The organism is Deinococcus metallilatus (genome assembly GCF_004758605.1).
Taxonomy (GTDB): domain Bacteria; phylum Deinococcota; class Deinococci; order Deinococcales; family Deinococcaceae; genus Deinococcus; species Deinococcus metallilatus.
The window spans coordinates 732501-788403 of record NZ_CP038510.1 but is presented as its reverse complement, the minus strand read 5'-3'; the positions used below and the strand labels follow the sequence as shown (position 1 = coordinate 788403).

Sequence of the window (55903 nt, the reverse complement as noted above, 5' to 3'; positions counted from 1 at the left end):
AATCGCCCCACACCTCCAGGGTGAAGGTCCGCGCTGAGGTGGACGGTCTACTTTGAATCATGAAACCTCCTCTTGGGAAGAGAGCTAGAGAGAGTACCAGTCGGCTCCACCGCCGTCCGGCAGGAACCCGAACAGTTCGTCGTAAGCCTTGGTATGGCGGCAGATGAACCAGTCCTCGGCTGGCTGCGGTTGGCCTCCTTTGCGGGGCCTGAAGTTGACAGGCTCGCAGTGGGGCGGCAGGGTGCCGTCGCGCCGCCGGAAGACGGAGACGGTGAACGGCTGGGCGCGGCGCATCCATTCCACGGTGATGCCGTCACGCATGGCCTCTTCGGCCAGGGCCAGGCCTTCCCCGTAAGGCACCACCACATTCACGCTGTCGTCGGGAATCAGGCGGTAGAGGCGGGCGACTTCCGGGTAGTCCTGAACCTGGATGGCTCGGGCCAGTTCTTCCTGTTCGGTCTTCTCGTATTGCCAGAGCTGCGCGTAGAAGCGGCGGAAGGTGCCCGGATCGTCCAGGTCGAGGCCACCCGCGTTCCACATATTCCGGGCCGCCTGCGCCGCTCGGCCATAAGTGGAAGTGGGATACCTTTCCTTTTCCGGCAGGAACACTCGCAGTTCGCCCTCCGGACGCCGGGCGTGCCGATTGCAGCGGCCCGCTGCCTGGGCAATGGCATCGAGAGGAGCAAGCGCCCGGAAGACTTTCGGGAAGTCCAGGTCAACGCCTGCCTCGACGCACTGTGTGGCAATCACGCGGCACGGCTGCCCGCCCCCTTCGCGCTCCGGCCTCAAGGCTTGCCGGACCTCGTCCAGCACCTTGCGCCGGTGGGCTGGGCACAGGGAGGTGGAGATGTGCTTGAGGTGCCTGACCCCTTGCGCTTGGAGCGCCTTCACGAGTTCCAGCGCATGGGCCTTCATGTTCACGATGCACAGCACCTGGGGTTCAGCCTTCACCCAGTCGCACACCTCCTCCCAGGTTGTGGGCGTGTCCAGGTTCCAGACCGGGCGCACCCGCCTGGAACGCTCGAACAATCGCAGTTCGGGCGGGGCCATCTCCTGCGGTTGCCAGCCCGCCCCCTCGGGTTCACTCTGCCGTACCTTCTCGTCGAGGGTGTCGAAAGCGGGTTGTGTGGCCGTCGCCATGACCACCACCGCGCCATATTTCTCGGACGCAAGGCGCGACAGGGTTTTCAGGGTCGGAACTGCCAGCGCCGCCGGAAGTGTCTGCACTTCATCGAGCAGAAGGGCGCTGCCCGCCAGGCGGTGAAGTTTACGGCACGCGCCAGGCCGGTTGGCGTGCAGGCTCTCCAGCAGTTGCACGCTGGTGGTGATCACGATAGGCGCGTCCCAGTTCTGCGTGAGCAACTGCGCCTCTCGTCTATTATTGGCCCCTTCGCCGTCATCGCGCCCGTCCTGGCCCGGATCGGTGCGTGTGCCCGTGAGGCTGTGGTGTTCCAGCACGAAATGCGGCCCGAACTCGGCCTCGCTAAAAATCTCCCGGTACGTCTGCACGGTCTGATCGAGGATGCTCAGGAAGGGCAAGACCACCACGATGCGCCGGAGGGGTCGGCCCGCGTTCTGCTCACGGACCGCCCGCGTGAGTGCAAAGCGCAGCATGGCCAGCGTTTTTCCGCTGCCCGTCGGTGCAGTCAGGGTCCAGAGACGTCCATCACGCTCGCCTGAGGCGTGGCAGGCATTCATCAGGTCGGTACGTAAAGTACGGGTTGGCTCGGGCACGCGCTCGTCGGCATTTAAGGTAGCCAGATGACGCTCCAGGGCGGCCAGTGCCCGGACGGCATCCAGACTTGGCCCATGCGGTCTGGGCGGCGCACCATCTTCCCGCATCGCCTGCTCGGTATCCAGGTAATCGGCATCGACCAGCGCCGAGAAGAGCATCCGGGTATCCAGCATGTCGGCGGCCCCCTGAGGGATGTTCAATTTCGCCTGCCTGCCAGCACCCGGCGGCAGCGTCTCCACATCTGCCAGCAGGCGGCTGGCGAGTAACTTCAGGTCCGTTTCCGTTAGCCTGAGTTCCAAGGGGTGATGTGTTTGCAACCGGGCGATGGCCAATTCGTCCAGTGTGTCTCCATCGCCCTTCTGCAAGCCGATGTGATGCCCCTGGATCACGAGGGCGAGCGCGCCATCCTTGTAAATCTGCTTGGCGAAACAGGCCCCCGCCGACCAATGATCGAACCCGCTTCCCTCGCCCTCCAACCGTCTCTGGAACAGGTCACCATATTTCCCCAGGTCGTGGAGCAGGCCCGCCAGGTGGGCACGTTTCTTCTCCCCGAATGCTTCCGCGTGTTCACAGGCCCGGCCAGCCACATTCAGCGCGTGCTCGCGCATCGTTTGCCACCGCTGTTTGGTCTTGTCGCCTTTAAACGTGTGGCCGTAATACATCGTCATAAAAATCCCCTTGTTGATCTCATTGTCTTGAATGGGACTTTTCAGCGTAGAGTCTCTAGAAACAGCTATTTCAGTCCTCTTACGTCTCTCCATGTCTGCCACTCCGGGTTCTCGGCGCTGGGACTGTGGCCCATGAAGCTGTGGGCCGTCATGCCGCGCCTCCTGCTGTAAACGGGATGGGTTCGGTGTCGGCGTTCTCGGCGGCGGCGCGGAGTTCGCGTTGCCAGTGGGCGCGCAGTTCGGGCGGACCGAGGACCTGCACGCGCGGTCCCCAGCCCAGAATCCAGGGGAGCAGTTCGCGGGGCAGACCGCTGGCGTCGAGGGGCGCCTCGACGGTGGTGTCGATGGTGCCGTCGGGATTCAGGTACGGTTCGCTGAGGTTGGCGTAGCCGCCTTCCAGAATGCGGTACGCGGCGTCGTGGCGAAAGCGCAGGTGGACGGTCATGGTGGCGTTGCCCCCGGTACCCACCACGCCCCAGGCGCCGTGCAGGAAGGCGGTGGGGTCGAAGGTTTCGGGGATCGTGTACGTCTGGTCGCGCAGGACATGCAGGGCCTTCATGCGCGAGAGTTTGAAGGTGCGGACCGCGTGGTGGTAGGTGGTTTCCCGCCCGATCACGTACAGGTCGAGGTTGCTGGGATGGGCCTCGATCAGGTACGTCTCGATGATGTTGCTGCGGGCGCGGCCGCTTCCGCCGGGTTTCCGGTACTCGAAGCGCAGGGGATGCCCGCCCGTCCAGGCGGCGCAGGCGTGCTCCAGATTGATGTCCTCGCGTGAGCGCCGTTTGCCGATGTCCTGTATTCCCCGGCCCACCACGCCCTGCACCTGCTCGGGCAGCCAGGACGTGAGCTGGCGCAACGCGGCCTGATGGTGCAGGCGGTGGCCGGGCGCGCGGTGGTACATCAGCCGGGCGGCGGCGTGCAGGGCGAGCAGCGTAACGGGGTGCAGGGTGCTGCGGTGCGTCCGCAGGGTATAGCGGGGGGGACGTCCGGGCAGACGCTGGAAGTCCTCCGGCTCCAGCCGCTCCAGGTCGAGCAGGTCACGCTGGAGGGCCCGCTCGATGCCCGCCCAGCCCTCCCCCCCCACGCTGGCGGCAGGAAACAGCTTCGCGGCGAGGTCGCGGACGGTGAGTTGCCCTTCGCGCAGCAGCCGCGCGATACGGAAGAGGCGCTCGGCCTTGCTGAGGTCTGCGGGTGCCATGCCCGTAGAGTGCCGCAAGGCTGTCGCCGGGTTGTCGCAGGATTTTCTCTGGCCTCACATCACTCCAGTTTGATGAGTGGAGCGTTGTCAATTCGCCAGGCATTCACCCAGGGGTCGAGGCGGCCCTCGCAGAACAGGTCGGCGCGTTCCGGCGGGGGCAAGTGCAGCCGCCACTGCACCTCGTCCGAGAGGACCACCATACTGCCCCCGGTCGTCACCGCCTCCGGCCAGCCCAGGGCGGCGCGCAGGGCCACGACCGCGCGGCTGAGTTCCTTGCGGCGGGCGTTCTCGTCGCGGCCCGGCAGGTCCAGTTCCTCCTGAAGACGCTCGCGCCCGAGGCTTCCGCCGTGCATGACCAGCATGACCAGCAGCGCCGCCTCGGGCCGCGCGGCACGCAGGGGGAGCGGCTCGCCGTGCATCCGCACGGTCACGGGGCCGTCCGCGTTCACTTCGGCCACCCAGGGCGGCAGGCGCGTGGTCACGTCCAGCAGTGCAAAGAGCGGCGGGAACAGCAGCGCCATCTCCGCCGCCCAGGCGGGCCGCATCCTGAGCGTGCCCAGCAGGGCGGCGGCCTCTTCGGGGTGGCCCTGCCGCCGCCGCAATTCCGCGCGCAGGACCCCGGCGAGGCGCAGATCATCACGCACCACCTGACCGGCGCGGGCCAGGGCCGCCTGCGCTCCCTCCTCGTCGTTCAGCAGGAGCCGGACAGCGGCGATCTCCACGAAGACGCGGTGGTTTCCGGCCTCCGGGTCCAGAATCCCGGCCTGCCCCGCCGCGTCGTACAGCACCGTCAGCGCCTCGTCCGGCCTGCCCCACAGGGCGAGCGTGCGCGCCTCGCCCAGCAGGGCCACCACCCGGTCTTCTGTCCCCACGGCCAGGCGGCCCGCCTCCCGAAAGGCCCAGCGTGCCCGGGGAAACTCGCCGTGCGCGCGGTAGATGCCGCCCAGGCCCAGGTGCACCGTCATCAGATGCTGTCCGGTCGCCTCCTTGCCCGCCGCCTTCTGGGCCTGCTTGAGCGCCCGCTCCGCCCCCACCAGGTCGCCCAGCCGCAGACAGGTGATGCCCAGACTCGACCACGCGAAGGCCAGGCCCCACATGTCGCCCACCAGTTCCACCGCCGCCTGGGCAAATTCGGGCCGGGCTGCCACGTCATCCTCCGCCCAGGCGAGGGCCACCGCGTAATCCAGCCGCACCAGCGCGCGGTCGCGCCCCCGGGCGACGTGCAGGGCCGACGTGTACGCCTCCCGCCATCCCTCTGACCCGGAGCGCAGGAGCGCCTGTGCCCGGAAACGCGCGGCCACGGCGGGGTCCGGGCCCGCCAGTCCCACCCCGGCCAGTGCGAGCGCCTCGGTCCAGCGTCCCCCGGCGCAGGCCAGGAAGGCCCCGAACGCCTCCACGCCATCTGCTCCCTCCGTCAGCAGTTCGCGCATCAGGGGCACGTCGCCCGCCCGGTAAGCGGCCCAGGCCAGGGAACGGCGCCACCCCGGTTCACGCCACAGGGAACGTGGAACCTCGCGCGCCACGTTTCCCAGCAGTGTTCCGTCCTGTCTCGACCGTGCGCCCCGCGCGCCCGCCAGAAGGTGCAGGCGGGCCGCCTCCCACGCCTCCACGGTCAGCAGGCCCTGGATGTGCCGGACCATCTCGGGCATTTTCACGGCGCGTTCTCCCACCCGCAGACCGGCACCGCATCCGCCGCTTCCGACCCTGCTCCATCCCGCACCCCACGATTGTAGAAGTCGGCGGGAGCGACATGTCCCCGCCGACCTCGACCCAGGAGCCGCCTATCCGCCGATGGGCCAGACCACCTCGTTCAGCGGGGTTACCCCCGTGTTCGCCCCGGAGGTATCCGCCGCCCAGGCACCCGTTCCACCCCACAGCAACAGCAAGCTCAACAACAGGTTTCGCATTCATTCCTCCCTATCCCCAGGCACGGAAAAACCGCGTTGGGACGCACTTGAACGCGGCCATCGCGTTCTGTCGGGGAGAATGCGGGGCCAGCCCGACACTGGCTGACGGGAGGAAAAACAGGGCGCGAACCTCCTGCTCCGTGGAGATCAGGGGAGGTTCGCGTGATGTGGCAGAAGTCCTGCTGGACGCCCGAGAGGCGATTGTGGCTCTGCGGTCAGGTCGGCAGGAAGGTCAGTGGCCCTTGTGGTTCGCGCCGTCCAACGTCAACCTTGCGTGTTGCACGAAAAGCGGGCACACTACCGTTGCAGCCTGCCTTTAGGTGGGCTGAGGATTGAAACTTCGTCCTGATCGAGGTTCGCGGCGCTCTCTTCCAGTTGCAGCCTGCCTTTAGGTGGGCTGAGGATTGAAACCTTCCCGCCCGTGGTGTGCAGGTGGGCGCGGTTCACGTTGCAGCCTGCCTTTAGGTGGGCTGAGGATTGAAACTAGGTAGTCTCCCGGCGTGTACAGGTGCCCGGAAGGTTGCAGCCTGCCTTTAGGTGGGCTGAGGATTGAAACCGGCGCAGGCCAGAGCGGGGGACCAGGGAAGCTGGGGTTGCAGCCTGCCTTTAGGTGGGCTGAGGATTGAAACGCGCCCCGCCTCCAGCAGAAACAGGCGGCCCGGGGTTGCAGCCTGCCTTTAGGTGGGCTGAGGATTGAAACTTGGGCGTGTTCGGCGGCGTGGTAGGGCTTGCACGTTGCAGCCTGCCTTTAGGTGGGCTGAGGATTGAAACCGGCACATACAGGAACACGCGCGGCACGCCCGGCACGTTGCAGCCTGCCTTTAGGTGGGCTGAGGATTGAAACCGCAAACAATTACTCGGCCTTCCGCTGATCCCCGGTTGCAGCCTGCCTTTAGGTGGGCTGAGGATTGAAACTGGTAGGCGCCGAGCTGCGCCTGATAAATCGCCGTTGCAGCCTGCCTTTAGGTGGGCTGAGGATTGAAACGGGTGGATCGACAACCCGACCAACTCCAGCCGGGTTGCAGCCTGCCTTTAGGTGGGCTGAGGATTGAAACCCGAACAGTGCCCGTTCCAGCTCCACTCGCAGACGTTGCAGCCTGCCTTTAGGTGGGCTGAGGATTGAAACGTGGGCTGATTCTCCACGTAGTCGCTGAACCACAGTTGCAGCCTGCCTTTAGGTGGGCTGAGGATTGAAACCGAACTCACGCCGGACGACGGGGAAGCATACGACTACGTTGCAGCCTGCCTTTAGGTGGGCTGAGGATTGAAACTGCTTCGGGACGGCGCTTCTCGCCTCGGTGGTGTTGCAGCCTGCCTTTAGGTGGGCTGAGGATTGAAACATGGGCGTTCTGTGCGGCCTGTTTCGCGGCGGCATTGTTGCAGCCTGCCTTTAGGTGGGCTGAGGATTGAAACGCCTCAAGAATCATGCCCGCCAGGGTGCAGCCGCGTTGCAGCCTGCCTTTAGGTGGGCTGAGGATTGAAACCTGCTGGCCCTGACGCCCGACCCGCAGCCCCTCCCCGTTGCAGCCTGCCTTTAGGTGGGCTGAGGATTGAAACAGTGCGAGCGCGGCAATGGCAATCTTCCCTGTCCTGGTTGCAGCCTGCCTTTAGGTGGGCTGAGGATTGAAACGCCGTGGACCTCCACCCGGAAGGGGCCGGGCCCGTTGCAGCCTGCCTTTAGGTGGGCTGAGGATTGAAACGCCCCTGGCGGACGTGAACGCCAACAACCGCGGTTGCAGCCTGCCTTTAGGTGGGCTGAGGATTGAAACGCCGCACGCTGCGCCCGTCGCTCAGCTTGAGGTTGTTGCAGCCTGCCTTTAGGTGGGCTGAGGATTGAAACACGTTAGAAAGGTAGGTTGCAATTTGTTTCACGTGGTTGCAGCCTGCCTTTAGGTGGGCTGAGGATTGAAACCTCCGGGCACGGCTCCGCGAATTCCACGTCCAGCGTTGCAGCCTGCCTTTAGGTGGGCTGAGGATTGAAACATGAGCAACACGCACCGTGTCAACGCCAAACCGAGTTGCAGCCTGCCTTTAGGTGGCTGAGGATTGAAACCCCTGCCTCCATGGCGAGTGGCCGCCGGAGGCTCCCGTTGCGGCCTGCCCGCAGCAAGCTCCAGGCTGAAACTTAACAGAACAGCAATGCTAGACGGCTTTTCCCTCAACTCCTGAGCGGCGCGGGGCGGCACCATGACCTATGGTTCTCCGCGCCTTTGCTGCATGGCCGCTGGCGCTGTTGCTCCTGGCGGGCCTCGGGGGTGCCCTGCCCGCCAGTATCACCCTCAAGAACATCCGCCACGAACCCCAGGGACCGGACAACTGCGCGCCGGTCACGGCGCTCACGGTGCTGGGCTACTACGGCACGCGGGTGACGCAGGCCCAGGCGGCCCGTGCGCTGAAGGACGGGCCGCGTGATCCTCAGGTCACCAGTCTGGAACTCGCCGCCTATCTGGGCCGCTTCGGGTTGCGGAGCGTGATCCGGTACGCGGGGACGCCTGACCTGCTGCGGGACCTGCTGGCGCGGGGGATTCCGGTGGTCCTGCAACAGCGCCTGCGGTCAGGCAGCAATGTGGCCCACTTTCGCACCGTGTACGGGTACCGGGGAGGAGAATTCCTGATCAGTGACCCTCTTCGCGGCGCCAGGTTGTGGCTCAGCGAGGCCGAGTTGATGGACCTGTGGCACTTCTACAACGGTGAATATCTGGTCGCCTATCCCCCCGCGCGGGAAGGCGACGTGCGCGCGGCCCTGGGCGAGGACTACCGGGTGGCGGCCAACTGGCAGCGGCTCAAGAGCATCGAGGAGCAGAACGTCAGGGCGCAGCCGGGCGACCCCTACAACTGGTGGGGGCTGGGCAAGGCGAACTTACGGCTGGGTAACGTCGGGGCGGCGGCGGACAATTTCGACCGCGCGGTGGCGCTCGGCGTGCCGACGCTGTACTTCCTGTACCGGCAGGAGGCGTTCGAGGCCTGGACCCGGGCGGGAGAGCACCGCAAGACGCTCGACTTCGCGCAGCGGGCACTCCAGACAGACCCGGCCAGCAAGGAACTCCTGCGGTTTCGCAACCTGGCCCGCGACGCGCTGTCGGGGTGACGGCGGGCTTCAGCCGGGCAGCGTGAAGCTGAAGGTCGCGCCCTCACCGGGCTGTCCCTCGGCCCAGACCCGCCCGCCGTGCCGCTCCACGATGCGCTCCACGCTGGCGAGGCCCACGCCGTCGCCCTCGAATTCCTGCGCGCTGTGCAGCCGCCCGAAGACCTCGAACAGCTTGTCGCGGAAGGCGGGATCGAAGCCCACGCCGTTGTCGCGGACGTGGATGACGTGGTCATGGCCGGACGTTTCGGCCCAGACCTCGATGACGGCCCGCTCGCGGGTTCTCGAATACTTCACGGCGTTGCCCAACAGGTTCTGGAAGACCTGCCGCAGCAGGGCCGCGCTGCCCCGGACCACCGGGAGCGGCCCCACCCGCCAGTCGATCTGCCGCTCGCCCAGCTCGGGGGCGAGTTCGGCCCGCACCGTGTCCACCAGCTCATTCAGCGCCACGTCCGCCTTCTGCACCTCGCCCGTCCCCAGGCGCGCGAAGGTCAGCAGGCTGTCGATCAGCGCGTTCATGCGCGCCGTGCTCTGCTCGATCACGTCCACGTACTTCAGGGCGCGGGGGTTGTCCGGCACCGCGCGGCGCAGCAGGCCCGCAAAGCTGCCCATATGGCGCACGGGCGCGCGCAGGTCGTGGGAGACGCTGGAGGCGAAGGCTTCCAGGTCACGGTTGGCCTGTTCCAATTGCCGCTGTTTGGTCGCCAGCGTCCGGGCACTCTCGGCCCGCTCGGTCGCCAAGCTCAGGGCGCGGCCCACCGCGCGGAAGACGGCGCGGTCGCGCTCGCTCCAGCGGGTCTTCTCGCGCAGGCCCGCCGCGAGCTGGCCGACGGTCTGCCCCTGCACCACCACCGGGTAGACGGCAATGGCGCCGTACTCGGGTGTATGCGGGGCCAGCAGGTGACCCGAGGACCGCCAACGGTCCACGAACAGGGCCTCGTGGGAGGTGGCGGGCTGGGCGAACAGCGGCAGGTCGGCCGGGAAGCCCGCCTGGGCCGCTGCCAGCGTTCCCACTTCCATGTCGCCGTCCCAGGGCCCCTGTTTCCAGAGGTCGCCGTCGAGGGCGTAGTACCCGGTGCTGCCGTCGCCCAGCGCGCGGTGCAGGACGCTGGTGGCCGCCTGGGTCAGCACCGCCAGGTCCGTCTCGCGGCCCACCAGCTCAGTGAAGTTGGCGAACACCTGGAGGGCGGCGGTTTCGGCCGCCAGGTCCTCGTTGCGCTGGACCAGTTCGCGGGTGCGCCCCTCCACCCGCTGCTCCAGGGTGGCCCGCAACTCGCGCAGCTCGGTCACGTCCACCCCGGTCACCACGGCGAGGGCCGGGTCGCCGCTCCCACCGTCCCGGACCAGGGCCGAGGAATACTGCACGAAGCCGCGCGTGCCGTCCCCGCGCTGCATCTCGATCTCCTCGTTCTCGACGCGCTCGCCGGTCAGGACGGTGCGGGCCAGCGGCCACTCGTGGGCCTGGTAGGGGCGGCCGTCCGGGTGAAAACCCAGATACTCGTCATAGTGGTCCACGCTCGCGCTGAGCCGCGAGGGCGCGCGCAGGATGCGCTCGATGGCCCCGTTCCCGGCGATGATGCGCCCGCCCGGCACCTCCGCGATCCAGATGGCGGCGGGCATCTGATCGAGGATGGCCGAGAGGCGCGCGCGTTCCCGCCCCAGCGCGGCCAGGGCCTGCGCACCCGCCTCGGCGGCCTGAAGCCGTTCCAGGGCCTGCCCGAGCTGGGCCGCGAGCGTCCGCAGCGTCTCCCGCGTTGCCTCGTCAGGCGTCCGGCCCGCCCCGAAGATCAGGGTCAACACGCCCCAGGGCTCTTCGCCTGTGCCGACCGCTACAGCAGCCAACGTCCCAGCCGGTGTGCCCGGGGAAGGGCTCAGGAAGACCTCCTCCCGGCGGCTCAGCGCGTCCGTGACCGGCCTTACCCCGTTCGCCAGCCCCTCCGGCGGCAGTTCACCGAGGGTGTCCCGCTGAATCAGCCCGGTACCGTCCCCGCCGAGTTGCCAGAGCGCACCGCCCGCCGCCCCCAGCGCCGTCTGCCCGAAGGCCAGGGCCGCCCGGATCGCCTCCGGCTGACTGCTGGCCGAGGCAAGGGCGCGCGTCACGTTCAGCAGCGCCTCTGGGCCTGCCTCCCCCGGCTGGCAGGCCGCCAGCTTGCAGACCTGCACCGCGATCCCGTCCCGGTAGGGAAAGGCACGTACCTCTGCCGGGCCGCCCCGCGCCGCGTCCGCCAGCCCGAACTGCCGTTCCTGCCGGGTGGCCATCACCCAGCGGCATTCGGCGTCGAGGGCGCTGTCCTGTCCCTGGGGGCAGCAGTCCCAGAGCACGCACCCCAGCACCTCGGCGGGGGCTGCACCCAGCAGATCGGCGGCCTGACAGTTGAGGTAAGTCAGGCGCCAGCCCGCGTCCACGGTGAACAGCGGGTCGGGGAGGCCGTCAAGGAGGGCAGAGAGGTCGAGGGGAGTGGGGAGGGAAGGTTCTCGGTTCACGCTGAGCCTGGGCAGCATCCTAAGGCCGAGCTGGGCGGAACGGGCGGCCTTCCCACATCGCTCAATAAAACGTTAAGGGAACGGGGGCAGTCGCCCGCCGTGTCCGCCTGCATTCAGGCACGCCGGGACCGGTGCCAGAGGGCCGCGGCCAGCCCGGCGCCGAGCAGGCCCGCGCCGAGCAGCTTGCGGTGCGTGGCCGCCTCGGTGTATACGCTGACCGGCTGCACCACGCCGGGATAATCGCCGCGTTCCTCCAGCCGCTCGGAGGGGTGATAGAGGATATTCCGCTCCGGAGGCAGCGGCGGCCTGTCGCTGAGGGTGCGGGGGATGGCTGCCGCCGCCAGCGCCTTTTCGGTGGCGTGCGGGGCGAACTCGCCGGAGGCCGCGATGCCTTTGGCCCCGCCGCCCACGTACGTCTCCCGGGTGGGCGTGGCCGCGGCGTGCAGGACCGCCCGCGCGACCGTTTCCGGCGCGTAGACCGGCGGCACGTGCTGCGGCTCGGTGGGCAGGTAGCTGCGGGCGTTCAGCGGAAAGGGCGTGTCGATGGGGCCGGGCTTGATCAGCGTCACCGCGATGGGCACGCCGTCATGCTCCAGTTCCATCCGCAGGCCGTCGGTAAAGCCCTTCACGGCGTGCTTGGAGGCGGAATACAGGCTTTGCAGCGGCACGGTCTGCTCGGAGGTCACGCTGCCCATGTTGATCAGCGCGCCGCCCCGCTCCCGCATCAGGGCGACCGCCGCGCGCGAGCCGTACACGATGCCCCAGAAATTGATGTCGAACAGGCGGCGCATGTCCTCGACCGAGGATTCCAGCAGCGTGCCGTACATGCCGACGCCCGCGTTGTTCACCCAGGTGTCGCAGCCGCCGTAGGTCGCGCGGGCCAGTTCCGCCAGCTTCTGTACGTCCTCCTCGCGGCTCACGTCGCAGACGGCGAACACCGCCTGGCCGCCGCCGTCCACGAGTTCCTGTGTCAGTTGCCGCAGGGCGTTCTCGCTGCGCGCGGCCAGCACCAGCCGCACGCCCTGCTTCGCGGCCATCCGCGCCGTGGTGAGGCCGATCCCGCTGGATGCCCCGGTAAGCACCATGACCTGCTCGTCGAGTGGTTTGAGTTTCAAGGTTGCCTCCTCATTCAGTGTGGTGGCCCGTGTGGCCGGATTTGTCGCGATTCCGGTAAAGCCCCGCGAGCCTCAACCCTTCATCAAGGGGGCGCGACATCACCCGCACGAACTCCCACTCGGCCCGGGTGGAGATGACCGACAGCAGGAGGCCGCCTCTCAAGATCGGCACAGGTGCGGGGCGGGGAGAACCCCACGTCCGCTTCAGTCGTCGGCGGCGCTGGGGACGGGGGCGGCCTGCTGCATGGCGGCCTGCATGGCCTGCCAGGTCCGGTCCCAGGACTGCCGGGCCAGGAACTCGTCGCTGCGGCGCTGCCGGGACCGGGCGACCGCGCTGTCCCGTTCGGACAGGGCCAGCTCGATGGCGGCCTCGAATCCGTCCGCGTCATGCGCGATACTCACCAGCCGCTGGTCGCCGTAGGGCCGGACCACGTCGCGGATACCGCTGGACACCACCGGCAGCCCCGCCGCGAGATACTCCGGCGTCTTGGTGGGGGAGATGAACTCGGTCGCCTCGTTGCGGGCGAAGGGGAGCAGTGCTGCGTCCCAGTGGCCCAGGTAGTCGGGCAGGGCCGCGTAGGGCTTGAGGCCCAGGTAATGCAGGTTCTCGCCCCGGGGGAGCTGCTGCGGGTCGATCTTGGCCAGTGGCCCGACCAGCACGAACTGCCACTCCGGCCGTCGCCGGGCCAGCGTGGTCAGCAGTTCCAGGTCCATCCGTTCGTCGATCACGCCCGCGAAGCCCAGCCGGGGCCGGGGGATATCGCGCTGGTCCTGGGGATCAGGGCCGGGGGTGCGGGCGCGGGCGAAATGCGCGTGGTCCACGCTGGAGGGAAAGCAGTGGACATTCCGGTGGCGCTCCCGCTTGGCCTCGAACAGCCGCTGGCCGCCGGTGAACACCACGTCGGCCCGCCGGAGCAGGCTCTGCTCGTAGGCCAGCAGCTCCGCCGGGGCGCCCCGGAACTTCGACAGTTCGTCCATGCAGTCGTACAGGGTCAGGCGTGGATGCAGGCCCGCCGTGATGGGCAGCGCCATCGGGGTATAGAACCACAGGTCGTACTCGTTCAGGCCCTCGGCACGGACGAACTGGGTGAGCAGCCGGGCCAGGGTGGCCTGCACCGCCCCCGCGTCCTGGCCCGCCGCGAGGTGCGGCACGCAGACCTTCACGCCCTCGGCGGTCGTCCGGCACGCCAGGTGATCGGCGTGGGGGTCCGCGCCCTCCGTGAACACCGGCTCTTCCACGTAATACACCGGCCGGGTCCGCGCCGCGCGGGTCATCAGATGCTGGGGACGCTGAAACACGAAATCCCATCTCAGGTGCGCCACGCAGATCAAGGCGGGTCCTGCGGCCACTGCTGTCTCCATCGCTGCTTCTGTCATCTCGGCCTCCCACCGGCGTCTTCAGAACGTGGTGTCAGAAAAAACGACCGTGCTGCCCGGACCCTGAAGGGCGGGGTCACGCGCATCCGGTCTGGTTCCCCGGGAGCCTGCCCAGGGCTTCGGATTCCCTACGAGGCTTTGCCGGAGCGGCCGTTATGAGACGCCTGTCCGCCCTTGCGGCCCGCCTCCCGCGCTTCCTCGGAGGTGAACTGGTGGGCGTTGCCGCTGCGGTGCGCCGCCCGGCCTCCCTGGCTGGCGATCTCGCGTTGCCGGGCGGGGTCCATCGCCGCAAAGCCCCGCTTGCCGCCGTTTCCGTTGGTTCCCGTCAAGGTCTATCCCCTCTCCACTCCTGCCCACAGGCAGCCTTCGGATGATGTCCCATACAAGAAATTTGTATCGGTTGACACTCCAGATTCTGGAGGTCAGCTCATCCATTCGCCGCAGAAAGGTGTGAACCCTGCCGGGCCCAAACTGTCGACCTTGCGAGAGGCAGGTGAAGCGCCCTTCATCTGCTTCACAGGCAAGGCCTCGGCTCTGGGAACTGAGCTTCTCCCACCCGGAGAGAGGGACCGCTGCCGCTCGCCCTATCCCAGCAGGAGCTGGCCGCTGGCTGCGAGGAGGCTCCGCGCTTCCTCCAGCACCTGCTCGGGCGTCACGTCGTCCACGAAGGAGCAGCAGTGGTCGCAGCGGTCCTCCATACAGTTCACGCCGCACTCGGGGCAGTTCAGCCGCCAGGACAGGACGGGGCGGTGACGGGTCCGGCTGAGGGTCCCGGCGTTGATGGCGTTCCCGCACCAGTAGATGCCCACCGTACTGGCACCGACCGCCGCGCCCAGGTGGAGCGGCCCGGAGTCGTTGGACACCACCAGGGTGCAGCGGGACAGCAGGCCCGCCAGGCCGCCGATGCTCAGGCGTCCGCAGGTGTTCACCGCCGCCTCCCGCGCCGGACCGGACAGGGCCGCCAGCACGCCGTCCACCAGATGCGCCTCGTCCCCAGCTCCGGTCAGGACGATGCGGGCGCCCGCCGCAGCCAGCGCGTCCGCGACCCGAGCGAAGTGGGCGGGACTCCAGCGGCGCCGGGGGTCCCCCGCCCCGGGGTGGAGGGCCACCAGGGGTCGGTCGTCCTCCGGCACGGCGCCCCCGGCCTCCGCCAGATCGTCCGCCGTCACCTGCAAGCGGGGTTCCAGCGTCACGGCGGGCGCTCCCGCCAGGGCCATCACCTCCAGGCACCGCATGATCTCGTGCTGCCAGTACACGTAGGGCACGGTCCGGTCGAGCGCAGGCGCGTCGGGGGTCCGCAGGCCGACGGTCGCGCGGGCGCCCAGGCGCAGCGTGAAGGGGTTGGAGTACCGGCCGCCGCCGTGGAGCTGCACCGCCAGGTCGAACTGCTCGTCCCGCATCCGCGCGAAGAATGCGTCCAGTTCCGCCGGGTCCTCGTCCGCCTTCCCGTCGCGCCCGACGTACACCCCCTGGCTGGGCGGTACCGCGATCACCCGGTCCAGCGGGCCGGGCCTCCCCTGGAGGAAGCGGGCGTGCCAGGGCTGCCCGAGCAGCACCACCTCCGCCGCCGGGTAGGCCGCACGCAGGGCCTCCAGGGCGGGGAGCGAGAACATGAAGTCTCCCAGCGCGTTGGCCCGCAGCACCGCGACCCTGCGGACCCCTTCAAAGCGGGGGCCGAGCTTCAAGCGTTCGCCCCGTTCAGGCTGTTCTGGAGTGCCCGCCAACCGTCCGTCATGAAGCCTCCCCGCGCGGCTTTGCGTGTCGCCCTCCCAGTCATGTGCCGGATTCTATCGGCGCCCCTGCTGGCCGCCCCCGATCATGGAGAAGAGCTGAACGGCCTGCCTGGCTGGCACTTCAGGTCACTGCCCCGACTGGCGGCGGGAGGCTTTCCGCAGTTCCAGGCCGACGGGGACCAGACTCAGGACGAGGACGATGCCCACCACCAGCAGGATGTAGCGGTCGAGGTGCGGGATCAGGCTGCCCAGCCAGTACCCGAGCAGCGGCACCGACACGGCCCAGAGCAGCCCACCGACCACGTTGTAGACCATGAAGCGGGCGAAGGGCATCTTCCCCACGCCCGCCATCGGCGGCGCGACGGTCCGCACGACCGGCACGAAGCGGGCCAGGATCAGGGCCAGGCCGCCGTATCGCTCGAAGAACGCCTGGGTCCGCTCGACGTATTCGGGACGGAAAAAGCGGCTGTTCTGGCGACTGAACACCCCGGGACCGTACCGGCGGCCGATGTGGTACCCCACGCCGTTCCCGATGATCGCGCCCAGCGCCACCGCCAGCATGACGCCCGGCAGATGCAGGCTGCCCTGCTGCGCCAGGATGCCCGCCGTAATCAGCAGACTGTCCCCCGGCAGGAAAAAGCCCAGCAGCAGCCCGGTTTCCGCGAAGACGATGGCAAAGATACCCAGGTAGGAGGCGCTGAGCAGGAGCTGGGTCAGGTCGAACATGGGTGCAGCCTAGAGTGTCCGGGTATAGGAAGGGTATAGGAATGCGGAAAGCACCGGCCGCGCTTGCCGGGGGCCTGCGGAATGCGGGTCATCCTCGACGAGGAGGAGTCTCATGTCGGCTGCCCTGCTGAAGGCCGTCCCTTAAAGGGCTGAAGCAGGCTATAGACGCCCAGCACCCAGGCCAGCCCACTCAGCCACCCCGCCAGCACATCCGTCGGATAATGCACCCCCAGATAAAGTCTGGAGAAGCCCACCAGCCCACTGAACAGCACCCCCAGCACCACCACCAACCAGCGGTACGGGGTCCGCCAGCTGAACAGAATCAGTGCCGTCACAAAGGCCGCGCTGTACATGCTGTGTCCACTGGGAAACCCGTAGTCCTGTTCCTGCACCAGTCTCGGCCACAACTCCGGGCGGGGTCGCTGAAAGATCAACTTCATGATCAGGTCCAGCACGGCCGCACCCGCCACACTCAACCCCCAGAAGAGGGCCAGGGAACGCTTTTTCAGCCATAGGAACAGCAGGAGCAGGGCGCTGAGGGGGGCGATGACGCTGACGCCGCCGAGGGTGGTGAACAGCAGGGCGAGGTGGTCGAGGCTGGGGGAGGCGTGGCGGTGGAGGGCGAGGAGGAAGGGGGTTTCGAAGGCGAAGCGCTGCTTTTCGAGGACGTCTTCGGCGATGAAGCCGACGATCAACAACGGGAGGAGGATACCGAGGAAGAGGCGCAGCAGGGCAAGGGGGCGAACCGAACGGCGGTGAGACAGCAGGGTGCTCATGCCCTCAGCCTGCCCCCAATAGGTATAGCCTCGGTATACCCCGCAGGGCCGGGAGACGCCGCAGGACGCTGTTTCAGCCCCGACGGCAGCTCCGCCTGCCGGGCAGGTCAACCTGACGCTCACAACTCTCCCGGCACCCTGGCAAGTTCGCGGATGAACCGCAGGATGTCCAGTGAATGCTGACCATGACGTTTTTCTCGGCTCCCGGCAGGGTTGCCAATGCCTTTATACTGGCTTGTCTGATGACAATGTTCGCCCTGAATCTCCCTTCCCGCTCGGCTGGGAGGCGCGCCCCCGGCGGCGTTCCGTGCGGGGTGGAGATGGTTCCTGGCGCTGCCGGGCCCCGTGCTGGTCTGCGGGGGAGGTAGCGTGGAGAGGAGAAGTCGGTGTGATGATCACTCTGCTCCGTAAAATGCTCCTCATGCTGCTGCCCCTGAGCCTCACGGCGGGCGGTACGGTCTTATCTGAGGGCGTGCCCACGCTGCGCCCGTTTTCGCACCTGTTCGTTATCGTGCTGGAAAATCACAGTTACAGCACGGTGATTGGCAATTCCAACCTGCCGACCCTGAATGGCCTGGCGAGTCAGTACGGGCTGGCCACCAACTTCACGGGCGTGACCCACCCCAGCCTGCCCAACTACGTCGCCATGCTGATGGGGAGCACGTTTGGCAGCCACAGCGACGATCCGGGCCAGCGTTTTGCCGGGGACCATCTGGCGCTGCAACTGGAGCGCGCGGGCAGAAGCTGGCGGGGCTACTTCCAGGGACTGCCGGAGCTGGGCTGGGACGGGCCTTACGCCGGGCTGTACGCCAAGAAGCACAACCCCTTCATGCTCGCGGCCGACATTGCCAGTAATCCCCAGCGGAGCGCCAACGTGGTGCCGCTCGACCGGCTCAGCGACGACCTGCGTGCGGGCAAGGCCCCGGACTTCGCGCTGATCGTGCCGGACGTGTGCCACGACATGCACGGCGCCCCCGAGTGCCCCGTAAAGGCCACTCTGGACCGGGACGGAGACGCATTTGTGCGGACCTGGACCGACAAGATCATGTCTTCGGCCGCCTGGCAGGGCAACGCCGCAGTGGTCATCACCTTCGACGAGGGGAATGTGGAAGGGAAGGGGGGCAACGACGAGGCGACCGGTGGCGGGCGGATCGCGACCATCGTGGTGACCCGCGAAGGGCCGCGGGCGGCGAAGTCGAACGCGCCGTACAACCACTACGCCCTGCTGCGGACCTTTGAGGACGCCTGGGGCCTGCCGCCCCTGCGCGAAGCGGCGCAGGCCAAGCCCATGACCGATCTGTTCGTGCGCTGAGCTTGGGTCGGCGCGGGAGGTTCTGCCGCTGACCGGGTGCCCTCTGGCGGACTGGCCCAAGGCGGCGGTGAGCTGGCGGGGACGCTTGGCCTGAGAAGGGCTTCCCTGCGGGTCATGACCTCTGAGCGGCTGGGGTGCTGCCCTAATAGGGCAGTTGAGTTGGAAGGCGTTCCCCCCACCCCCCGCCGGGGGCAGGGGGAGCTTTCCGCTGCGCTCGGCAAAGGGAGACTCGTTGAGCGGCGGCTTTGTGTTGGGCGGTAGCGGTTCCTGCCTGGAACGTGTTGATCTCCACTGGGCGGCTGCGGGCCTGCGGCCCGAAAGCTCCTCTGCTCTGCCTGTCCATTTGAAAGGTGGAACCTGGCCGTCGCCTCCAGAATTTTGAAAAGACAAAAGACAGGGGGCTTCAGCTTTGGCTGGGGTCAAGGCGGCTCGGGTTTGTTGCTCCTCCCCCCTTGCGGGGGAGGCTGGGAGGGGGTAAACAGGCTTGGCATCCCAGCCCCACGTTTCCTCAACTCCCCGATATTCCAATCCAGAGTTTCGCGTCAGTCCTAAGGACAAAAGACAGGAGAGCTTCAGCCTGGGGCAGCGTCGGGCATGAAAGCGTCACACGGACGGGAGCTTCAGGCCGCCAGCGGCGCATTCACTTCAGGCCTGTGCTTCGCTGGCTCCAGTACGCGCGGGAGGTCGCTCAGCTTCGGGGTTGTGCCTCCAGCACCAGTTCGGCCAGCGCCAGCGCCGCCGGGTCGGGTGGGCCTTCCTCCCAGGTCAGTTGCAGTGGTTGCTGCGGGTAGTCGTGCGCGTGTTGCTGCTGGTAGGCCGCGATGGCCTGCCGGATTGCGTCCGGGCGCTGCTGGGCGGCGAGGGCCAGCGCCTCGGCGGCCTGCACGCGCGTGGGATCGTCGTCCGGCACGTGCCACACGGGGTGCTGCTGCCCGGCCTGGGGCGGCGTGACCTGAAGCGGCAGAGCCCGCGTGACCAGACGGCTGATCTCATCCGCAGTGTTCGTCATGGCCCATCCTATACCGGCGGTCCCGGCCTCAGCCAATCCGCCCCGTGCGATGCTGGGGACATGATCGCCCTTGTCGCGCAAGCCACGCCGCCTCGCTCCAGGTGGCCGTGAAGCTCGCCACCTGGAATGTCAATTCGCTGGGGGTCCGTCTGCCGCAGGTGCTGGCCTGGCTGGAGGCGCACCGGCCGGACGTGCTCGCCCTTCAGGAAACCAAGATGGTGGACGAGCGGTTTCCGGTGCAGGCCCTGGCCGAGCTGGGCTATACCGCTGCCTACGCCGGGCAGAAGACGTACAACGGGGTGGCGATCCTGGCACGGGGGCCGCTGGAGGCGGTGCGGGTGGGCATTCCGGGCCTGGAAGACGAGCAGCGGCGGGTGGTGGCGGCCACCCTGGGCGGCGTGCGCGTGATCTGCCTGTACGTTCCCAACGGGCAGGCGGTCGGCTCCGAGAAATACCGCTACAAGCTGGCGTGGCTGGACGCCGCCCGGGCCTGGCTGGAGGCCGAACTCGCGGCGCACGAGCGGCTGGTGGTGATGGGAGATTTCAACGTCGCCCCCGAGGACCGCGATGTTCACGACCCGCGCCGTTGGGCGGGCCAGGTCCTCGTGAGTGCGCCCGAGCGCGCCGCGTTCCGGACCCTGCTCGACCTCGGCCTGCGGGACGCCTTCCGGCTGTTCGAGCAGCCCGGGCAGGTCTACAGTTGGTGGAACTACGGGGCGCTGGCCTTCCGGCGGAACTGGGGCCTGCGGATCGACCATCTGCTGGTTTCCCCGGCGCTGGCGGCCAAATGCCGCGCCTGCTGGGTGGACCGGGCACCCCGCGCCCACGAGCGTCCCTCCGACCACGCGCCGGTCGTGGCCGAGTTCGGGAGCTGACCTGGCAGGAGGCCGTCCGAAAGACCAGAATCAGGCCTGTCCGGCTCTCCTGGCGTTTTCGACCCTTCCGGCACTCCACGGAGGCTTCCCGATGACCACTCCCCGCGTTCCCGCTCCCACTGCCCCCGGGCCCCGGGGTGCGCCCCTGGTCGGCAATGCGTCCGATCTCAAGCGGGACCTCTACGGTGCCCTGCGCCGCGACTTTGGCCGCTACGGCGACATCGTCCGTTACCGGCTCGGGCCGCGCACCGTTCACCTGCTCTCGCATCCCGACCTCGCGCAGCAGGTGCTGGTCAATCACGCCGCCCAGCACCCCAAGATTCCCGCGGGCAATGGCCTCGGCCTGCTGCTGGGGCAGGGCCTGGTGACCAACGACGACCATTCCTCCTGGCTGAGTCAGCGCCGGATGATGCAGCCGGTCTTTCACCGCCAGCGGATCGCCGGAATGGCGGACGAGATGGCCCGGGCCGGGAGCCGGATGCTGGAACGCTGGCGCGTGCGCTACCGCCCGGGCGACACCGTGGACGTGGCCGACGAGATGATGCGCGTGACCCTCGACATCATCAACCGCACGATGTTCGGCGCGGACCTCGGACTGGAAGCGGCCCGCATCGGCCCCGCCATCGAGGAGGGCACCCGCTTCGTCAACGCCCGGTCCCAGAGTGCGGTGCGGCTCCCCATGAACTGGCCCCTCCCCGCGCAACGGCGATTCCGCGCAGCCAAGGGGATGCTCGACGGCGTGGTCGCCCGCATCATCCGTGAGCGGCGCGCGGCCGGGCGGGGGCGCGGCGACCTGCTCGACATGCTCATGGAGGCCCAGGACGCCGATACGGGCGAGCGCATGACCGATCGGCAACTCCACGACGAGGTCATCACCATCTTCGGCGCGGGGCACGAAACCACCGCGAACGCGCTCTCGTGGGCCTGGTTCCTGCTCGCGCGGCATCCCCGGGTTCTCGCGCGCCTTCAGGCCGAAGTGGACACGGTGCTCGGGGACCGTGAACCCGGCCTGGAGGACCTGGCGCGGCTCCCGTACGCCGGGCAGGTCTTTCAGGAGACGTTGCGGCTGTATCCCCCCGCCCCGGTCGTGTCGCCGCGCCTGGTGCTTCAGGACACCGTCCTCGGCGGCTACGCCATTCCCGCCGGTTCCAGCCTGCTGATCAGCATCGCCAACATCCACCGCCATCCCGACTTCTGGGAGAACCCAGGCGACTTCGACCCGGACCGCTGGGCCCCCGGACGCGCCGCGAAGCGTCACCGCCTGGCCTACCTGCCCTTTGGGGCGGGGCCGCGCCTGTGCATCGGCAACAACTTCGCGCTGATGGAAGGCCCGTTGCTGCTCGCCCTGACCGCCCGGCAGGCCGAATTCCGCCTCCAGCCCGGACAGGCGGTGATCCCCGAGCAGGCCGTCACCCTGCGGCCCCGGGGCGGCCTCCCCATGACCTTCCACCCGCGCCGCTGAGGCCAGAGCCCTGACGGAAAGCTCCAACCGCCCTAGACGACTCCCCGGGACACCTGGGCCAGCACGCCCACAATGGCCCCAACCCCTTCAGTTGTGAAAAAGTTCATGCTGCGACGGTGCTCACCGCATGAAGGTCGTGGCCTGCGCGGGAAGGGGAAGGCCACTTGTCTTTTCAGGGAGTCCTATGTCCGAAGTGAAGTGCTCCTGGGTCCCGGGCACGCTCGATACGCTCCACGTGGTCATCGGTGAACGGACGGCGCGGCTGAAGGTCGTCCAGTTGCGCCAGTTGTTCGGGATACAGGCGCTCAACGCCATCTATCTCCAAGGCTACTATCAGACCGTAGCCGATCAGGACATCATCGAACGCATCCTCGCGGCTTGAGGACCGGGTGGGGCCTCCGCCTCAGTGGTCGATGGGGCGCTGTTCTTTCGGCAGGCTCAGGTGGGACTTGTCCACGCCCTCGGTCGCGGGCTGGGTTCCGGGCGGTTCCTGCGCCAGCTCGCGCATCTCGCGGTCGGCGGCCTGGGAAACCTCGGGGGTCCACTGGCCATGCTGCGTCGGGGTGCCCGGTTCCTCCGCCGGGGTCTGCTCTTGGTCCTTCCTCTCACTCATGCGGCACCTCACCCGGTATTGAACGCGCCGGAGCACCAGCGTTGGCAAGAATCCTGCCGCTTCTGTGGGGGAAAAGCTTAGGACTTTTCCGGTGGCCGGATGTTTCCTGACTGGGCGGCGGGCTTTCAGCCGGGCCGCTCGGGTTTGCCGCGCTTCTCGGCATACAGCCGTTCGTCGGCCAGGCGGAACAGCGCGCCGATGCTCTCCGCCTCGGCGGCCAGGGCCGTGCCGACGCTGACGCTGGCTTCCGGGAAGCCTATCGTCTGCACCGCCGTGATCGCCCCCCTGATTCCGGTGGAGATGGCCTGCACGCGCTCGGCGGTCCCCAGGACGGCGTATTCGTCCCCGCCCAGCCGGAAGGCGACCTCCTGTGGCCCCAGCTCCGCCTGAAGGGCCTGACCGAACTGTCTGAGCAGGCGGTCCCCCGCGACGTGGCCGCGCGTGTCGTTGATCATCTTCAGCCGGTCCAGGTCCAGCAGCACCACGGCCAGCACCGCCCGTTCCTGGCTCCAGCCCTGATCGAGCGCCAGGTCGAAGGCCCGGCGGTTGGGCAGCCCGGTGAGCGTGTCCATGAACGCCGAGCGGTGCAGTTCGAGCACGACCTGGTCGGCGTACCGCAGGAGCCAGGCGAAGTACCAGCCCAGCACCAGGGTCAGCAGGGCATTCCAGATAACGCCCGCGAGCTGGGGACGCTCGAAGGGGAGGTTCAGGGCACCCAGCAGCAGGGCATATCCCAGAAAGACCACCACGCCCGGGAAGTCGAACCGCACCGCGAGTGCCACGGCGGGCAGAATCAGGGCGGCGCTGTAGCCCGCCAGGTCCGGCGAGAGGGTCCAGCCTGTGCCGTGCCGCTGGGCCAGCCAGAGCGCGACCGGAGGGAGGGCCGCGAAGAAGAGCCCCACGCCCCAGCCGGGCCGCAGGCGGTCCAGGCTCATGCTGAACAGGACGACCAGGGCATACAGGGCGTGCGGCACCAGGGCCGCGAAGTCCCGCGCGAGCAGGTGCAGCAGCAGGCTGATCAGGAAGAGCAGCCAGACGGCCCGCCAACCGTGACGCTGAAGTTGCGCCCGGGGGGTCAGCGGGACCGGGAAGGCTTGACGGATGATGCTTTTACCATACCTGTTTGCGCGCCTGCTCGCTTGCTGGAGCATGAAGGCCCTTTCCTGTCCCGCATCATCCGGTCACCGGTGAGGCAAGGGAACCCCGGGACCTGCCCCGTCCCTTGTGGAATGCTGGGCGGCACATCATGAACCCTTTCGCTTTCGCGTGTATCGCCCCACACGGCTCGGAACTTCTGGAGGCGCTGGCGGGGCCCGACCCGGCCCGGATGGCCCTCACCCGGGGCAGCTTGCATACGCTGGGGGAGCGGATGCGCGCCGCTGCTCCTGGCGCGCTCGTGGTGCTCACCCCGCACGGCACCCGCGCCGAGGGTCAGTTCACGGTGGCGGACAGCGAGCGTCTGCGCGGCACGGTGGAGGACCACGGCGCGGCCGTCACGCTGGAGCGCCGCGTGGACCGGCCCCTCGCGCGGGCCATTGCCGCAGAGGCGCTGGCGGACGGTCTGCCCGTCGCCGTGCTGAACTTCGGGACCAGCGAGGGGCCTCTGTCGTGCCTGCCCCTCGACTGGGGCGCACTGATCCCGCTGCACTTCATGCCCGACGTGCCCGTCGTCGTGATCAATCCGCCGCGCGGCCCGGACTTCACGCCGCACCTGCGCTTCGGACAGGCCCTGGCCAGGGCGGTGGCCGCCTCCGGACAGCGAGTCGGCTTGATCGCCAGTTGCGACTGGTCGCATACCCACGACAAGGACGGCCCCTACGGGTATCACCCTGCCGCCGCCCATCTCGACGCACAGGTGGCGGACTGTATCCGGCGCGGCGACCTGGAGAGCCTGGCCTCGCTTGACCCGCGGCTCGTCGAGGACGCCAAGCCCGACGGTCTGTGGCAGACGCTGGTGTTGGCAGGAGCCATCCCCTCTCCGGCACGCCGGGTGCAGCTTCTCTCTTACGAAGCGCCCACGTACTTCGGCCTTCTGTGCGCGGGCTTTTCTACCTGTCCCGAGGCGTGAGCGGCAAGCCTCCGGCTCAGGAGCCTTCCTCCACCGGCCCCTCGGGCGTGAAGAGCGACTTGTTGTCGGCGGGCGGCGGTTCGTCGTCCGTCAGGTCCAGGGGCTTGCCCGCGTCCTCACCCACGGCCTCGATCCGCAGGGCGTAGCTGGGGGCGAGGCCGTCCAGATGATCCCCCCGGACCGTCCAGTAGATGTCGCCGCGCACCTGGTTGTGGGCGTACCGCTTGGCGTCCAGCAGATCGGGAAAGTCGCGCTGGAAGTGCTCCACCGCCGCATTGCTCTGCTCCTCGATGGTCAGGCGATAAGGCATGGCTGCTCCTTTCCCCCGCATCATTTCCTGCGCGGGGCCGCCGGGTATGTGCGGCTCCTCCCCTGATCTTTAGGGTGGTCCCACCGAAGGGAAGGGCGGGCTCTTCCAGATACCCCCGTGACCAACGGCAGGCAGACCGCGTATGATGAGGCCCGTATGAAATTTTGGCTCCTTTCTGCGGCGCTGCTGGGTTCTGTCGCCAGTGCTGCGCCCCTGACCGTGACCATCCTCCACAGTGACGACCTGCACGGGCACCTCGACCCGGTCAAGGTCGGCCAGGGCACCTACGGCGGCTACGCCCGCCAGACGGCGCTGGTCCGCAAGTACGCGGCGCAGGACCCCAATCCGCTGGTGCTCTCGGGTGGCGATACCTTCCAGGGCACGCTGTTCTACAACGTCTACCAGGGCCTGGCCGACGTGCTGTTCATGAACCTCCAGGGCTATCAGGCGATGGCGGTCGGCAACCACGAGTTCGACAACGGCCCCGAGGCGCTGGCCCGCTTCGCACAGAAGGCCCAGTTCCCGCTGCTGGCCGCCAACCTCGACGTGAGCCAGGAAGCCCGCCTGAAGGACCTGATCAAGCCGTACGCGGTCCTGAACGTGGCGGGGCAGAAGGTGGGCGTAATCGGCGCGGTCACCCCCGACCTGCCCCTGATCAGCTCCCCCGGCGACAACGTGAAGATGCTGGAACTGATGCAGAGCCTGCGCGGCAGCGTGCAGGCCCTCCAGGCCCAGGGCATCAACAAGATCATCCTGCTCTCGCACCTGGGATACCCGCTGGAACAGGAAGTCGCGAAGACCGTGCCCGGCATCGACGTGATCGTGGGCGGCCACAGCCACACCCTGCTGGGCACCTTCGACAACAAGGACTTCCCGCCCTCCGAAGGTCCCTACCCCACCGTCGTGCAGAACCCCGACGGCAACAAGACGCTGCTGGTCGCCGCCTGGGAGTGGGGCAAGGTGCTGGGCCGTATCCGGGTCACCTTCAACGACGCCGGGGCTGTCGAGAGCTATGAGGGCAATCCCATCGTGGTGTCCGCCGATCTGCCCGAGGATCCCACCGCCAAGCGCATGATCGAGACGCTCAGCGTGCCGATTGCCAGCCTGCGGGCCCAGGTGATCGGCAACACCACCCAGGGCCTCAACGGCAACCGCGAGATCGTCCGCAAGCGCGAGAGCACGATGGCGAACGTGCTGGCCGACGCGGCGCTGGAAGCCGGGCAGAAGGCCGGGGCGGTCATCGCCTTTGTGAACGGCGGCGGCGTGCGCGCCAGCATCAACCCCGGTCCCATCACCTTCGAGGAAGCGATCACGGTGCAGCCCTTCGGGAATACCCTGACGGTCCTCGACCTGACCGGCGCGGAGATCAAGCAGGCGCTGGAGCACGGCGTCGCCACCTGGAGCGAGGGCAAGGGCCAGTTCCTGCATGTCAGCAAGGGCATGAGCTACACCTTCGACCTCTCCAAACCCGCCGGGAGCCGCGTCACCGCCGTCACGCTGAACGGCCAGCCCCTCGACGACAGCAAGACCTACACAGTCGCCATGAACACCTTCACGGCGACGGGCGGAGACGGCTTCGACGTGTTCAAGAACACCAAGGGCCGCCGCCTCGACACCGGCACCCTCGACATCGACATCCTGGTCAACTACTTCAGGGCCCATCCCACCGTCGATGCTCAGCCCGAGGGCCGCATCGTGATCGTCAACGAGCCGAAGTAACCCGGGGAGGTGAATAAATTTGGGGTGGCGGGTATGTCCTGCCACCCCATGTCAGTGTTGTTGCGCGGGGGCCATTCACCGCCCAGAAGCCGCCTCCCCGCTCAGGGCCGCTGCTTGGGAGGCAGGGCCGCCGTGGAGAACCAGAAGTTCTCGAAGGATTTGATGACCTCCACGAACTCGCTGATGGTGACGGGCTTGGGGATGTAGGCGTTGGCGTGCAGGTTGTAGCTGCGCCAGATGTCACTCTCGGCCCGCGAGGTGGTCAGCACCACGACCGGGATATTCCGCAGGGCGACGTCGGCCTTGAGCACGTCCAGCAGTTCCAGGCCGCTCATGCGGGGCATGTTCAGGTCGAGCAGGATCACGTCGGGGGTGGGGCTGCCCGCGTGACGGGCTTCATGCCGCAGGAACTCCAGGGCCTCGACGCCGTCCTTGGCGATGTGGAGGTGGTGGGGGAAATGCGCCTCGGCGAAGGCTTCCTCGGTGAGCATGATGTCGGCGGGATTGTCCTCGACGAGCAGGATCTGGATGGCTTTCATGGCTGGGGAGTCTCCTGGGGGCGGGCGGGGTGAAGGTGTAGGCGACCGCGAGGCTGCTGCCGGGAATTCTTCCATATCGTGCAGACGCTGGAAAACCCCGAGGTGGTGCCCGCAGGCGTGAGCGGTTCCGGCCTGAGCGCGAGGGAACCGCTCACGGGGACGCGCCCCGCCTCAGTGCGTGCCCACCAACGGCGCCTGCTGCTCCTCCGGTGAGGAACGGTCGGTCTGGAGGACCACACGGTTGCGCCCCTCGTCCTTGGCGCGGTACAGCGCCGCGTCGGCGCGGGCGGTCCAGCGGGGCAGGTCGTCGCCGGGGAGGCAGGGCGCCACACCGAAACTGGCGGTCACCTGGCCCACTCCGGGAAAGGTGTGGGCCGCCAGCCGCGTCCGCAGCCGCTCCGCGATGTCCTGTCCCTGGGAGGCGCTCACGCCGGGCAGGGTGATCAGGAATTCCTCGCCGCCCCAGCGGCCCAGGTGGTCGGTGTCCCGCAGCGCGGCGCGGATCAGGCCCCCCCCCCGGATCAGCACCTCGTCGCCCGCGTTGTGGCCGTGCGTGTCGTTGATGCGCTTGAAGTGGTCGAGGTCGAACAGGATCAGGCAGCCCACTGTGCCCCGCCCGCCCTCCTCCAGCAGCCGCTCGATGACCGGGTAGAGGGCGCGGCGGTTGGGGAGTTGCGTGAGGGGATCGGTGTTGGCGAGTTGCTCCAGCGTCAGGCGCTGGCCGCGCTCCACCAGGAAGCGTTCGCGGTACCACGCCAGGCTGTAGAGCAGCACCAGGATGGCCCCGCAGGTGAGCTGCACGCGCGCCAGTTCCGGCTGGGCGCCCAGCCCCTCGCCCCGGCTGACCAGCGCCGCCCAGGGCAGCACCACGCCCAGCCCATAGAAGGCCGCCGAGAGCCACAGCGCCTGCCGCGTGCTGAACATCAGGTAACTCAGGATCGAGACGGCGACCAGCATCCAGTACGCGCCGCTCGCCAGGCCGAGCACCTGATTATCGCGGGTCAGGAGCGACAAAAAGAGCTGGGCCAGCACCGCGACCGAGTTGACGATGAAGACCACCCGCTCCGCGACCAGCAGGGACCGGCGCTGTAGCAGCCAGACCACCGCCCAGAGGCACTGCAACAGCAGCACCGGATGCCCGTACAGCACGTAGGGATCGGGGGTCGGACGCCGGGTCTGCAAGACCCACGTCGCCACCAGGATGACGCTCCCCAGCCCCAGCGCCCAGAAGTACACCTGCCGCCGCAGGCCCTCCACTCGTGACAGCGCGTCCGGTACCGTCTCCGGCAGGCGGGGACGGGACTGACGACGGTCAGGGCGGTTCATGGATTTGCCCCGCGGACACCCGTGACTTCAGTCATGGGAGGAGCGGGGCGCAGCCCGCAGGGCTGCCTCAACGCCGATGCTGCTCGATCTGGTTTTTTCACCAGCATAAAATCTTCCTATGAGAGTCACGATCAGCGCCAAGCTGAAGCTGCGCCACACGCCGGAACAAAAGGCGATGCTGGACGCGGTGAGCCTGGCCTACCGTGACGCTCTGAACTTCGCCTCCAAAGAGGCATTCAAGCTGGACAAAACGTCCTCGGCCCCGAAGATTCACAAAGCGGCTTACGAGACGCTGCGGGAACGCTTTGGGCTGGGGGCGCAGCTTGCCTGCACCGTTGAGAGACAAGTCGCGGCCACCTACAAAGCGCAGTGGACGAAGCTGAAGCAGAACCTCAGCGCCCGCGAAAAAGGCTTCACCAAACGCCGCTACAAGGGGCTGGATTCTGCGCCCAAGTTCGTCTCCCGCACGCTGGAGTACCAGTATGGCCGCGACTACTCGTGGAAGAAGGATGGCCGGGTCAGCATTTCCACGCTTCGGGGCCGCACGGTGCTGGAGTTCGACGGCTACCAGAAGCACCTTGACGCAATCGCGGCGGGGTGCGAGATGGGGGCTGCCAAGCTCTACTACCAGAAGTCGAAGAAACAGTATTACCTCATCGTCGCCCTGAACCTTGAGCTTCCCGACCCTCGGCCAACCGATCACAAGAACGTTGTTGGTGTGGACGTGGGTCAGAGATATCACTTCGTCGCCACCGACCAGGACGGGCGTAGCCTGTTTGAGAAGGGGGCGGCCACTCGCCAGCGAAAAGACCAGTTCACTCGTACACGGAAATCCCTCCAGCGCAAAGGCACCCGATCTGCCACGCGGCGACTCGTCGCCCTGAGCAGTCGGGAAAGACGGTTCGTCGCTGATCGCAACCACGTTCTGAGTCAGATGCTCCTGACCCGCTTCCCAGGCTCGATCTTTGGCCTGGAAGACCTCACCAACATCCGCGAACGCACCGAGGGGCGACGCAGCCCGAAGGCCAGCAAAAAGGCCAAGCGGGCCAAGCGCCACCGCTCTCAGTGGTCTTTTGCGGAACTCCAAACGATGCTGGCGTACAAGGCCCCGCTGCATGTCGCTCTGGCCGTGCGGGTAGATGCCAACTACACCAGTCAGTGCTGCCCCCGATGTGGACACTGTTCCAAGGCGAACAGGCCGAACGCGGGACTGGAGTTTGTTTGTGAGGTCTGTGGTGATCAGGGTCACGCGGATCGGGTGGCGAGTGTGAATATCGGTTTGAGAACGATGCTTGTCCGGCAAGACTGGATGAGTACGGGTGCCTTATCAATGCGCCCTGATGTGTCGGACAACGAAGCCAAAGCTGCACGCCTTTCGAGGTATACGGAATTGCGGTGGAGTCCAGACGCAAACCCGCGACTTTAGTCGTGGGTCATTGATGGATTTGATGAGAGTAACAAAAGATCAGGCTGGAGAAGCGTAAATATTCCATAACAGAGCTGACTAGACGAGGTTCAACCTTTCCGACCATATGCCGGGAAGCGTGAAGAAATCCTCTAACCCGGGGGGGAAGATCGCACTCCCCGCCTGTCCGGGCCTGGCTATCGTGCAGCGATGACGAGCGGGAGGGGAAGTGTGGCGGCGTGGCCGGGCGAGGGGCGGGCAGGGCAAGGGGCGGTATCGCCGCTCTTTCGGTCGTTCTTCCAGGGCGGCTTCGAGTGTTCCTCCCACCGTCGGCCTTCCGGGAGGCGGGTGGACGTGATCGATGCGACGGGCCACGACCGCTTCGCCACGCAGGACTATGCCCGCCTGGCGGCGGCAGGGATGCAGACGGCACGCGACGGGCTGCGCTGGCACCGCATCGAGGAGCGGCCGGGCGTGTACGAGTTCGGCTCGCTGGAGCGGCAGGTGCGGGCCGCGCGGGCGGCGGGCGTCCAGGTGGTGTGGGACCTGCTGCACTACGGCACGCCCGATCACGTGGACCTGTTCGCCCCGGACTTCCCGGATGTGTTCGCCCGCTTTGCCCGCGCGGCGGCGCTCGCCCTCGCGCCCGAGACGGAGGGACCGCTGTGGCTCTGCCCGGTGAACGAGATCTCCTTCCTGTCCTGGGGTGGGGGCGAGGTCGGGTACCTCAACCCCTTCGTGCGGGGGCAGGGGGGAGTTCTCAAGGCGCAACTGGTCCGTGCGGTGATCCGGGCGATGGACGCGGTGCGCGAGGTCTGCCCGCAGGCCCGTTTTCTCCACGCCGAGCCGCTGCTGAACATCATGGCCCATCCCGGGCAGCCCACTGAGGCCGAGGCCGCCCGGCGCGAGCACGAGGCGCAGTTCGAGGCGCTGGACATGCTGGCGGGCCGCCTACGGCCGGAACTGGGCGGGGCCGAGCGGTACCTGGACGTGATCGGCCTGAACTTCTACCCCTACAACCAGTGGTGGCACCACGACCAACCCGAGAGCCGCGAGCTCGTGCCGTACGGCCACCCCGCCTACCGCCCGCTGCGCGACCTGCTGGCCGCCGTCCACGCCCGGTACGGCCGCCCGCTGCTGCTGGCCGAAACCGGCACCGAGGACGAGGAGCGCCCCGCCTGGTTCCGGATGGTGGCCCGCGAGACGCTGGCGGCCCAGGCGGCAAGCGTGCCCGTTCACGGCGTCTGCCTCTACCCCGTGGTCAACCATCCCGGCTGGGATGACGACCGCCACTGCCACAACGGTCTGTGGGATTACCCGGACGTGCGCGGCCACCGCGAGGTCTACCGGCCACTGCTGGAGGAGGTGCAGGCGGCCCGCGCGCTGCTGGAACGCCTGGAACCGGGCCAGCCTCTCCCTGGGGCGACCGCGCCCATCCCCGTTTCCTCCATACTCTGAGGGGTATCCCCGTGCCGCTCTGGTGTGGCCTCACCCGCAAAGGAGTCCCGTTTGACCACCTCCAGCCAGATCGCCAGCCCCTATGACCGTTTCCTCGCGCCGCGTCTGGAAGCGCGGGTGCCGGGCTTTGGGCGTTACCGCGACGAACTGGATGACTTCCACACCTGGGTCCTGACCGAGGTGGACGCGCAGGCGAACGCCACCGACCGGGACGCGCCGCCCCGCCTGGAAACCTACGACCGGGAGGGGCAGGTCGTGAACCGCATCGTGCTAAACGCCCCCTACGAGGCCCAGCACCGCGAGGTGTACCGGCGCGGGATCGTCGGGCGGCCCTACCGCGAGGGCGCGCCGCACCTGCTGAGTTTCGCCCTGGGCTACCTGCTCTCGCAGGCGGACATCAGCCTGCACTGCCCGGTCACGCTGACCGGGGCGGTCGCCTACGTGCTGGGCCACCACGCGCCCGCGGCCCTGCGCGAGCGGTACCTCCCCGACGTGGCCCGCATGGACGGGCACGCGAAGACGGGGGGCACCTGGGCCACCGAGCTGCACGGCGGCAGTGACGTGGGCGCGACCACCACCGAGGCCCGGCCCCAGGGCGAGCATTACACGCTGCACGGCCTGAAGTGGTTCACCAGCAATGCGAACAGCGGCCTCGCCCTCGCTACGGCCCGGCCGACCGGCGCGCCCCCCGGCTCGGCGGGCCTGGGCCTGTATCTGGTGCCCAGCCATCTGGAAGACGGTCGGGTCAACCATTACCGGGTGCGCCGCCTGAAGGACAAGCTGGGGACCCGGGGCCTCCCCACCGGCGAAATCGACCTGCTCGGCGCGCACGCCGTCGAGGTCGCGCCTCCCCCGGAAGGCTTCCGGCTGATGATGGAGGCCCTCACCTACAGCCGCGTCCACAACGCGGTGGGGGCGGCGGGGGCACAGCGCCGGGCGCTCAGCGAGGCGCTGGCTTGGGCGACGCGGCGACGCGCCTTCGGGCACGCCATCGTGCGGTACCCGATGGTGCAGGCCACGCTGGTCGAGCAGCAGGTGCGCTGGCGGGCGGGCACCCTGCTCGCCTTCGAGGCGGCCCTGGCGCTCGACGAGGCCCTGCACGACCCGGCACGGAGGACCTGGCTGCGCCTCAGCACCGCGCTGGCCAAGTACCTCACCGCCGAGGAGGCAGTCAGCGCGGCGCGGGGCACGCTGGAACTGATCGGCGGGAACGGCTATACCAGCGACTACCCCGCCGCCCGCCTGCTGCGCGACGCCCAGGTCCTCACCGTCTGGGAAGGCCCCGCGAACGTGCAGGCCCTGGAACTGCTGCGCCTGCTCGCCCCCCGCTACGGCGGCTTCGAGGTCTACGAGGCGCGCGTGCAGGCCATTCTGGCGGCCCTGCACGAATCCCTGGATGACCTGCGCATGTCCCTGACCGCCCGCCTGGCCGGGGACCGGCAGGCCCTCGCGGTGACGACTGCCAGCCCCGAGCAGGGGCAACGGTACGCCCGGCAACTCCTGCACCGCCTCGCCACCAGTCTCGCCTTCGCCCTGCTCACAGAGGACGCCGCCCGCGAGGAAGGCCGCGGTGATCCCACCTCGGCGGCAGCGGCCCGTGTCTACCAGGAGTTGCTCACGCCCCCCGCCTTCGGGGAGGAGAACTGGACAGCCCGGCAGCTTCTTCTGGACGATCTGATGCGGGAGGTCCCGGGGGCGGACTGACCGGTCTTTGTGGGGAGGGGTGTCCTTCACCGCTGAGCTATGACGCCTACTCCTCCCCGTCCCCCAGCGCCTCCACCTCCAGCGGTTCCACGTCGCCCCCGGTAAACCTCTTGCTCAGCCAGCGGTCGAAGCGGGCGAGGCCCTCGGCCTGCCGGGCGTAGGCATTTTGCAGCAGGCGCAGCCGGGCGTGGATGGTCCGCAGCCGCTCGTCCGAGAGGGAAATATCGGCCCGGGTCCAGTCGCGGCGGTAGGTGCCGTCGAGCGTGTGGGTGGCGCGGCGCAGCGTGACCATGTCGCGCACCTCGTCCAGCGGTACGCCCAGGGCGCGCAGGTCCATCACGTCCCGCAGCAGCCGCAGCGCGTAAGGACCGTACAGGGCGCGCCCCGACGCCGTGACCTGATCCGGGGTCAGCAGACCCAGTTCGGCGTAGTGCATCACCGTGCGCCGCGTCACGCCCGCTTCCCGCGCGAGTTCGGCGGTCGTGTAGAAGGTGACGGGCGGGGAGGTCAAGGCGTTACCACCACCTTTCCGGTCACGCGGCGGTCCAGCAGGGCGCGCAGGGCCTCCGGAGTACGCTCCAGCGGGTAGCGTTCGCTGACCAGTGGTTTGATCGTGCCGTCCGCCACCCACGCCGCCAGCCGCGCCATGTTGTGGGCATTGGCGCGCGGGTCACGCCGGGCGAACTCCCCCCAGAACACGCCGACCAGCGAGGCCCCCTTGAGCAGCGGCAGGTTCAGCGGCAGCCGGGGAATCTCGCCGCCCGCAAAGCCCACCACCAGATACCGCCCCTCCCAGCCAATCGAGCGGAAAGCCGGTTCCGCGAGGTCGCCGCCCACCGGATCGAAGATCACGTCCGGTCCCTTCCCCCCCGTCAGGGCCTTGAGGCGTTCGCGCAGGTTCTCGGTGGCATAGTTCAGCGTCTCGTCCGCGCCGTGCTCGCGGCACAGCTTCAGCTTCTCCTCGCTACTCGCCGCCGCGATCACCCGCGCGCCCAGCGCCTTGCCGATCATCACCGCCGCCAGGCCCACGCCGCCCGCCGCGCCCAGGACCAACAGCGTCTCGCCTTCCTTGAGCTGCGCCCGGTCTACCAGGGCATGCATCGAGGTGCCGTAGGCCAGCGGCAGGCCCGCCGCCACATCGAACTCCAGATCGTCCGGCAGCGGCATCACGACGGAGGCGGGCGCGAGCAGCTTTTCCGCGAACGCGCCCGTCCCGGTAAAGGCCACCGCCCGCTGTCCGGGCCACAGGTGGGTCACGCCCTCGCCCACCGCCGAGATGACTCCGGCGGCCTCCGCGCCGGGGGTGAAAGGCAGGGGCGGCTTGACCTGATACTGCCCCAGCACCATCAGCGCGTCGGGGTAGTTCACACCCGCCGCCTGCACGTCCAGCACGACCTCGCCGGGGCCGGGCGTGGGGTCGGGGACGGTCTGGACGGTGAGGGTTTCGGGCTGGTCGAAAGCGGTGCAGATCAGGGCGCGCATGGGAAAACCTCCAGTGGGGCAGGGGAGAGGAAAGGTGGACTGTGGCCCCATCTTAACGCCCACGTTCAAAGTTGACGTGCGCGGACACTCTGGATAGGCTCACGGATAGTCCCACCTGTTTGGCCCCGCCCACCCCCGGAGGAAGAATGGTTCACGCCCACGAGTTGCTCCCGTTCATCCTGGCCGTTCTGACCCTGTTCGTCATTCCCGGCCCCGCCGTGATGCTGATTCTCACCCAGAGCCTCAGCCAGGGACGGGCAGCGGGGGTAGCGACGGCGGTCGGCCTGGCCCTCGGAGACGCCGTTCACGCGAGCGCGGCGGCCCTCGGCCTGACGGCGCTGCTGGCCTCCTCGGCCGCGCTGTTTGCGGCGGTCAAGTGGCTGGGGGTGCTGTACCTGCTGTTTCTCGCCGTGCAGGCGTGGCGGGACCGCACGCCGCTCGCGCTGCCTTATGCCACACCGAAAGCCAGCCGCAGCCCCGGCCGCAACGTGAGCAAGGCCGCCCTAACCGAAATTCTGAATCCCAAGACCGCCCTCTTCTTCCTGTCGTTCCTGCCGCAGTTCGTCCGCCCCGAGCAGGGCGCGGTGTTGCCCCAGATGCTGATTCTGGGCGGCGTCTTCGTGCTGCTCAGCCTGGTGTACTCGGCGGGCCTGGCCTTAGCGGCAGGCGGGCTGTCCGGCTGGCTGCGCTCGCGTCCCGCCGTCCTGCGCTGGCAGGGCAAGGTGGTTGCGGGCGTGTATGTCGCCCTCGGCCTGCGGCTGGCCCTGCAATCGCGCGACTGATTCCCCACCCTTCTCTCTGCAAGGAGACTCCCTGTATGGCCCCCTTCCTCTCCCGCCGTGACCTGCAATTCCAGCTCTACGAGGTGCTGGATACCGCCTCCCTGCCCCAGCGTCCCCGCTTCGCGGAGCATTCGCGCGAGGTCTACGACGACGTGCTGAACCTCGCCTACAACGTGGCCGACAAGTATTTCGCCAACCATGCCCGCGAGGCCGACCTGAACGAGCCGCACGTGGTAGACGGCAAGGTGAAGCTCGTGCCCGCCGCCGCCGAGGCGATGAAGGCCTTCCGCGAGGCGGGTTTTTTCAGCGCCCACCACGACGAGGAACTGGGTGGGCTGCAACTGCCCCACGTGGTCACGCAGGCGGCGCAGGCGCACTTCAAGGCCGCGAACATCGGGACCAGCAGTTATCCCTTCCTGACCATCGGGAACGCGAACCTGCAACGCGCCTTCGCCTCGCCGGAGCAGCAGCAGAAATACATGCTGCCCCTGTTGGAAGGCCGCTGGTTCGGCACGATGGCGCTCTCCGAGCCGCACGCGGGGTCCGGGCTGGCGGACATCACGACCACGGCCACGCCTAGGGAGGACGGCACCTACTCGATCACCGGCACCAAGATGTGGATTTCGGCAGGTGAACACGAACTGTCGGAAAACATCGTTCACCTCGTCCTGGCGCGAATTAAGGGCGCCCCGGCGGGCATCCGTGGCATCTCGCTCTTCATCGTGCCGCGCTACCGGGTGAACGAGGACGGCAGCCTCGGGGAGTCGAACAACGTCGTGCTGGCGGGACTGAACCACAAGATGGGCTACCGGGGCACCACCAACACGCTGCTGAACTTCGGGGAGGGCGGCGAGACGATTGGCGAACTGATCGGGGAGCCGGGCCGCGGCCTCCAGTACATGTTCCATATGATGAACGGGGCGCGCATCGGCGTCGGCATGGGCGCGGTGATGCTGGGCTACGCGGGCTACCTCGCCAGCCTGGAATACGCCCGTGAGCGGCGGCAGGGGCGGCACGCGAGCAACAAGGACGCGGCCAGTGAACCCGTCCGCATCATCGAACACGCGGACGTGCGGCGCCTGCTGCTGCGGCAGAAGAGCATCGTGGAAGGGGGCCTCGCGCTGGGCCTCTACGCCGCGCACCTGGAAGACGAGATCGAAACCGGCCCGGAAGAAGGCCGCGAGGACAACGCGCTGCTGCTCGACCTCCTCACGCCCATCGTGAAGAGCTGGCCCAGCAAGTACAGTCAGGAAGCCCTCAGCGACGCGATTCAGGTGATGGGTGGGGCCGGATACACCCGCGACGCGCCGGTGGAGATGTACTACCGCGACAACCGCCTCAACCCCATCCACGAGGGCACCGAGGGCATCCAGGGCAACGACCTGCTGGGCCGCAAGGTCACGCAGGCGGGCGGGCGCGGCCTGAAGGTGCTGCTCTCCCGGATTCAGGCCGACCTGAAGGCGTCGGGGGGGCTGGAAGGGCTGGACGAGATTCGCTCGGCCCTTGAGCAAGCTGTCGCCCAGAGCAGCGCGGCCCTGCAAAGTATCCTGACCAAAGCGCCCGACCTCGGACCCGACCTCTTCCTCGCCAACGCGAACAGTGCGCTGGAGATGCTGGGGCATACCGTCATCGGCTGGATGTGGCTCCGGCAGGCCATCGCGGCGGCCCGCGCCCTGCCGGAAGCGCGCGGCGACGACGCCGACTTCTACCGGGGCAAGTTGCAGGCGGCCCGCTTCTTCGCCACCCACGAACTGCCGAAGGTGAAGGCGCACGCGGAGCTGCTGGCGAGCGCGGACCGGACGACGTTTGAGATGCAGGATGCGTGGTTTTGATGGAGCGGTCAGCTTTCAGCGGTCAGCCGTCAGCAGCAGAAGGTTTCGGGCGGATCAACGTCGGGGGCCGGACGCTCGCCTATACCGAAGTTTCCCCGCCCTCTCCCCGCGCCAACGTCCTCTTCCTGGCCTGGCTGGGTGGCTCGCGGCTGGGGTGGCAGAGCGTGGTGGAGGCAGTGGGTGACGAATATCGCGTCTTCGCCCCCGACCACCGCGATACCGGGGATTCGGAGGCGTTCACCGACCCCTACCTGCTCGCGGACCTTGCGGACGATGCCGCCGACTTTCTCCGGGCGGTGAACGCCGCGCCCGCTTTCGTCGTGGGGCTGAGCATGGGTGGGATGGTCGCGCAACATCTTGCGTTGCGGCACCCGGAGCTGGTGCGCGGCCTGGTGCTGGTGTCCACCACACCGGGCGGTGCCGCCTCCACCCCGGCGACGGAACGCGGGCGGGCCGCCCTTTTCCTGCCCGCCGACATGGAAGCGCAGGAACGGGCGCGGCAGGCCCTCACGCTGATGACCCACCAGGGCTTCACGGAAGCGCACCCGGAGGCGCTGGACGAGGCTGCCGCACAGGCTGCCCGCCATCCCATGAGCGCCGAGAGCTTCAAGCGGCAGTTCCGGGCGATCCGGGTGCATGACGTGGCCGCCGACCTCGCCCGTATCACCGTGCCGACCCTGGTGCTGCATGGCGAGCAGGACGACCTGATTCCCCTGCCGAACGCCGAACGACTGGTGGCGGGGGTTCCGGACGCGGAGCTGCGGGTCTATCCCGGCACCGGGCACATGCCGCACCTCGAACGCCCAGCGGAGTTCCTGCGCGACCTGCGCGGGTTTCTGGAGGCGCACGCCTGAGCAAAATATCCGCTCACGTTCAAAATTGACGCGCACGTACATTTTCTTTATGGTGGAGCGGACATCCACAACCCACCGGGAGGCACCTCTATGGCACTCAAGGACCTGTTCGACCTGACCGGCAAGATCGCCCTCATCACCGGAGGCTCGCGCGGCCTCGGCCTGCAAATCGCGGAAGGGCTGGGCGAGTACGGCGCGACCGTCGTGCTGACGGCCCGCAAGCAGAACGAGCTGGACGAGGCGAGGGCCCATCTCTCGGGAATGGGCATCACCGCCCACGTCTACCAGAACGACCTCTCGCAATTCGACACGATTGAGCCGCTGGTCGAGCGCATCCACAATGAGGTCGGCCCGATTCACATCCTGGTCAACAACGCCGGAGCCACCTGGGGCGCACCTGCCGAGGAGCATCCCTTCGATGCCTGGCTCAAGGTGATCAACCTCAACGTGAACGCCATGTTCCTGCTGACGCAGGCGGTCGGGAGGCGCTGCATGATTCCCGCCCGGTCGGGCCGCGTCATCAACGTCGCCTCCGTCGCGGGCCTCAAGGGCAACAGCCCCCGCATGATGGGCACCCTCGCCTACAACACCTCCAAGGGTGCGGACGTGAACTTCACCCGCGCGCTCGCCGCCGAGTGGGCGAAGTACGGCATCACCGTGAACAGCATCTGCCCCGGCTACTTTCCCACCAAGATGACCAAGGGCACCCTCGCCTACGGTGAGGAGATCATCGTGAGCCACACGCCGCTGGGCCGTCTGGGTGGCCCCGAGGACCTCAAGGGCCTCGCGCTGCTGCTCGCCAGTGACGCCTCGGCATACATGACCGGGCAGAACATCGCGGTGGACGGCGGGGTGACGGCGATTTAGGGGTTAGGCGTTAGGGATGAGGTGTTAGGGGGGAGTGGATGACCAGACCGGTCCGTTGAGTTTTCCTTTTGCTCCTCCCCTTTGAGGGGGGAGGCTGGGACTGGTACAGCTCCGCAGGAGAGGGGGTGAACGGGCCTGGCGTCCAAGAAAAACAGTCCTTCAAACCCTTCTCGGCCTCTTCCTAACGCCTCATGCCTAACCCCTCCCGAAAGGAGCACCATGACCCAGACCTCCCTTGAAGACCTCCGCGTTCGCGTGGGCCAGGAAATCTCGCTGTCCGACTGGATAACCGTCACGCAGGAGATGGTGAACCAGTTCGCGGACGCGACCGGCGACCACCAGTTCATTCACGTGGATCCCGAGCGGGCCGCGCAGACACCCTTCGGCGGTCCCATCGCCCACGGCTTTCTGACGCTCTCGCTGCTGGCGGGGCGGTTCAGGACACAGGGCAGCTTTCCGCAACTGGAAGGGACGCGGATGGTGGTCAATTACGGCCTGAACCGCGTGCGCTTCATTACTCCCGTGCCGGTCGGGAGCCGTCTTCGCAACCGCGCCGTGCTGCTGAACGTCGAGGACGGCTCCGGCTACGCGCAGCTCACCGTCGCGAACACCATCGAGCTGGAGGGCGCCCCGAAGCCCGCCGCGACCGCCGAGACGCTGATGCGGGTGTACTTATGACGGCCCTGAACGGTGCCGAGGCCATCGCCTTCGCCCAGAGTGTGCTGGATTCGCAGCCCTTCAGCGTGCTCGTCGGGGCGCGGGTCGAGGCCATGTCGCCTGCGGGCGTGGTGGTGCGCGTGCCCTTCCGGCGCGACATCACGCAGCACCACGGCTTCGCGCACGGCGGTGTGCAGGCCGCACTCGCGGACATCGCCCTCACCTTCATGGGCGCGGCGGCGCTGGGGCCGAGCGTGCTGACCAGCGAGTTCAAGATCAACTTCGTGCGGCCCGGTGTGGGCGAGGCGCTGGTCGCGCGGGGGAGCATCATCAGTGCCGGGAAGCGGCAGGCCGTGACCCGCTGCGACATCTACGCCGTGCAGAACGGTGAGGAAAAGTTGGTTGCCACGGCCCTGGGCACCATCGTGACGGCGGACGTACCCCCGGCGGGAGGGGCATGACCGACTCGCCCACCGTCTACCTGCTCGAACGGGACGGCGTGCTGCTGGGGCGGATGCCCCTGCGGAGCGCCGAGACGTTCGCCATTCACTGCGACTTCCAGCCCACCGAAGCCTTCACTCCCTACCGCGCCCTCTTTGACGAGGATGCCCGGTTGGCCGCGGAAGTGGCAACGGACCCCGACCCGGACCTGCTGGCCCGCGCGGAGGCGGTGCTGGACCGGATCATGGCGCTGGGGTTCACGGTCCGGCGGGAAGGTGGCGGGATTTACCGCGACGTGTTGATCGGCATCGAGGGCGGCGCAGCCAGCTTTCGCCCCATGAGTCCGGAGGAGGAACCCCTATGACCCTGTTCGACGTTTCGCCGCGCACCCAGGACCTGCACGCGCGCCTCAGCAACTTCATGGACGAGTACATCTACCCCAACGAGGCCGAGTTCGCCCGCCAGGTGAATGAGGGGAACCGCTGGGAACACGTGGACCTGATCGAGGAACTCAAGCCCAAAGCGCGCGAGGAGGGCCTCTGGAACCTCTTCCTGCCGCCGGGCAGCGACCCCGCAGGCAAGTTCGGGCCGGGCCTCACCAACCTGGAATACGCGCCGCTGTGCGAGGTGATGGGCCGGGTGTGGTGGGCACCGGAAGTCTTCAACTGCAACGCGCCCGACACCGGCAATATGGAAGTGCTGGCCCGCTACGGCACGCCCGAACAGCAGGAGCAGTGGCTCATCCCCCTGCTGAACGGCGAGATTCGCTCCGCCTTCTCGATGACCGAGCCGGAGGTGGCGAGCAGCGACGCCACGAATATCGAGTCCAGCATCGTCCGCGACGGCGACGAATACGTGATCAACGGTCGCAAGTGGTGGACGAGCGGGGCGGGCGACCCCAGGTGCAAGATCAGCATTTTCATGGGCAAGACCGATCCGGGGGCGCCGCGCCACCTCCAGCAGTCCATGATCCTGATCCCGATGGACACGCCCGGCGCCAAGATCGAGCGCATGATGATGGTCTTCGGCTACGACGACGCCCCACACGGCCACGCCGAGATGACTTTCGAGAATGTCCGGGTGCCCGCCTCCAACATGCTGCTGGGTGAGGGCCGGGGCTTCGAGATCGCGCAGGGTCGCCTGGGACCGGGCCGCATCCACCACTGCATGCGCCTGATCGGCCAAGCCGAGCGCGCGCTGGAACTGATGGTGGAACGCAGCGGCCAGCGTGTCGCCTTCGGGAGGCCCCTGGCCGGGCATCAACACATCCGCGAACTGATCGCCCAGAGCCGCATGGAGATCGACCAGGCCCGGCTGCTGACCCTCCAGGCCGCGCACATGATGGACACGGTGGGCAACAAGGCCGCGCGTGGGCAGATCGCCGCCATCAAGGTGGTCGCGCCGAACGTCGCCCTGCGCGTGATCGACCGCGCCATTCAGGTCTTCGGCGGCGCGGGCGTCAGCCAGGACACGCCCCTCGCCAACATGTATGCCCAGGCCCGCACCCTGCGCCTCGCGGACGGCCCCGACATCGTCCACATCGAGACGGTGGCGAAGGAGGAGCTGCGGCGGCAGGGGGTGGACGTGCGGTCCAGGCGGGAGTGAAGTTATAACGGGGTTATAATCGGTTATGCAAAAGCGCCTCACCACCATCGGCAAATCCAGGGCGGTCATTCTCCCGAAGGAGCTGCTGGAACTGTACGGTTTCGGGGATGAGGTGGAGATTGTCCCCACCGAAGGCGGCCTGATTCTGCGCCCCGTCCGCAAGGGCCTGAACTTCGCGGAGGCCAAGGAGAAACTGTTCCGCGAGAAGGCTGACCTGCTTCAGCGCCTCAGCGACGCATGACGGTCTACCTGACTCCCGAACAGGTGCTGGAACTGCATGGCGAGGCCATTGCCGCCTTCGGGGGCACGTCCGGTATCCGGGACACGGGCGCCCTGGCCTCCGCGCTGGCCCAGCCCGCGATGGAGGCATTCGGGGTGGAGCTTTACCCGTCGCTTACGGAAAAAGCCGCCGCGTACCTCTTCTTCCTCGCCCGCAACCACGCCTTCGTGGACGGCAACAAGCGGACCGCCTACGCCGCCGCCTACGTGTTTCTGCTGCTGAACGGCGCGGAACTGACCGGCCCGGATGACGCCGTGTTCGACCTCGTCCTCCGCACGGCGCAGGGGCAGTTGCCCGACCCCCGGGCGGTTGCGGACGGGTTGGGGCCGCTCGTGACCGTGCAGAAACAGGGATACGCTGAAAGTAAGGAGGCGAGTAAGGAATGACGGAGCCTGCCGAAGAACGCATTTACTATGCGACCGTGACCAGCAAGGGGCAGATCACCCTCCCCAAGGAACTGCGCGAGGCCCTGCATCTGGAAGCGGGCAGCCGCGTCACCTTAGTGGCACGGGGGGAGACGGTGACGGTGAAACCGGAGAAACGCAGGCGCCGCGATTTTCGGGAGGCCATCGGCACCCTGACCCTGCCGGATGGGATGACCGCCGAGGAGTACGTCAGCGATATGCGGCATGATCCCGGCGACCGGGAAATCCTTCAGAGCGGACCGGGCGTCAAGGAAATCATCCGTGCCTCGGATCTCCTGAAATGACCCTGCCCGATGCCGAAGCCTGGCTTGACGATTTCGGGATCGAAGTGGACTGGACGCTGGGGCGTGCGGTGTGGCGACGGGTGGGTGAGGCGCATGCGCAGTACGTGGTCCGTCGCCGCAGGTCCGGTGGTGGGTTCCCCCGACGCATCGTCACGGATTACCTGATCGGCGCCCACGCCGAGGTGAACGGCCTGCCCCTCTTCACCCTCAATCCCGAGGACTACACCTCCTTTACGGAGCTGAGGGTGGTTATCCCCTGAAACAGGAGTGACCCTATGGAATTCCAGAACAAAGTCATCGTCGTCACCGGCGCCGCTTCCGGCATCGGCCTCGCGCTCGCCACGCGCTTCGTGCAGGAAGGCGCGACCGTGATCGCCTCTGACCGCAACGTGGAGGGGGGAGAGGCGCAGGCGGCACAGATCGGCGCGCGCTTTGTCCCGGCAGACGTGTCGCAGGAGGAAGGCGTCGCCAACCTGATCGCGGACGTGCTGCGCCAGGAGGGCCGCATTGACCTCTTCTGCTCGAACGCCGGGATCGCCGTGGGCGCAGGGCCGGAAACCGAGAACCGTGTCTGGGACCTGATCTACCGTGTGAACGTGCTGAGCCACGTCTGGGCCGCGCGGCACCTGCTCCCGCATTTTCTGGAACGCGGCGAGGGCTACTTCCTCAACACGGCTTCGGCGGCGGGTCTGCTGACCGAACTGCACTCCGCTCCCTACGCGGTCACCAAACACGGGGCACTGGCCTTCGCAGAGTGGCTGGCGATCACCTACGCCGACCGGGGCATCAAGGTGTCGGCCCTCTGCCCGGAAGGCGTCTGGACGCCGATGATCCAGAACGCGCCGATCCTCCAGCAGACGGCTATCACGACGGACGAACTGGTGGACGTGACCTTGCAGGCCCTGCGCGAGGAGAGGTTCCTGATCACCACGCACCCGACCACCCTGCCGGGCTTCCAGCTCAAGGCGCAGGATTACGGGACGTGGATCGGCAAGATGGCCCGGCTGCGTGGCAAGGCGATGGCGCTCCTGGAGGGCCAGCAGGCGGCCTTCCCGTCCAGCGAGGCCCCCCGCACCGAGGGCCATTCATGACCCGCCCCGATACCGCCCCCGTTCGTCCCGGCGAGGAATTGCCCCTCCCGGCTCTGCGTGACGCGCTGCGCGGGAAGGTGGAAGGCGACGTGGACGCCCTCACCGTCGAGCAGTTCCCCGGCGGCTTCTCCAACCTGACCTACCTCGTGCGGCTGGGGGAGGGGGAAGGCGCCCGCGAGTACGTCCTGCGCCGCGCTCCCCTTGGCCCGGTGGCGGCGAAGGCCCACGACATGCCGCGCGAGTACCGGCTGCTGGAACGGGTCCATCCGGTGCTGCCCGTCGCGCCCGAACCCGTGCTGCTGGTCGAAGACGCCTCGGTGATCGGTGCCCCCTTCTACCTGATGGAACGGCGGCGCGGCACGGTGGTGCGGACCAAGCTCCCCCCGGAATATGCCTCTCTGCCTGATGCTCCCCGTCAACTCTCGGAGGCGCTGGCCGATACTCTCGCGGACCTGCACGCCGTCGACATCGACGCGGCGGGCCTGCGCGACCTCGGCAAGCCGGAAGGCTTCAACACCCGGCAGGTGGAAGGCTGGGCGTCGAGATGGCGCCGCGCCCGGACGGACGACCTGCCCCCGCCGGGCGAACTGCACGACGAGGACGTGATCGCCTGGCTGCTGGCCCACACGCCGACCGAATCCGCCCATACCCTCGTCCACAACGACTTCAAGCTCGATAACCTGATGCTCGATCCGGCGGACCCCTCACATGTGGTGGCCCTGCTCGACTGGGAGATGACCACCGTGGGTGATCCCCTGGTGGACCTGGGCCTCACCCTCACCTACTGGACGATGCCCGAACAGCCGGGCCGGGAGGTCAGCCACGTGGGGGCGAATGCTCCGGGATTCCTGAGCCGCGAGGAATTCCTTGAGCGGTATGCACAGCGCAGCGGGCGGGACGTGTCGAACGTGGCGTGGTACGAGGTGCTGGGCCACTTCAAGCTGGCGGTGATCGTGCAGCAGATTTACGCCCGTTACCGCGCCGGGCAGACCAAAGACCCCCGCTTCGCGCCGCTGGGCCAGCAGGCGCAGTGGCTGATCGGGGAGGCGTGGCGGCGAATTCAGGCCGAGGCCGCATGAGCCAACTGATCCTCGTCCGTCACGGTCAGGCCACCCCCTTCGAGGCCGATACCGACCGCCTCTCCCCACTGGGCGAAGCGCAGGCCCGGGCGGTGGGGGCGTATCTGGCCGAGGCCGGATTGGAGCCGACCGACGTGATCTGCGGCTCGCTCGTCCGGCAGCGTGAGAGCGCCCGGCTCGCGGCGGAGGCGGCGGGTGGGGGTTGGCCCGCACCCCGGATCGACTCCCGCCTCGCGGAATACGACGGCGACGGCCTGACCCGCGTCCTCGCGCCGTTGCTGGCCGCGCGTGACCCCGAATTCGGCGCCCTGGTCCGCACCTATGAACGGGAGCGGCAGGGCACCGAGCGCAACCGCCACCTTCAGCGGATGCTCGAACCCCTCACCGCCGCCTACCTGCGCGGCGAGCTGACCCACGCGGAAGTGGAATCCTGGGCCGACTTCCGCGCCCGTATCCACGCCTTCCTGCACGAGTTGTTGACCGGCCCCTCCGGGCGCACAGTGCTGGCCTTCACGTCCGGTGGCGTGATCGGTGTGACCGTGGCCGCCGTGCTACGTGCCCCCGATGCCTCGGCCCTCACGCTGAACTGGCGCGTCAAGAATGGCAGCCTCACCCGCCTGACCTACGGCGGCGGGCGCTCCAGCCTCGACAGCTTCAACGAAACCGCTCACCTGCCAGGAGAACTCTCGTCCTGGCGCTAAAGGAGAACCTATGCCCCTCGACCCCCACCTGAAAGAAGTCCTGCTCCAGATGGCCGCCGCCCCCCAGCCGAACGGCCTGGAGGAGATGCGCGCCGCCGTGATCGCCAACTCGGCCCGGATGCCCAGGCGTGAGGTGACCATCGCCGGGACACGCGACCTCACCATTCCCGGCCCGGCCGGAGGGCTGCCCGCCCGGCTGTACACGCCGGAAGGGGAGGGGCCGCACCCGCTGACCGTCTATTTCCACGGCGGCGGCTTTGTGGCCTATTCCATCGAGACGCATGACAGCGTGTGCCGCGAGCTGTGCGCGGTGGCGAACACTGCCGTCCTGAGCGTGGACTACCGCCTCGCCCCCGAACACCGCTTCCCGGCGGGCGTGGATGACGCCTACGCCGCGCTGGTCTGGGCCGCCGCACATGGGGAAGAACTGGGGGCGGACACTTCGCGCCTGGCAGTGGCCGGGGACAGCGCGGGGGCCAGCCTGTCCATCGCCTGCACCCTGCGCGCCCGCGACGAGGACGGCCCCCGCATCCGCGCGCAACTGCTGATCTACCCCGCCGCCGACTTCGTGAACGTGGAACGCTATCCCAGCCGCCGCGAGAACGCCGAGGGGTACTTCCTGACCGAAGAGCGCATGAAGTTCTTCGGCCAGATGTACCTCGCGGACCCCACGCACGCGGCACACCCGCACGTCTCCCCGCTGCACGCCGCCGACCTCCGGGGCCTGCCGCCCGCCCTGGTGCTGACCGCCGAGTTCGACCCGCTGCGTGACGAGGGCGTTGCCTATGCTGAGGCGCTGAACGCGGCGGGGGGCCGCGCCACGCATCAGCCCGGCCCCGGCATGATTCACGGCTTTGCGAATATGACCGCGCTTTCGCCCGCCGCTGCCGCGCTGCTGGATCAGGCGGCGGCGTGGCTGAAGGCGGAGCTGGCGTAGGCGCTCCCCGCGCGGGGTGGAGGGCGAGCGGTCCCTCCACTCCGTATGGGTTGGGCAATCGGGAAGCAGGGTCAGACGCCCGACGGGCGAGCCGCGCCGAAGGCACAGGGCTTGCCGCTGGGGAACCCTGATAACCTAACCCGTGCTGCCTGTAAGAAGGGCGCATAGAGCCAACGTGAACCCGCCGTAGAGTCCACGTAACAGGCAGCAGCGGCGTTCGCAACAGAGGCTCTCTGCGGATGCTACACAGGCGGATACTGGAACGTACATCCGCCTGATTCTTTCACCTGCAATCGCCCGCCTCTGTCGAGGCGGGCAGTTTTGCTTCCCTGTTAACGCAGCGGGTGAATATCAAAGGCCCTGAAGTGACTCCATAATTCGCTGGGCGACCCCTTGGTCGTTTGTACTTCTGGGTGACTTATCGAGATACGCGATGATGGCTGCCCGATTCCCGTTCTTATAAATGGTTGCCAGATAACTGGCTGGGGCTGCTCCTGTTAGGCTGATGCTCGCCTGCGAAAAGGGGACCGCTCTTTTATTGGTGAAGTACACTTCATCAATAGTGCCTCTACCTCCGCTCCTGGTTTGCTGCTGTACGACTCCCTCAAGGAATCCCATTGTAAAATTGATTAATTGGTTTAGCGGTGATTCTGTCAATTGTCCATCGGGGCTGTTGTCTTGCTCTTGGGTAATTGGGGAGAGTAAGGTAACGTTGAACTCCCCTTCCAGCCCCGGCCCGAACACATTAAACACAGTAACATTGGAGCTGACGGGTGTACGCTTGACCAGGTAGCCTTGGGGAAGCATTAAGCTAAGACCGGTGCCGTTCAGTGGCTGCTTCACTGTAAGTTGGACCTGTTGGGAAGTGCTCGTGCTCTGTGCGAAGCCAAGAGGCATACCGCTGAACAGGAGTGTCGTCAGCGCCTTTGATTTTCTAAGGATCATAATCTGATCTAACATGCGCTGCCGGGTGCCGTATGAGCAGTAGTTGATGTGTTGCTGACATTCGGGGGGCTTGGGAAAGTTGAGCGCCTACGTCCCACTGAGATTCTGGACGGCCTGAACGCCCGGTGAGGAGGTGTTCTCCTCCATTCGCGGGAGCGGCACCTTCAGTTCGGCCAGCAGGGGCAGGAGCGGGGCGGGCAGCGGCCAGGCGGCCTGGGCGGTCAGGGCGCCGTGCAGCGGGGCGAAGAAACCCCGCACCTCGGCGTTGGCTCCGGGATGGGTCAGGGCCAGGTCCAGCAGGGCACGCGCCTCGCCGGGGCGGCCGTCGCGGGCCAGCAGGTCGGCCAGGCCGCCCAGGGCCTCCGCGAGCACCGAGGGCGCGTCGCACTGGGCGGCGAGGCGCGCGCCCTCGGTGTGCGAGGCCCGGGCCTCGGCCTGTTCCCCGAGGCGGGCCAGCGCGTGCCCGAGGTTCACCAGGGCGTTGGCGATTTCCCAGCCGCTGCCCGCGTCCTGGGCCTGGCGCAGCACGCGGCGGCTCAGGCGCACGCTGAGGCCGTACTCGCCGCGCAGCAGCGCCACCCAGGCCAGCCCGGTGAGGTTCAGCGTCTGGCCCGCTAACCCGCCGTAGCTCTCGTGCAGCGCCAGGGCCTGATTGAAGAGTTCGCTCGCCCGGGAGAGGTCGCGGGCCTCGGTGGCGACCATCGCGGCCGTGTTGAGCAGCTCGGCGTGGAGCTGGGGTTGCCCCAGGTCCTCCGCCTGGCGCAGCGCCTCCTGCACGTGGGTCTGCGCGGCGGCGAGGTCGCCCAGATAGACCGCGCTGCGGGCTAGGCCGCCCAGCGCCCGCACGCACAGGAGCGGGGCGCCGAGCGCCTGTGCCTGCGCCCCGGCGGACACGAACAGCGCGTGGGCCTGCGCGTAGGCGCTGCGGCGGTGCAGGATGCGCGCCCGGGTCAGCAGGGAACGGGTGAGCAGTTCGCCGTCCCCCAGAAGTTCGGCGCTGGCGTGGGCCTCCGCGACCGTCCGCTGCGCCTCCCCGTTCTGCCCGAGGTGTTGCAGGGTGATGGCCAGCGCCAGTTGCAGATCGGCCGTCAGCCGGGTGGGGGCGCCGGACAGGGCGTGGAGGGCGGTTTGCAGGTCCTCGCGCGCGTCGTACAGGTACGTGCGCGCCAGGCGGTAGGGCGTGACGCCCAGCAGCAACCGGATCAGCGCCGGGCCGGGCGGTGCCGGGGACCGCAGATGCCCCGCCAACAGGGCCCGCAGCACCGGATACTGCGTGTCGAGGTGCAGGAACCACGCCGCGCTCTCGGGCGGGTGGGCGGTCAGTGTGGCCTGGGCGCGCGCCAGGGCGCGTTCCTCCGCGGAGCGGCGCGCACCCGGATACCGCCGCAGGTGCGTCTGCCCCCGGCGCAGCAGCGTGTCCGGCAGGCGGTACAGGCCGCCGCCGACCGGTTGCAGCAGGTGGTGGTCGAGCAGCGCCGACAGCAGGAAGGGGGAGGCTTCCGACACATGTTCGGCCCAGGGCAGGTCGAAGGGACCGGCAAAGGTGCTCAGCGCCGCCAGCACCCGCCGCTCCGTTGCCCCCAGTTCCGGCCAGGGGGCGCCGCCCGCCCGCCGCCCCGGTCCCCCGCGCCGCAGGTGCGCCACCGCCCCGCTGAGGCCGAAGGTCCGCACCAGCGGGAGCAGGACTTCCAGCGTGCCCGGCTCCCCCCCCACCTCACCGGTCAGCCGGTCCAGGGCCGCGGCGTCCTTTGGCCCACCGGGAACCTGTTCGGCCAGGGTCGCGGCGACGGTAGAGTCGGGGAGCGGCGCGAGGGGCAGCACGGCCTCCCCGTGCAGGCCCAGCGGAGCGGCGGCGGTCACGATCACGCGGGTGGACGGGCTGCGGGCCAGCAGCGTTTCCAGGGTCGCGGCGGGCAGCGTGTAGGGCTCCGGCGCGTCGAGCAGCAGCAGCGTGGGCCGCCGCTCCAGCAGCCGTCCCACGGCGTGCAGGTCGGCCGGGGCGACCGCTGTGCCGACCAGCGCCTCCGCGATCCGGGCCAGGGTCAGGTCCGGGCTCCGCACGCCGCTCAGGGCCACCTCGTACGCGCCGCCCGCCAAGGTGGGGCGCACCTCGCAGAGCAGTTGCTGGGCCAGGCGGGTCTTGCCGCGCCCCGACGGCCCGGTGACGGTCAGCAGCGCGTGGTCGCGCAGCAGGAGCGCCGCTTCCCGCAGCTCCGCCGCGCGGCCGTACAGGTAGGGCAGCCGGGGCGGTGTGCCCTGCGGCACGTGCCGGGAAACCGCCAGCTCCCAGTCCTCGGGGGGCGCCTGGGTGAGGGCCCGGACCGGCTGGCGGCGCAGGCGGGCTTCCAGCAGCAGCGCCGACAGCCAGGGGGACAGCCGGGCGGGCAGGCCCTCGGTGCGGCGGGCCAGCCAGGCGTGGGCCTCCTCACCCAGCGCCTCCCCGGCCTGCGCCTCGGCCAGCGCCGCGACGGCGGGGTCCGTCAGGGGCGAGAGGAGCAGCGTGGTCTGGCCCGCCGGGACCGCCTGCCCGTGGGTTTGCCCGAGGATCACGGCCTGGGCGCGGTCCAGCAGCCCGCCCAGGTCCGCGCGGGTGTGGGGGTCCAGGTGATCCGGGTTGTCCAGCAGCACGGCCAGCGGTCCTCCCGGCTGCACCTGCGCGGCGAGGGCCGCTGGCGGCGCCTCCTGCGGGACGGTGTTCAGCGTGGCTGTCGCCCAGGCGCCGTGCTGTCGCCGGGCCCGGGCCGCGTCGCCCTGGACCCGCAGGGTCTGGTAGCCCAGGCTCTGCGCGATCAGGTCCAGTTCGTACAAAAAGGCGCTCAGGCCGCTGCCGGGCGGGGCCTGCACCACCAGGCGCCCGGCGTGCAGGCGGGCGGCTTGCAAGAAGGCCACCGCCTGCGCCCTGGCCCCGTCACGTTCCAGCAGGCGGTGCTGCGGCCCGTGCCCCTGGCCGGGCCGTCCGGGGGCCGCGTCCTCCTGCACCACCCGGCCCCGGCCGCCGCGTTTGGCGGTGTACAGCCGGGCGTCCGCCTGTGCGAACAGCGCCTGCGGGTCACGGGTGAGTGGGCCGAGGTCCGCCACGCCCATGCTGACCCGCAGGGCACGGTCCGGCCGGGCGGCCAGCGCCGCCAGCAGCGTCTGGCCCCAGGCCGCGAGCGCGGCGCAGGGCACGTCGGCCAGCACCGCGAACTCGTCCCCGCTCAGGCGGTAGGCCTGCCAGCCGGGGCGCAGGTGCGCGCGCAGGGTGGCCGCCAGTGCCCGCAACGCCTCGTCGCCCGCGAGGTGCCCGAAGGTATCGTTGATCAGCTTCAGGTGGTCGAGGTCACACAGCAGCAGCGCGCAGTCGCCCGGCGCCGCGGCCCGCTCCGCCAGGTCCACCTGGAAGGCCGCCCGGGTATGCAGGCGTGTCAGGTCGTCCCGGGGCGCAGACCGCTCCATGCTTCCCATTGTGACAAGCGGACCCGTCTCCTGCCACAGCATTCCGGGCAGTCGCAGGGGGGGCCTCTTGGGGGAGGGCGGGGCGCGGGCCGGATGCGGCTCAGCTTTCCGCTTTCCCCTCGCCGGGCGGCTGCGCGCGGGCCAGGGCAACGTCCAGACCGCCACGCACGAACGCGCCGACCGCAGCGCCGAGTTCGTCGCTGGCGGGCAGGTCGCCGTGCAGGGCGGCCAGCGCGGCGGCTTCCAGCGTCAGGATCACCAGCCGCAGCAGGTGCGGGTGCCGCTCGGCGTTGGGGGGAAGGGCGGCACCCAGCCGCGTTTCCAGGCCTTGCAGAAAAGTGCAGCGGTGGGCGCGGAAGATCGGACCGCCGCCGCTGTGCAGCAGCAGCAGCAGTTCGCGTTCGTGCAGCAGCTCGCGGGTCAGCCGCGCGAAGTCCTGCGGGGTGCCGCTGGCCAGGTGCGGGAGCAGCGGCGCGATGCGCTCCCATAGCGCCGCCAGCCGCGCGTCCAGCAGCGCCGCGAGCATCTCGCCCGTGGACGTGAAGTAGCTGTAGATGGTGGGCCGCGAGGTGCCCAGCCGGGCGGCCAGGTCCGGCATCGCGACACCCTCGAAGCCGCGTTCGATAAACAGCGCCTCGGCGGCGTCCAGAATCTGCGCGCGGCGATCCGGTGACGCGAGACGTTTGGGAGGGGCGGAAACGGTCATGAAGACAGCCTAGCATACTCTTGACATCCTGTCACTTGACAATTTGTTAGGAAGAGGAGCACACTTCTGGCATGACTGCCCCCTCCCTCCCCGATCCCCCTTCCCCCGGGACCTCCCGCTCGCGGCACCGTCTGGGGGAGGACCTGCGGGTCCTGGCCCCGGCGGAGCGCCATCTGTGGCGGCATCCGCTGATGTGGCTGGGCACGCTCGCCATCACGGCGGTGCCGGTGCTGTACGCCACGATCTACCTGGGGAGCGTCTGGGACCCCTACGGCAACCTCCAGCGCCTGCCGGTGGCCGTCGTCAATCTGGACCAGGGCACCACCCGGGATGGGCGGCAGGTCAACGTGGGGCGCGACGCGCTGGCCGAACTCCGCAAGGACCCCCCCGTGAACCTGATCCCCTACCGCACCGAGGCGGAGGCGCAGGCGGCCGTGCGGGCGGGCCAGGTGTACTTTGCCCTCACCTTCCCCCCCGAGTTCAGCCGCAAGGCCGTGAACGGCGAGAGCAGCGGCCACGGCCTGCTGCACCTCTACACCGCCGAGGGCACCAGCTTCTTCGCCAGCCGGGTGGGCGAGAATGTCGCCAAGACCATCGCCGCCGACCTCAACGCCAGTCTGGGCACCAACCGCTGGGAGGTGGTGCAGACCCGCCTGAAGGACGTGCAGCAGGGCTACCGTGATCTCCGAACCGCCGTGGGCCGCCTGCGCGACGGGGCCGCCAGAGTGGACGAGGGCGCGGGCCGTCTCGCCTCGGGGGCGACCACGCTGGCGGACGGCACCCGGCAGGTGGCGAGCGGCGCGCAGGCGCTCCACCAGGGGGCGGAGAACCTCTCCGGCGGCGTGAACCGTCTCACGGCGGGCAGCGCGAAGCTGGCGGGCGGGCTGCGCCAACTGGAAGCCGCCGCGCCCGGCCGCGAGGAACTGGCGCCGCTCCGCAGCGGGGCCGCCCGGCTGGCGCAGGGCAGCACGGATCTGGCGCAGGGGCTGGGTCAGCTCGGAACGGGGGCGGGGCAGCTCAGCACGGGTGCGGGGAGCCTGGCGGCTGGGGCCAAGCGGCTGGGTACGGGCACCGTCCAACTCGCCGCCCAGGCCCCGCAGCTTGCCAGCGGCCTCACCCAGCTTCAGAAAGGGGCCACGCAGCTTTCCGCCGGGGCCGGTCGTCTCGCCGCCGGGGCCACGCAACTGGACACCGGCACCGGGCAACTGGTCACCCAGGCGCCGCAACTCGCCAGCGGCCTGACCCAGCTCCAGAAGGGCGCGGCCCAGCTCTCCACCGGCGCCGCCAGCCTCGCGGACGGGGCGACCCGCGCGAATGCCGGGGCCACTCAACTCGCCGCGCAGGCTCCGCAGCTCGTGGGCGGCCTGCAAGACCTCGGGAAAGGGGCCGCGCAGCTTTCCGGCGGGGCCGCCGAACTGGCCGCCGGTGCCCAGGCCGCCGCCCCCGGGACGCCGCTGGCGCAGGGGGCACAGAAGCTGCAAGGCGGCGCGGCGACGCTGGCCCAGGGCATCGGAACCGCCGCGCAGGGAGCCGGGCGGCTGGCGGCGGGAAGCCAGCAACTGGCTAGCGGGACGACCTCGCTCCAAAAGGGGGCCCAGGACCTCCAGGCCGGAGCCGCCACCCTGGCCACCCGCACCGGTGAGGCGGCCCAGGGGGCACAGCGCCTCGTGGCCGGAAGTCAGCAGCTCGCCAGCGGGGCGACCTCGCTCCAGAAGGGGACCCAGGACCTCCAGACGGGAGCCGCGACCCTCGCTGCGCGCACGGGTGAAGCCGCGACGGGCGCGCAGAAGCTCGCGGCCGGGAGCCAGCAGCTCGCCAGCGGAACGGCCCAGCTTCAGAAGGGCGCGCGGGACCTCCAGAGCGGAGCCGCCACCCTCGCGGCCCGCACCGGGGAGGCCGCGCGGGGTGCCCGGCGGCTTCAGACCGGGGCCAGGGACCTCCAGGCCGGGGTGAACCGGCTGGCGAACGGCAACGAGCAGCTCAAGGGGGCGCTGGGTCAGATCACCGCCCAGTTGCCTGCCCAAAAGGACCTCGACGCGCTCGGGAACGGGGCGACCACCCTAGCAACCCGCAGCGGCGACCTGGCGGGCGGCGCGGCCCGCGTGCAGAACGGGGCGCGGGACCTGGCGGGCGGGGCGGCGGACCTCAAGGGCGGGACGGCGCAGCTCCGTCACGGCCTGAACGAACTGTATACCCGCATTCCCGCCTCCACCGAACAGCTCGGCGGCGACCCGGGCGGCCTCGCCCAGAGCGTGCAGGTGCAGGAGACGAAGACGGCCGCCGTCGCCAACAACGGCAGCGCGCTCGCCCCCTACTTCATGGCGCTGGCCCTGTGGGTCGGCGTGACCCTCACCACTTTCCTGTTTCCGTACAACACGCTGGAGGAACGGGGGCGCGGGACCCGCCCGCTGGCCCGCGTGCTGCGCAAGGCCGCCGTGCCCGCCCTGGTCGTGACCGCGCAGGCGCTGCTGGTGGTGCTGGGGGTGCATTTGCTGGGTGTGGACTACGGCAACCTGGGCGGCGTGCTGCTGACCAGCGTGGCGAGCAGCCTCACCTTCCTGGCGGTGGTGCTGGCGCTGGTGACCCTGCTGGGCAGTGCCGGGCGGCTGCTGGCGCTGATCCTGCTGATCCTGCAACTCGCGGCCAGCGGGGGCACCTACCCGGTCGAACTCTCCGGTTCGTTCTTCCAGTGGCTCAACCCCCTGATTCCGATTGCCGACACGGTGAGGGCGCTCCGTGCCACCATCTTCGGCTCCTACGAGGGTGTCTACGCCCCGCAGCTCTGGCGGCTCGCGGCCACCTTCGGGATCGCCTTCCTGCTCGCCCTGCTGGGCCGCCGCTGGCTGTTCGTGCCCGAGGGCCGGTTGCGGCCCGCGATCCTGAGTGACGGACAGCAGTAAAGACCACAGGGGAGAGGCGGGGCCGCGTGACTGGCCCCGCCTCTCCCGCCTTTCTGGCTACTGTTGCCCGCTCATCTCCGCGCGGGCCTGCTCCTGAAGGGGCCGCCAGGCGACCTTGCCGGTCGCGCCGCGCGGCAGGCTCTCCACGAACACGTAGTCGCGCGGCACCTTGTAGGTGGCCATCTGCGTTCTGGCCCAGGCCTGGATGTCCTCGCCGGTCGCCTGCTGGCCGGGCTTCAGCACGATCAGGGCGCGGGCGCGTTCGCCGGTGCGCTCGTCGGGCACGGCGATCACGCAGGCTTCCTGCACGGCGGGGTGGGCGTGCAGCGTGTTCTCGACCTCGGCGGGCCAGACCTTCATGCCCGACACGTTCACCATGCGCTTGAGGCGGTCGGTGAAGAAGAAGTACCCCTCCTCGTCCATGTAGCCCAGGTCGCCGGTGCGGAAGAACCGCTTGCCACCGAGGTCCATAAAGGCTTCCTCGGTCGCCTCGGGGCGGTTCCAGTAGCCCTGCATCACCTGCGGGCCGTGAATCACGATCTCCCCGACGCCGCCGGGCGGCAGTTCCTCGCCCGTGTCGAGGTCCACCACCCGCGCGTCCACGTCGAAGAGCGGAATGCCCAGGCACTGGAGCTTGGGGCGGCCTCTGGGATTGGAGTGCGTCTGCGCCATCGTCTCCGTCAGGCCGTACCCCTCACAGAAGGTGATCCCGGTCTGGTCGAGCAGTTGCTGCCCGATGGCCGCCGGGAGGGACGCCCCGCCGCCCGTCACGGAGCGCAGGCTGCGGAGGTCGGAGGGGTCGAAGTGCGGCGACGCCATCAGGTCAATGACCATCGTGGCGGTGTTGGTCCAGAGGGTCACGCCCTGGTTGCGGATCAGCTCGCGCGCCGCGTCCCGGTCCCAGCGGGCCATGATCACGACCTTCCCGCCGCCGTTGATGGGCGCGAGCAGGCTGTTCACGAAGCCGGTCACGTGGAAGAAGGGCAGGCTGGCCAGGAACACGTCCTCCACGGTGCCGTCCACCCAGGCCCCCGCGCCGAACACGTTGGCCTGCACGCTGCCGTGGGTGTGGACCGCCCCCTTGGGCCTGCCGGTGGTGCCGCTGGTGTAGGGCATCACCGCCAGGTCATCCGGGCCGACCTCGGCGGCGGGAGCGGGATCGGCCTTCAGGGCCTCTTCCAGCGTCACGTCACCCGGTTGCAGCTCCGGGTTCACGTCCAGCCCCTCGGGGAGCGGGATGTCCGCCCGCGCGGCGCCCGTCCCCCGCATGATATTCGCCACCACCGCGTGTTCGAGGCCGCCCTCCTTGGCCCGCCCGTACAGCTCGGCCCCGACCACGCCGACACGGATACCCGCGTCCTGAAGGAAGTAGGCCAGCTCGCGCGCCTGCAACATCGGCGCGAGCGGCACGACCACCGCGCCCAGTTGCCAGGCAGCGTGGGCGGCGATGGCCCAGGCGGGGCTGTTCTGCATCCAGACGGCGATCCGGTCGCCCTTGCGCACGCCCTGCGCGGCCAGGTGCCCGCTCAAACGCTCGGCCTGCTCCCGCAGCTCGCGGTAGCTCAGCTCGCGGCCGTAGAACCAGAGGGCGGTCTTGTCGGGGTAGCGTTCGGCAGTCACGCGCAGGTTGTGCATCAGGCCGGTGCGCGGCAGCGTGAGGTGACGCGGCTTCCCGGCAGGCCAGTAGTGACCGGCGCTGGGGGTGGCTGGAGCTGCGGGGCGGGGCGGGCTGGAGTGGGCATCGTGCGTCATGGGTGCCTCCGGAAGAGCGGGAGCTTACAGGCGTGCCGTCCGCGTGGATGACGCGGAGGCCGGAAACCCGGGTGAGGTGTGGCCAGAGTCTAGGACAAAGCCGCGACCCGCGCACTTCCCGTTACTCGTCACGTGACGAGCAGCCGGAGGCGGGGTGCTAGCTTGACGGCCAAAGCACCGCTCCATTCCTTGTCCCCGGAGGTTCATCGTGTCCACGCTCCCCGACCACGAAACGCTCTTCACC

Annotated in this window: 52 protein-coding genes and 1 CRISPR repeat array (2 of these 53 only partly in view); of the genes, 28 read left to right on the top strand and 24 right to left on the bottom strand. The window is 68.7% G+C overall.

The genetic code is table 11. From position 1 onward, the window contains the following. From cas5c to E5F05_RS21840, 5 genes are all read right to left on the bottom strand, one after another. Positions 1-61, bottom strand: the 5' portion of a protein-coding gene (cas5c, locus tag E5F05_RS03505; RefSeq protein WP_129117273.1) for a type I-C CRISPR-associated protein Cas5c. It extends 713 nt beyond the left edge of the window; only the first 61 of its 774 coding nucleotides appear in the window; it begins with the start codon at positions 59-61; its stop codon lies beyond the left edge, outside the window. Positions 62-84: 23 nt separating this feature from the next. Continuing rightward, positions 85-2403 carry a CRISPR-associated endonuclease Cas3'' gene (locus tag E5F05_RS03500; RefSeq protein WP_164973296.1) on the bottom strand — a complete coding sequence of 773 codons (2319 nt, stop codon included), beginning with the start codon at positions 2401-2403 and terminating at the stop codon, positions 85-87. A 148-nt stretch (positions 2404-2551) separates the two neighbouring features. Continuing rightward, positions 2552-3601 carry a helix-turn-helix transcriptional regulator gene (locus E5F05_RS03495; protein WP_129117271.1) on the bottom strand — a complete coding sequence of 350 codons (1050 nt, stop codon included), beginning with the start codon at positions 3599-3601 and terminating at the stop codon, positions 2552-2554. A 59-nt stretch (positions 3602-3660) separates the two neighbouring features. Next, entirely contained in the window at positions 3661-5256 is a 1596-nt protein-coding gene (locus tag E5F05_RS03490; RefSeq protein WP_129117270.1) for a tetratricopeptide repeat protein, read from the bottom strand. Positions 5257-5382: 126 nt separating this feature from the next. Next, positions 5383-5508, bottom strand: coding sequence for a hypothetical protein (locus E5F05_RS21840; protein ID WP_260177004.1), 126 nt, complete (start codon positions 5506-5508; stop codon positions 5383-5385). A gap of 302 nt (positions 5509-5810) precedes the next feature. Beyond that, positions 5811-7491: a CRISPR direct-repeat array (repeat unit 37 nt; unit sequence GTTGCAGCCTGCCTTTAGGTGGGCTGAGGATTGAAAC). Positions 7492-7702: 211 nt separating this feature from the next. On the opposite strand from E5F05_RS21840, the gene E5F05_RS03485 reads away from it, so the two are divergent. Next, the gene (locus E5F05_RS03485; protein ID WP_129117269.1) at positions 7703-8596 is read left to right on the top strand and encodes a C39 family peptidase; all 894 of its coding nucleotides are present in this window, start codon (positions 7703-7705) and stop codon (positions 8594-8596) included. 9 nt (positions 8597-8605) lie between these two features. Here E5F05_RS03485 and E5F05_RS21145 read toward each other — a convergent pair whose 3' ends face one another. The 7 genes from E5F05_RS21145 to E5F05_RS03450 form a co-directional block, all read right to left on the bottom strand. After that, the gene (locus tag E5F05_RS21145) at positions 8606-11077 is read right to left on the bottom strand and encodes an ATP-binding protein (RefSeq protein ID WP_241687026.1); all 2472 of its coding nucleotides are present in this window, start codon (positions 11075-11077) and stop codon (positions 8606-8608) included. 113 nt (positions 11078-11190) lie between these two features. Then, complete coding sequence (locus tag E5F05_RS03475) at positions 11191-12192, bottom strand: SDR family oxidoreductase (protein ID WP_129117267.1); 1002 nt, start codon at positions 12190-12192, stop codon at positions 11191-11193. A gap of 204 nt (positions 12193-12396) precedes the next feature. Next, on the bottom strand, positions 12397-13569 hold the full coding sequence (locus tag E5F05_RS03470) for a glycosyltransferase family 1 protein (protein ID WP_241687025.1): 1173 nt from the start codon (positions 13567-13569) through the stop codon (positions 12397-12399). A 128-nt stretch (positions 13570-13697) separates the two neighbouring features. Continuing rightward, positions 13698-13853 (bottom strand): KGG domain-containing protein, encoded by a 156-nt coding sequence (locus E5F05_RS03465; protein ID WP_129117438.1) that lies wholly within the window; start codon positions 13851-13853, stop codon positions 13698-13700. Between the two features lie 300 nt (positions 13854-14153). After that, positions 14154-15254 (bottom strand): glycosyltransferase family 9 protein, encoded by a 1101-nt coding sequence (locus tag E5F05_RS03460; protein WP_206732971.1) that lies wholly within the window; start codon positions 15252-15254, stop codon positions 14154-14156. 174 nt (positions 15255-15428) lie between these two features. After that, the gene (locus tag E5F05_RS03455; protein WP_129117266.1) at positions 15429-16028 is read right to left on the bottom strand and encodes a DedA family protein; all 600 of its coding nucleotides are present in this window, start codon (positions 16026-16028) and stop codon (positions 15429-15431) included. 110 nt (positions 16029-16138) lie between these two features. Then, positions 16139-16804, bottom strand: a complete 666-nt coding sequence (locus E5F05_RS03450) for a phosphatase PAP2 family protein (protein WP_129117265.1) — start codon at positions 16802-16804, stop codon at positions 16139-16141. A gap of 421 nt (positions 16805-17225) precedes the next feature. Between E5F05_RS03450 and E5F05_RS03445 the strand changes: the two genes are divergently transcribed. Further along, positions 17226-18116, top strand: coding sequence for an alkaline phosphatase family protein (locus E5F05_RS03445; protein ID WP_171029479.1), 891 nt, complete (start codon positions 17226-17228; stop codon positions 18114-18116). Between the two features lie 688 nt (positions 18117-18804). On the opposite strand, the gene E5F05_RS03440 is transcribed toward E5F05_RS03445, so the two are convergent. Next, complete coding sequence (locus tag E5F05_RS03440) at positions 18805-19125, bottom strand: hypothetical protein (RefSeq protein ID WP_138223643.1); 321 nt, start codon at positions 19123-19125, stop codon at positions 18805-18807. A 107-nt stretch (positions 19126-19232) separates the two neighbouring features. On the opposite strand from E5F05_RS03440, the gene xth reads away from it, so the two are divergent. The 3 genes from xth (at position 19233) to E5F05_RS03425 (ending at position 21844) form a co-directional block, all read left to right on the top strand. Continuing rightward, the gene (gene xth / locus E5F05_RS03435; RefSeq protein WP_138223642.1) at positions 19233-20000 is read left to right on the top strand and encodes an exodeoxyribonuclease III; all 768 of its coding nucleotides are present in this window, start codon (positions 19233-19235) and stop codon (positions 19998-20000) included. Between the two features lie 91 nt (positions 20001-20091). Further along, the gene (locus E5F05_RS03430) at positions 20092-21462 is read left to right on the top strand and encodes a cytochrome P450 (protein WP_138223641.1); all 1371 of its coding nucleotides are present in this window, start codon (positions 20092-20094) and stop codon (positions 21460-21462) included. Positions 21463-21646: 184 nt separating this feature from the next. Then, the gene (locus E5F05_RS03425) at positions 21647-21844 is read left to right on the top strand and encodes a hypothetical protein (protein WP_138223640.1); all 198 of its coding nucleotides are present in this window, start codon (positions 21647-21649) and stop codon (positions 21842-21844) included. 21 nt (positions 21845-21865) lie between these two features. On the opposite strand, the gene E5F05_RS03420 is transcribed toward E5F05_RS03425, so the two are convergent. Then, positions 21866-22075: a hypothetical protein gene (locus E5F05_RS03420; protein WP_138223639.1), complete on the bottom strand. Its 210-nt coding sequence runs from the start codon at positions 22073-22075 to the stop codon at positions 21866-21868. 125 nt (positions 22076-22200) lie between these two features. Beyond that, positions 22201-23226: a GGDEF domain-containing protein gene (locus E5F05_RS03415; protein WP_138223638.1), complete on the bottom strand. Its 1026-nt coding sequence runs from the start codon at positions 23224-23226 to the stop codon at positions 22201-22203. 95 nt (positions 23227-23321) lie between these two features. Here E5F05_RS03415 and E5F05_RS03410 point away from each other — a divergent pair, with 95 nt between their 5' ends. Continuing rightward, on the top strand, positions 23322-24143 hold the full coding sequence (locus tag E5F05_RS03410; RefSeq protein ID WP_138223637.1) for a DODA-type extradiol aromatic ring-opening family dioxygenase: 822 nt from the start codon (positions 23322-23324) through the stop codon (positions 24141-24143). Positions 24144-24159: 16 nt separating this feature from the next. On the opposite strand, the gene E5F05_RS03405 is transcribed toward E5F05_RS03410, so the two are convergent. Further along, the gene (locus E5F05_RS03405; protein ID WP_138223636.1) at positions 24160-24453 is read right to left on the bottom strand and encodes a hypothetical protein; all 294 of its coding nucleotides are present in this window, start codon (positions 24451-24453) and stop codon (positions 24160-24162) included. A 156-nt stretch (positions 24454-24609) separates the two neighbouring features. On the opposite strand from E5F05_RS03405, the gene E5F05_RS03400 reads away from it, so the two are divergent. Beyond that, positions 24610-26172, top strand: coding sequence for a bifunctional metallophosphatase/5'-nucleotidase (locus E5F05_RS03400; protein ID WP_138223635.1), 1563 nt, complete (start codon positions 24610-24612; stop codon positions 26170-26172). 101 nt (positions 26173-26273) lie between these two features. Here E5F05_RS03400 and E5F05_RS03395 read toward each other — a convergent pair whose 3' ends face one another. Then, a complete protein-coding gene (locus E5F05_RS03395) occupies positions 26274-26711 on the bottom strand; it encodes a response regulator (RefSeq protein ID WP_138223634.1) in 438 nt (145 codons plus the stop codon). Between the two features lie 171 nt (positions 26712-26882). Next, a complete protein-coding gene (locus E5F05_RS03390) occupies positions 26883-28037 on the bottom strand; it encodes a GGDEF domain-containing protein (RefSeq protein WP_138223633.1) in 1155 nt (384 codons plus the stop codon). A gap of 118 nt (positions 28038-28155) precedes the next feature. Here E5F05_RS03390 and E5F05_RS03385 point away from each other — a divergent pair, with 118 nt between their 5' ends. From E5F05_RS03385 to E5F05_RS03375, 3 genes are all read left to right on the top strand, one after another. After that, entirely contained in the window at positions 28156-29463 is a 1308-nt protein-coding gene (locus tag E5F05_RS03385; protein ID WP_138223632.1) for an RNA-guided endonuclease InsQ/TnpB family protein, read from the top strand. 333 nt (positions 29464-29796) lie between these two features. Further along, positions 29797-30900: a beta-glucosidase gene (locus tag E5F05_RS03380; protein ID WP_184117675.1), complete on the top strand. Its 1104-nt coding sequence runs from the start codon at positions 29797-29799 to the stop codon at positions 30898-30900. A gap of 51 nt (positions 30901-30951) precedes the next feature. Next, a complete protein-coding gene (locus E5F05_RS03375) occupies positions 30952-32604 on the top strand; it encodes an acyl-CoA dehydrogenase family protein (RefSeq protein ID WP_138223631.1) in 1653 nt (550 codons plus the stop codon). A gap of 46 nt (positions 32605-32650) precedes the next feature. On the opposite strand, the gene E5F05_RS03370 is transcribed toward E5F05_RS03375, so the two are convergent. Both E5F05_RS03370 and E5F05_RS03365 read right to left on the bottom strand, forming a co-directional pair. Then, entirely contained in the window at positions 32651-33115 is a 465-nt protein-coding gene (locus tag E5F05_RS03370; RefSeq protein ID WP_138223630.1) for a MerR family transcriptional regulator, read from the bottom strand. Then, entirely contained in the window at positions 33112-34086 is a 975-nt protein-coding gene (locus E5F05_RS03365; protein WP_138223629.1) for an NADPH:quinone oxidoreductase family protein, read from the bottom strand. Before E5F05_RS03365 ends, E5F05_RS03370 begins: the two co-directional genes overlap by 4 nt. A gap of 146 nt (positions 34087-34232) precedes the next feature. Here E5F05_RS03365 and E5F05_RS03360 point away from each other — a divergent pair, with 146 nt between their 5' ends. The 16 genes from E5F05_RS03360 (at position 34233) to E5F05_RS03285 (ending at position 45921) form a co-directional block, all read left to right on the top strand. Further along, positions 34233-34868, top strand: coding sequence for a LysE family translocator (locus tag E5F05_RS03360; RefSeq protein ID WP_138223628.1), 636 nt, complete (start codon positions 34233-34235; stop codon positions 34866-34868). 35 nt (positions 34869-34903) lie between these two features. Continuing rightward, complete coding sequence (locus E5F05_RS03355) at positions 34904-36700, top strand: acyl-CoA dehydrogenase (RefSeq protein WP_138223627.1); 1797 nt, start codon at positions 34904-34906, stop codon at positions 36698-36700. Beyond that, positions 36700-37554, top strand: a complete 855-nt coding sequence (locus E5F05_RS03350) for an alpha/beta fold hydrolase (RefSeq protein ID WP_138223626.1) — start codon at positions 36700-36702, stop codon at positions 37552-37554. Before E5F05_RS03355 ends, E5F05_RS03350 begins: the two co-directional genes overlap by 1 nt. A 90-nt stretch (positions 37555-37644) precedes the next feature. After that, positions 37645-38421: an SDR family oxidoreductase gene (locus tag E5F05_RS03345; RefSeq protein ID WP_138223625.1), complete on the top strand. Its 777-nt coding sequence runs from the start codon at positions 37645-37647 to the stop codon at positions 38419-38421. A 219-nt stretch (positions 38422-38640) separates the two neighbouring features. Further along, on the top strand, positions 38641-39099 hold the full coding sequence (locus E5F05_RS03340; RefSeq protein WP_138223624.1) for a MaoC family dehydratase: 459 nt from the start codon (positions 38641-38643) through the stop codon (positions 39097-39099). Further along, entirely contained in the window at positions 39096-39539 is a 444-nt protein-coding gene (locus E5F05_RS03335; RefSeq protein WP_129117495.1) for a PaaI family thioesterase, read from the top strand. Before E5F05_RS03340 ends, E5F05_RS03335 begins: the two co-directional genes overlap by 4 nt. Next, on the top strand, positions 39536-39883 hold the full coding sequence (locus tag E5F05_RS03330) for a hypothetical protein (RefSeq protein WP_138223623.1): 348 nt from the start codon (positions 39536-39538) through the stop codon (positions 39881-39883). The genes E5F05_RS03335 and E5F05_RS03330 overlap by 4 nt, the downstream gene beginning before the upstream one ends. Next, complete coding sequence (locus E5F05_RS03325) at positions 39880-41124, top strand: acyl-CoA dehydrogenase family protein (protein ID WP_138223622.1); 1245 nt, start codon at positions 39880-39882, stop codon at positions 41122-41124. The genes E5F05_RS03330 and E5F05_RS03325 overlap by 4 nt, the downstream gene beginning before the upstream one ends. A gap of 25 nt (positions 41125-41149) precedes the next feature. Continuing rightward, positions 41150-41365: an AbrB/MazE/SpoVT family DNA-binding domain-containing protein gene (locus E5F05_RS03320; protein WP_138223621.1), complete on the top strand. Its 216-nt coding sequence runs from the start codon at positions 41150-41152 to the stop codon at positions 41363-41365. Beyond that, on the top strand, positions 41362-41790 hold the full coding sequence (locus E5F05_RS03315; protein WP_138223620.1) for a type II toxin-antitoxin system death-on-curing family toxin: 429 nt from the start codon (positions 41362-41364) through the stop codon (positions 41788-41790). Before E5F05_RS03320 ends, E5F05_RS03315 begins: the two co-directional genes overlap by 4 nt. Beyond that, the gene (locus E5F05_RS03310) at positions 41787-42113 is read left to right on the top strand and encodes an AbrB/MazE/SpoVT family DNA-binding domain-containing protein (RefSeq protein ID WP_138223619.1); all 327 of its coding nucleotides are present in this window, start codon (positions 41787-41789) and stop codon (positions 42111-42113) included. The genes E5F05_RS03315 and E5F05_RS03310 overlap by 4 nt, the downstream gene beginning before the upstream one ends. After that, entirely contained in the window at positions 42110-42373 is a 264-nt protein-coding gene (locus E5F05_RS03305) for a type II toxin-antitoxin system VapC family toxin (RefSeq protein WP_138223618.1), read from the top strand. Before E5F05_RS03310 ends, E5F05_RS03305 begins: the two co-directional genes overlap by 4 nt. Before the next feature lie 15 nt (positions 42374-42388). Then, the gene (locus E5F05_RS03300; RefSeq protein ID WP_138223617.1) at positions 42389-43204 is read left to right on the top strand and encodes an SDR family NAD(P)-dependent oxidoreductase; all 816 of its coding nucleotides are present in this window, start codon (positions 42389-42391) and stop codon (positions 43202-43204) included. Further along, entirely contained in the window at positions 43201-44283 is a 1083-nt protein-coding gene (locus E5F05_RS03295; protein WP_138223616.1) for a phosphotransferase family protein, read from the top strand. Before E5F05_RS03300 ends, E5F05_RS03295 begins: the two co-directional genes overlap by 4 nt. Further along, positions 44280-44984 carry a histidine phosphatase family protein gene (locus E5F05_RS03290; RefSeq protein WP_138223615.1) on the top strand — a complete coding sequence of 235 codons (705 nt, stop codon included), beginning with the start codon at positions 44280-44282 and terminating at the stop codon, positions 44982-44984. The genes E5F05_RS03295 and E5F05_RS03290 overlap by 4 nt, the downstream gene beginning before the upstream one ends. 10 nt (positions 44985-44994) lie before the next feature. Continuing rightward, positions 44995-45921 carry an alpha/beta hydrolase gene (locus E5F05_RS03285; RefSeq protein WP_138223614.1) on the top strand — a complete coding sequence of 309 codons (927 nt, stop codon included), beginning with the start codon at positions 44995-44997 and terminating at the stop codon, positions 45919-45921. 351 nt (positions 45922-46272) lie between these two features. On the opposite strand, the gene E5F05_RS03280 is transcribed toward E5F05_RS03285, so the two are convergent. The 3 genes from E5F05_RS03280 to E5F05_RS03270 form a co-directional block, all read right to left on the bottom strand. Next, complete coding sequence (locus tag E5F05_RS03280) at positions 46273-46881, bottom strand: hypothetical protein (protein WP_138223613.1); 609 nt, start codon at positions 46879-46881, stop codon at positions 46273-46275. Between the two features lie 72 nt (positions 46882-46953). Beyond that, entirely contained in the window at positions 46954-50301 is a 3348-nt protein-coding gene (locus E5F05_RS03275; protein WP_171029478.1) for a diguanylate cyclase domain-containing protein, read from the bottom strand. Positions 50302-50401: 100 nt separating this feature from the next. Continuing rightward, complete coding sequence (locus tag E5F05_RS03270) at positions 50402-51007, bottom strand: helix-turn-helix domain-containing protein (RefSeq protein ID WP_138223611.1); 606 nt, start codon at positions 51005-51007, stop codon at positions 50402-50404. Positions 51008-51078: 71 nt separating this feature from the next. Between E5F05_RS03270 and E5F05_RS03265 the strand changes: the two genes are divergently transcribed. Then, entirely contained in the window at positions 51079-53907 is a 2829-nt protein-coding gene (locus tag E5F05_RS03265) for a YhgE/Pip domain-containing protein (RefSeq protein WP_138223610.1), read from the top strand. Positions 53908-53964: 57 nt separating this feature from the next. Here the strand turns inward: E5F05_RS03265 and E5F05_RS03260 are convergent, their stop codons facing one another. Then, positions 53965-55659, bottom strand: coding sequence for a long-chain fatty acid--CoA ligase (locus E5F05_RS03260; RefSeq protein WP_138223609.1), 1695 nt, complete (start codon positions 55657-55659; stop codon positions 53965-53967). Positions 55660-55867: 208 nt separating this feature from the next. Here E5F05_RS03260 and E5F05_RS03255 point away from each other — a divergent pair, with 208 nt between their 5' ends. Next, positions 55868-55903 carry the beginning of a hydroxyacid-oxoacid transhydrogenase gene (locus tag E5F05_RS03255; protein ID WP_138223608.1) on the top strand. The gene runs 1245 nt beyond the window's last position, so 36 of the gene's 1281 nt are visible here — the first part of the coding sequence; its start codon is at positions 55868-55870; the stop codon falls past the right edge of the window.

Bases quoted from the DNA above. Each gene is read 5' to 3' on its own strand.
- E5F05_RS03500 (WP_164973296.1), bottom strand. From the start codon at position 2,403: ATGACGATGTATTACGGCCACACGTTTAAAGGCGACAAGACCAAACAG.
- E5F05_RS03495 (WP_129117271.1), bottom strand. From the start codon at position 3,601: ATGGCACCCGCAGACCTCAGCAAGGCCGAGCGCCTCTTCCGTATCGCG.
- E5F05_RS21840 (WP_260177004.1), bottom strand. From the start codon at position 5,508: ATGCGAAACCTGTTGTTGAGCTTGCTGTTGCTGTGGGGTGGAACGGGT.
- E5F05_RS03485 (WP_129117269.1), top strand. From the start codon at position 7,703: ATGGTTCTCCGCGCCTTTGCTGCATGGCCGCTGGCGCTGTTGCTCCTG.
- E5F05_RS03470 (WP_241687025.1), bottom strand. From the start codon at position 13,569: ATGACAGAAGCAGCGATGGAGACAGCAGTGGCCGCAGGACCCGCCTTG.
- E5F05_RS03465 (WP_129117438.1), bottom strand. From the start codon at position 13,853: ATGGACCCCGCCCGGCAACGCGAGATCGCCAGCCAGGGAGGCCGGGCG.
- E5F05_RS03455 (WP_129117266.1), bottom strand. From the start codon at position 16,028: ATGTTCGACCTGACCCAGCTCCTGCTCAGCGCCTCCTACCTGGGTATC.
- E5F05_RS03450 (WP_129117265.1), bottom strand. From the start codon at position 16,804: ATGAGCACCCTGCTGTCTCACCGCCGTTCGGTTCGCCCCCTTGCCCTG.
- E5F05_RS03445 (WP_171029479.1), top strand. From the start codon at position 17,226: ATGCTGCTGCCCCTGAGCCTCACGGCGGGCGGTACGGTCTTATCTGAG.
- E5F05_RS03440 (WP_138223643.1), bottom strand. From the start codon at position 19,125: ATGACGAACACTGCGGATGAGATCAGCCGTCTGGTCACGCGGGCTCTG.
- E5F05_RS03430 (WP_138223641.1), top strand. From the start codon at position 20,092: ATGACCACTCCCCGCGTTCCCGCTCCCACTGCCCCCGGGCCCCGGGGT.
- E5F05_RS03425 (WP_138223640.1), top strand. From the start codon at position 21,647: ATGTCCGAAGTGAAGTGCTCCTGGGTCCCGGGCACGCTCGATACGCTC.
- E5F05_RS03420 (WP_138223639.1), bottom strand. From the start codon at position 22,075: ATGAGTGAGAGGAAGGACCAAGAGCAGACCCCGGCGGAGGAACCGGGC.
- E5F05_RS03415 (WP_138223638.1), bottom strand. From the start codon at position 23,226: ATGCTCCAGCAAGCGAGCAGGCGCGCAAACAGGTATGGTAAAAGCATC.
- E5F05_RS03410 (WP_138223637.1), top strand. From the start codon at position 23,322: ATGAACCCTTTCGCTTTCGCGTGTATCGCCCCACACGGCTCGGAACTT.
- E5F05_RS03405 (WP_138223636.1), bottom strand. From the start codon at position 24,453: ATGCCTTATCGCCTGACCATCGAGGAGCAGAGCAATGCGGCGGTGGAG.
- E5F05_RS03400 (WP_138223635.1), top strand. From the start codon at position 24,610: ATGAAATTTTGGCTCCTTTCTGCGGCGCTGCTGGGTTCTGTCGCCAGT.
- E5F05_RS03395 (WP_138223634.1), bottom strand. From the start codon at position 26,711: ATGAAAGCCATCCAGATCCTGCTCGTCGAGGACAATCCCGCCGACATC.
- E5F05_RS03390 (WP_138223633.1), bottom strand. From the start codon at position 28,037: ATGAACCGCCCTGACCGTCGTCAGTCCCGTCCCCGCCTGCCGGAGACG.
- E5F05_RS03385 (WP_138223632.1), top strand. From the start codon at position 28,156: ATGAGAGTCACGATCAGCGCCAAGCTGAAGCTGCGCCACACGCCGGAA.
- E5F05_RS03365 (WP_138223629.1), bottom strand. From the start codon at position 34,086: ATGCGCGCCCTGATCTGCACCGCTTTCGACCAGCCCGAAACCCTCACC.
- E5F05_RS03360 (WP_138223628.1), top strand. From the start codon at position 34,233: ATGGTTCACGCCCACGAGTTGCTCCCGTTCATCCTGGCCGTTCTGACC.
- E5F05_RS03355 (WP_138223627.1), top strand. From the start codon at position 34,904: ATGGCCCCCTTCCTCTCCCGCCGTGACCTGCAATTCCAGCTCTACGAG.
- E5F05_RS03350 (WP_138223626.1), top strand. From the start codon at position 36,700: ATGGAGCGGTCAGCTTTCAGCGGTCAGCCGTCAGCAGCAGAAGGTTTC.
- E5F05_RS03345 (WP_138223625.1), top strand. From the start codon at position 37,645: ATGGCACTCAAGGACCTGTTCGACCTGACCGGCAAGATCGCCCTCATC.
- E5F05_RS03340 (WP_138223624.1), top strand. From the start codon at position 38,641: ATGACCCAGACCTCCCTTGAAGACCTCCGCGTTCGCGTGGGCCAGGAA.
- E5F05_RS03335 (WP_129117495.1), top strand. From the start codon at position 39,096: ATGACGGCCCTGAACGGTGCCGAGGCCATCGCCTTCGCCCAGAGTGTG.
- E5F05_RS03330 (WP_138223623.1), top strand. From the start codon at position 39,536: ATGACCGACTCGCCCACCGTCTACCTGCTCGAACGGGACGGCGTGCTG.
- E5F05_RS03325 (WP_138223622.1), top strand. From the start codon at position 39,880: ATGACCCTGTTCGACGTTTCGCCGCGCACCCAGGACCTGCACGCGCGC.
- E5F05_RS03320 (WP_138223621.1), top strand. From the start codon at position 41,150: ATGCAAAAGCGCCTCACCACCATCGGCAAATCCAGGGCGGTCATTCTC.
- E5F05_RS03315 (WP_138223620.1), top strand. From the start codon at position 41,362: ATGACGGTCTACCTGACTCCCGAACAGGTGCTGGAACTGCATGGCGAG.
- E5F05_RS03310 (WP_138223619.1), top strand. From the start codon at position 41,787: ATGACGGAGCCTGCCGAAGAACGCATTTACTATGCGACCGTGACCAGC.
- E5F05_RS03305 (WP_138223618.1), top strand. From the start codon at position 42,110: ATGACCCTGCCCGATGCCGAAGCCTGGCTTGACGATTTCGGGATCGAA.
- E5F05_RS03300 (WP_138223617.1), top strand. From the start codon at position 42,389: ATGGAATTCCAGAACAAAGTCATCGTCGTCACCGGCGCCGCTTCCGGC.
- E5F05_RS03295 (WP_138223616.1), top strand. From the start codon at position 43,201: ATGACCCGCCCCGATACCGCCCCCGTTCGTCCCGGCGAGGAATTGCCC.
- E5F05_RS03290 (WP_138223615.1), top strand. From the start codon at position 44,280: ATGAGCCAACTGATCCTCGTCCGTCACGGTCAGGCCACCCCCTTCGAG.
- E5F05_RS03285 (WP_138223614.1), top strand. From the start codon at position 44,995: ATGCCCCTCGACCCCCACCTGAAAGAAGTCCTGCTCCAGATGGCCGCC.
- E5F05_RS03280 (WP_138223613.1), bottom strand. From the start codon at position 46,881: ATGTTAGATCAGATTATGATCCTTAGAAAATCAAAGGCGCTGACGACA.
- E5F05_RS03275 (WP_171029478.1), bottom strand. From the start codon at position 50,301: ATGGAGCGGTCTGCGCCCCGGGACGACCTGACACGCCTGCATACCCGG.
- E5F05_RS03270 (WP_138223611.1), bottom strand. From the start codon at position 51,007: ATGACCGTTTCCGCCCCTCCCAAACGTCTCGCGTCACCGGATCGCCGC.
- E5F05_RS03265 (WP_138223610.1), top strand. From the start codon at position 51,079: ATGACTGCCCCCTCCCTCCCCGATCCCCCTTCCCCCGGGACCTCCCGC.
- E5F05_RS03260 (WP_138223609.1), bottom strand. From the start codon at position 55,659: ATGACGCACGATGCCCACTCCAGCCCGCCCCGCCCCGCAGCTCCAGCC.